The organism is Clostridium carnis, assembly GCF_054657435.1.
Map to the genome: position 1 here is coordinate 2465851 of NZ_BAAHYS010000001.1, position 57671 is coordinate 2523521.

Annotated in this window: 51 protein-coding genes (1 of these 51 running past the window's edge); 45 read left to right on the plus strand and 6 right to left on the minus strand. The window is 26.3% G+C overall.

Annotation, left to right across the window (positions count from 1 at the left end; genetic code table 11):
- The first annotated feature begins 203 nt into the window (after window positions 1-203).
- The 10 genes from ACYQ1T_RS11925 (at window position 204) to ACYQ1T_RS11970 (ending at window position 14794) form a co-directional block, all read left to right on the plus strand.
- Entirely contained in the window at window positions 204-902 is a 699-nt protein-coding gene (locus tag ACYQ1T_RS11925) for a response regulator transcription factor (RefSeq protein ID WP_459835011.1), read from the plus strand.
- Window positions 883-2292 (plus strand): HAMP domain-containing sensor histidine kinase, encoded by a 1410-nt coding sequence (locus ACYQ1T_RS11930; RefSeq protein ID WP_459835013.1) that lies wholly within the window; start codon window positions 883-885, stop codon window positions 2290-2292. The genes ACYQ1T_RS11925 and ACYQ1T_RS11930 overlap by 20 nt, the downstream gene beginning before the upstream one ends.
- Before the next feature lie 285 nt (window positions 2293-2577).
- Window positions 2578-4974: a hypothetical protein gene (locus ACYQ1T_RS11935; RefSeq protein ID WP_459835016.1), complete on the plus strand. Its 2397-nt coding sequence runs from the start codon at window positions 2578-2580 to the stop codon at window positions 4972-4974.
- Window positions 4974-5900 carry an ABC transporter ATP-binding protein gene (locus tag ACYQ1T_RS11940; RefSeq protein ID WP_459835019.1) on the plus strand — a complete coding sequence of 309 codons (927 nt, stop codon included), beginning with the start codon at window positions 4974-4976 and terminating at the stop codon, window positions 5898-5900. The genes ACYQ1T_RS11935 and ACYQ1T_RS11940 overlap by 1 nt, the downstream gene beginning before the upstream one ends.
- Window positions 5901-5913: 13 nt before the next feature.
- Entirely contained in the window at window positions 5914-6798 is an 885-nt protein-coding gene (locus tag ACYQ1T_RS11945) for an ABC transporter permease (protein ID WP_459835022.1), read from the plus strand.
- A gap of 1 nt (window position 6799) precedes the next feature.
- Window positions 6800-8338, plus strand: coding sequence for a pectinesterase (locus ACYQ1T_RS11950; RefSeq protein ID WP_459835025.1), 1539 nt, complete (start codon window positions 6800-6802; stop codon window positions 8336-8338).
- 12 nt (window positions 8339-8350) lie between these two features.
- Window positions 8351-9334, plus strand: a complete 984-nt coding sequence (locus tag ACYQ1T_RS11955) for an AAA family ATPase (protein WP_459835028.1) — start codon at window positions 8351-8353, stop codon at window positions 9332-9334.
- A 2-nt stretch (window positions 9335-9336) separates the two neighbouring features.
- Entirely contained in the window at window positions 9337-10221 is an 885-nt protein-coding gene (locus tag ACYQ1T_RS11960) for a DUF58 domain-containing protein (protein ID WP_459835030.1), read from the plus strand.
- 12 nt (window positions 10222-10233) lie between these two features.
- Window positions 10234-12021 carry a vWA domain-containing protein gene (locus ACYQ1T_RS11965; RefSeq protein ID WP_459835033.1) on the plus strand — a complete coding sequence of 596 codons (1788 nt, stop codon included), beginning with the start codon at window positions 10234-10236 and terminating at the stop codon, window positions 12019-12021.
- Window positions 12022-12031: 10 nt separating this feature from the next.
- Window positions 12032-14794 (plus strand): VWA domain-containing protein, encoded by a 2763-nt coding sequence (locus tag ACYQ1T_RS11970; protein ID WP_459835035.1) that lies wholly within the window; start codon window positions 12032-12034, stop codon window positions 14792-14794.
- A 121-nt stretch (window positions 14795-14915) separates the two neighbouring features.
- Here the strand turns inward: ACYQ1T_RS11970 and ACYQ1T_RS11975 are convergent, their stop codons facing one another.
- From ACYQ1T_RS11975 to ACYQ1T_RS11985, 3 genes are all read right to left on the minus strand, one after another.
- Window positions 14916-15176 carry a hypothetical protein gene (locus ACYQ1T_RS11975; RefSeq protein ID WP_459835038.1) on the minus strand — a complete coding sequence of 87 codons (261 nt, stop codon included), beginning with the start codon at window positions 15174-15176 and terminating at the stop codon, window positions 14916-14918.
- Between the two features lie 15 nt (window positions 15177-15191).
- On the minus strand, window positions 15192-15722 hold the full coding sequence (locus tag ACYQ1T_RS11980) for a hypothetical protein (RefSeq protein WP_459835040.1): 531 nt from the start codon (window positions 15720-15722) through the stop codon (window positions 15192-15194).
- 119 nt (window positions 15723-15841) lie between these two features.
- On the minus strand, window positions 15842-16588 hold the full coding sequence (locus tag ACYQ1T_RS11985) for a 3'-5' exonuclease (RefSeq protein ID WP_459835043.1): 747 nt from the start codon (window positions 16586-16588) through the stop codon (window positions 15842-15844).
- 284 nt (window positions 16589-16872) lie between these two features.
- Here ACYQ1T_RS11985 and ACYQ1T_RS11990 point away from each other — a divergent pair, with 284 nt between their 5' ends.
- The 3 genes from ACYQ1T_RS11990 (at window position 16873) to ACYQ1T_RS12000 (ending at window position 20285) form a co-directional block, all read left to right on the plus strand.
- Window positions 16873-17925, plus strand: a complete 1053-nt coding sequence (locus tag ACYQ1T_RS11990) for a Fe(3+) ABC transporter substrate-binding protein (protein ID WP_459835045.1) — start codon at window positions 16873-16875, stop codon at window positions 17923-17925.
- 79 nt (window positions 17926-18004) lie between these two features.
- Window positions 18005-19663 carry an ABC transporter permease gene (locus ACYQ1T_RS11995; RefSeq protein ID WP_459835047.1) on the plus strand — a complete coding sequence of 553 codons (1659 nt, stop codon included), beginning with the start codon at window positions 18005-18007 and terminating at the stop codon, window positions 19661-19663.
- Entirely contained in the window at window positions 19653-20285 is a 633-nt protein-coding gene (locus tag ACYQ1T_RS12000) for an ABC transporter ATP-binding protein (RefSeq protein ID WP_459835049.1), read from the plus strand. The genes ACYQ1T_RS11995 and ACYQ1T_RS12000 overlap by 11 nt, the downstream gene beginning before the upstream one ends.
- 62 nt (window positions 20286-20347) lie before the next feature.
- Here the strand turns inward: ACYQ1T_RS12000 and ACYQ1T_RS12005 are convergent, their stop codons facing one another.
- Window positions 20348-21712 (minus strand): DUF2334 domain-containing protein, encoded by a 1365-nt coding sequence (locus ACYQ1T_RS12005; RefSeq protein WP_459835052.1) that lies wholly within the window; start codon window positions 21710-21712, stop codon window positions 20348-20350.
- 233 nt (window positions 21713-21945) lie between these two features.
- Between ACYQ1T_RS12005 and ACYQ1T_RS12010 the strand changes: the two genes are divergently transcribed.
- From ACYQ1T_RS12010 to ACYQ1T_RS12020, 3 genes are all read left to right on the plus strand, one after another.
- Window positions 21946-22518 carry a hypothetical protein gene (locus ACYQ1T_RS12010; RefSeq protein ID WP_459835054.1) on the plus strand — a complete coding sequence of 191 codons (573 nt, stop codon included), beginning with the start codon at window positions 21946-21948 and terminating at the stop codon, window positions 22516-22518.
- Window positions 22519-22726: 208 nt separating this feature from the next.
- On the plus strand, window positions 22727-23473 hold the full coding sequence (locus ACYQ1T_RS12015; protein WP_459835057.1) for a metalloregulator ArsR/SmtB family transcription factor: 747 nt from the start codon (window positions 22727-22729) through the stop codon (window positions 23471-23473).
- A gap of 321 nt (window positions 23474-23794) precedes the next feature.
- Window positions 23795-25852, plus strand: coding sequence for a methyl-accepting chemotaxis protein (locus ACYQ1T_RS12020; RefSeq protein ID WP_459835059.1), 2058 nt, complete (start codon window positions 23795-23797; stop codon window positions 25850-25852).
- 47 nt (window positions 25853-25899) lie between these two features.
- Here the strand turns inward: ACYQ1T_RS12020 and ACYQ1T_RS12025 are convergent, their stop codons facing one another.
- On the minus strand, window positions 25900-26139 hold the full coding sequence (locus tag ACYQ1T_RS12025) for a hypothetical protein (protein WP_459835061.1): 240 nt from the start codon (window positions 26137-26139) through the stop codon (window positions 25900-25902).
- A 226-nt stretch (window positions 26140-26365) separates the two neighbouring features.
- Here ACYQ1T_RS12025 and ACYQ1T_RS12030 point away from each other — a divergent pair, with 226 nt between their 5' ends.
- The 24 genes from ACYQ1T_RS12030 to msrA all read left to right on the plus strand — a co-directional run bounded on the left by ACYQ1T_RS12030 (window position 26366) and on the right by msrA (window position 49255).
- Window positions 26366-26554: a ferredoxin gene (locus ACYQ1T_RS12030; protein ID WP_459835064.1), complete on the plus strand. Its 189-nt coding sequence runs from the start codon at window positions 26366-26368 to the stop codon at window positions 26552-26554.
- Window positions 26555-26885: 331 nt separating this feature from the next.
- Window positions 26886-28376, plus strand: a complete 1491-nt coding sequence (locus ACYQ1T_RS12035; protein WP_459835067.1) for a PTS transporter subunit EIIC — start codon at window positions 26886-26888, stop codon at window positions 28374-28376.
- 66 nt (window positions 28377-28442) lie between these two features.
- Complete coding sequence (locus tag ACYQ1T_RS12040; RefSeq protein ID WP_459835069.1) at window positions 28443-29087, plus strand: N-acetylmannosamine-6-phosphate 2-epimerase; 645 nt, start codon at window positions 28443-28445, stop codon at window positions 29085-29087.
- Between the two features lie 110 nt (window positions 29088-29197).
- Window positions 29198-29995 (plus strand): MurR/RpiR family transcriptional regulator, encoded by a 798-nt coding sequence (locus ACYQ1T_RS12045; protein ID WP_459835072.1) that lies wholly within the window; start codon window positions 29198-29200, stop codon window positions 29993-29995.
- 40 nt (window positions 29996-30035) lie between these two features.
- Entirely contained in the window at window positions 30036-31241 is a 1206-nt protein-coding gene (locus ACYQ1T_RS12050; protein WP_459836528.1) for a BaiN/RdsA family NAD(P)/FAD-dependent oxidoreductase, read from the plus strand.
- Between the two features lie 6 nt (window positions 31242-31247).
- A complete protein-coding gene (locus ACYQ1T_RS12055; protein ID WP_459835074.1) occupies window positions 31248-33455 on the plus strand; it encodes a stage V sporulation protein D in 2208 nt (735 codons plus the stop codon).
- A 42-nt stretch (window positions 33456-33497) separates the two neighbouring features.
- Window positions 33498-34622 carry a putative lipid II flippase FtsW gene (gene ftsW / locus ACYQ1T_RS12060; RefSeq protein WP_459835077.1) on the plus strand — a complete coding sequence of 375 codons (1125 nt, stop codon included), beginning with the start codon at window positions 33498-33500 and terminating at the stop codon, window positions 34620-34622.
- Window positions 34623-34685: 63 nt separating this feature from the next.
- Entirely contained in the window at window positions 34686-35204 is a 519-nt protein-coding gene (locus tag ACYQ1T_RS12065; RefSeq protein WP_459835079.1) for a putative ABC transporter permease, read from the plus strand.
- A 159-nt stretch (window positions 35205-35363) separates the two neighbouring features.
- Entirely contained in the window at window positions 35364-36164 is an 801-nt protein-coding gene (locus tag ACYQ1T_RS12070; protein ID WP_459835082.1) for an HAD family hydrolase, read from the plus strand.
- Window positions 36165-36218: 54 nt separating this feature from the next.
- A complete protein-coding gene (locus tag ACYQ1T_RS12075) occupies window positions 36219-36908 on the plus strand; it encodes a FadR/GntR family transcriptional regulator (protein WP_459835084.1) in 690 nt (229 codons plus the stop codon).
- A gap of 212 nt (window positions 36909-37120) precedes the next feature.
- Entirely contained in the window at window positions 37121-38638 is a 1518-nt protein-coding gene (locus ACYQ1T_RS12080; protein ID WP_459835086.1) for an L-lactate permease, read from the plus strand.
- Between the two features lie 30 nt (window positions 38639-38668).
- A complete protein-coding gene (locus ACYQ1T_RS12085) occupies window positions 38669-39457 on the plus strand; it encodes an electron transfer flavoprotein subunit beta/FixA family protein (protein ID WP_459835088.1) in 789 nt (262 codons plus the stop codon).
- Between the two features lie 12 nt (window positions 39458-39469).
- Window positions 39470-40660, plus strand: coding sequence for an electron transfer flavoprotein subunit alpha/FixB family protein (locus ACYQ1T_RS12090; protein WP_459835090.1), 1191 nt, complete (start codon window positions 39470-39472; stop codon window positions 40658-40660).
- Window positions 40661-40663: 3 nt separating this feature from the next.
- Window positions 40664-42061 carry an FAD-binding oxidoreductase gene (locus tag ACYQ1T_RS12095; protein ID WP_459835093.1) on the plus strand — a complete coding sequence of 466 codons (1398 nt, stop codon included), beginning with the start codon at window positions 40664-40666 and terminating at the stop codon, window positions 42059-42061.
- A 315-nt stretch (window positions 42062-42376) separates the two neighbouring features.
- Window positions 42377-42790 carry an adenosylmethionine decarboxylase gene (gene speD / locus ACYQ1T_RS12100; RefSeq protein WP_459836531.1) on the plus strand — a complete coding sequence of 138 codons (414 nt, stop codon included), beginning with the start codon at window positions 42377-42379 and terminating at the stop codon, window positions 42788-42790.
- 8 nt (window positions 42791-42798) lie between these two features.
- Window positions 42799-43647, plus strand: coding sequence for a polyamine aminopropyltransferase (gene speE / locus ACYQ1T_RS12105; RefSeq protein WP_459836533.1), 849 nt, complete (start codon window positions 42799-42801; stop codon window positions 43645-43647).
- A gap of 233 nt (window positions 43648-43880) precedes the next feature.
- Window positions 43881-44303, plus strand: a complete 423-nt coding sequence (locus ACYQ1T_RS12110; protein ID WP_459835095.1) for a DUF3783 domain-containing protein — start codon at window positions 43881-43883, stop codon at window positions 44301-44303.
- A gap of 174 nt (window positions 44304-44477) precedes the next feature.
- A complete protein-coding gene (locus ACYQ1T_RS12115; RefSeq protein WP_459835097.1) occupies window positions 44478-45242 on the plus strand; it encodes a threonine/serine exporter family protein in 765 nt (254 codons plus the stop codon).
- Window positions 45243-45244: 2 nt separating this feature from the next.
- Window positions 45245-45694, plus strand: coding sequence for a threonine/serine exporter family protein (locus ACYQ1T_RS12120; protein WP_459835099.1), 450 nt, complete (start codon window positions 45245-45247; stop codon window positions 45692-45694).
- Window positions 45695-45893: 199 nt separating this feature from the next.
- Complete coding sequence (locus ACYQ1T_RS12125; protein ID WP_459836536.1) at window positions 45894-46298, plus strand: peptidoglycan recognition protein family protein; 405 nt, start codon at window positions 45894-45896, stop codon at window positions 46296-46298.
- 105 nt (window positions 46299-46403) lie between these two features.
- On the plus strand, window positions 46404-46622 hold the full coding sequence (locus ACYQ1T_RS12130) for a hypothetical protein (protein WP_459835102.1): 219 nt from the start codon (window positions 46404-46406) through the stop codon (window positions 46620-46622).
- Window positions 46623-46805: 183 nt separating this feature from the next.
- Entirely contained in the window at window positions 46806-47969 is a 1164-nt protein-coding gene (locus ACYQ1T_RS12135) for an AI-2E family transporter (protein WP_459835104.1), read from the plus strand.
- Window positions 47970-48185: 216 nt separating this feature from the next.
- Window positions 48186-48695, plus strand: a complete 510-nt coding sequence (locus ACYQ1T_RS12140; RefSeq protein WP_459835107.1) for a DedA family protein — start codon at window positions 48186-48188, stop codon at window positions 48693-48695.
- Between the two features lie 89 nt (window positions 48696-48784).
- Complete coding sequence (msrA, locus tag ACYQ1T_RS12145; RefSeq protein ID WP_459835109.1) at window positions 48785-49255, plus strand: peptide-methionine (S)-S-oxide reductase MsrA; 471 nt, start codon at window positions 48785-48787, stop codon at window positions 49253-49255.
- Here the strand turns inward: msrA and ACYQ1T_RS12150 are convergent.
- Window positions 49252-50112, minus strand: coding sequence for a S66 family peptidase (locus ACYQ1T_RS12150; RefSeq protein ID WP_459835111.1), 861 nt, complete (start codon window positions 50110-50112; stop codon window positions 49252-49254). The two genes, msrA and ACYQ1T_RS12150, sit on opposite strands and share 4 nt — an antisense overlap.
- A gap of 174 nt (window positions 50113-50286) precedes the next feature.
- Here ACYQ1T_RS12150 and ACYQ1T_RS12155 point away from each other — a divergent pair, with 174 nt between their 5' ends.
- The 5 genes from ACYQ1T_RS12155 to ACYQ1T_RS12175 form a co-directional block, all read left to right on the plus strand.
- The gene (locus ACYQ1T_RS12155; RefSeq protein WP_459835113.1) at window positions 50287-51669 is read left to right on the plus strand and encodes a methyl-accepting chemotaxis protein; all 1383 of its coding nucleotides are present in this window, start codon (window positions 50287-50289) and stop codon (window positions 51667-51669) included.
- 215 nt (window positions 51670-51884) lie between these two features.
- On the plus strand, window positions 51885-53603 hold the full coding sequence (locus ACYQ1T_RS12160; RefSeq protein ID WP_459835116.1) for a methyl-accepting chemotaxis protein: 1719 nt from the start codon (window positions 51885-51887) through the stop codon (window positions 53601-53603).
- Between the two features lie 174 nt (window positions 53604-53777).
- Window positions 53778-54584 carry an ABC transporter ATP-binding protein gene (locus tag ACYQ1T_RS12165; protein ID WP_459835118.1) on the plus strand — a complete coding sequence of 269 codons (807 nt, stop codon included), beginning with the start codon at window positions 53778-53780 and terminating at the stop codon, window positions 54582-54584.
- Window positions 54571-56220: a hypothetical protein gene (locus ACYQ1T_RS12170; protein WP_459835120.1), complete on the plus strand. Its 1650-nt coding sequence runs from the start codon at window positions 54571-54573 to the stop codon at window positions 56218-56220. Before ACYQ1T_RS12165 ends, ACYQ1T_RS12170 begins: the two co-directional genes overlap by 14 nt.
- A gap of 59 nt (window positions 56221-56279) precedes the next feature.
- Window positions 56280-57671, plus strand: the 5' portion of a protein-coding gene (locus ACYQ1T_RS12175) for a glycerophosphoryl diester phosphodiesterase membrane domain-containing protein (RefSeq protein ID WP_459835123.1). It continues 459 nt past the right edge of the window; only the first 1392 of its 1851 coding nucleotides appear in the window; its start codon is at window positions 56280-56282; its stop codon lies beyond the right edge, outside the window.

The window sequence follows — 57671 nt, forward strand, 5'->3', positions numbered from 1 at the left end:
TTTCTTGTAACTTTCCAATGAATAAAACAGATTTTAGCATGGTAAAAAAACAATGTCAACACAAAAAAATCCAAAAATATACAAAAAAAACATTCTTAAGGTAAACTTATGAATTAGGAAATATTATCTTAAGAATTGAGATATACTATTTAATAATATACAATAATAATTTAGGTAAATTTAATTTAAAAGGGAGAAATAGTGTGAGTAAAAAAATACTTGTAGTAGACGATGAAAAAGAAATAGTAGAGCTTGTGGAGCTTTATTTTAGAAATAAAGAGTACATATTATTAAAAGCATATAACGGTATTGATGCTTTAGAAATTTTTAAAAATAATAATATAGGATTAGCTATAGTTGATATAATGATGCCTGGTTTAGACGGATACACTTTAATAAGAGAAATAAGAAAAATATCTAATATACCTATAATAGTAATATCTGCAAAAAGTGAAGGCTATGATAAAGTTTTAGGGTTAGACATTGGGGCTGACGACTATGTTACAAAACCATTTGATCCTTTAGAGCTAATAGCTAGGGTAAATGCTCAATTTAGAAGATGTTATTCTCTTAAAAATATAGAACCTCATGAAAATATTATTAAAATTGGAGACTTAGCAATAGATAAAGGAAGAGCATCGGTTACTAAAGATGGACAAGATGTTATTTTAACCTATAAAGAGTTTAAGCTACTTGAACTTTTTATGGAGAATAAAAATAGAGTTCTAACAAAGAAAAATCTTTTTGAACAGGTATGGAATGAAGAGTATTTACATGATGATAATGCAATAATGGTTCATATAAGTAACTTAAGAGATAAAATTGAAGATGATAGTAGAAGTCCTAAATATATAAAAACTATAAGGGGAATAGGTTATAGATTTGAAGATAAAAAAATATAGATTTAATCAAAGTTTATTTAGAATATTCTTTTTCCATTATTTATATGCTTTAATAATATTACTTATATCAATGGGGATTTTTATTTTAATTTCAATGTATTGTATAGAGTCATATCTATCATTAACAGATACAGAAAGAATGTTAATTGAAGAAAATTTCTTTGTAGAAAACTATAAAGATATTAATACTGAAGTTATAACAAGAGTTGGTGGATGGATTGAAAAAATACAGGATAATAAGGTAGTAGAAGTTATAGGAGAAAAAAAAGACGATATACAAGATTATAGTATAATAAATATTATAAATCAATATGATGAAATGGTTAGAGAAGATAACGTTAAATACGATTCAAGAGCGTATAAAAATAATGATAATTCAATGGTATATATAGTAAAAGTTCCTAATGGTAGTTTTTTATTAACAGAAAAATTATATGAAAAGAGTATAGGAACAAGATTTTATGAAATTATTATATTTTCATTATGTATAGCTATTATTTTTATGATTCTTGCAATGTATGGATTATTTTATAAATCAATAAAGTCAGTATCAGTTCCACTTAGAAAAATACAAAGAGGAATTAATTCTATGACATCTGGAGATTATAATGTAAGATTAAATTTTAATACATATAAAGAAGTAGATATTATAAAAGATAGTTTCAATTTTATGGTTAAAAAACTTCAAGAAGCAGAAAATTCTAAAAAAGAAGTTGAAAAAAGTAAAAAAAGTATGATTAGAGATATAGCTCATGATATAAAGACTCCAATAACATCTATAATGGGTTACTCAAAAGCATTAGTTGATGGAAGGGTAGAGGATAAGGAGGAGCAAAAAGTTTATCTTGAATATATTTATAATAAAACATTAAGATTAAATTATTTAATTAATGAGTTATTTTTATTTACTAAAATAGATAGCTTAGAATATAAAATAATTTTAAAAAGAGAAGAAATAGGAGATTTTATAAGAGAAATAGCTGCTTTATATTACGGAGAAATGGAAGAAAATGGATTTGATTTGGTATTAGACATTGAAGAGCCTATATATTGTAATATAGCAGCAAAAGAATTAGAAAGAGCAATAGGAAATTTAATTATAAATTCTTTAAAATATAATGATGCTGGCACAACTTTAAGTATATCATTAAAAGAAGAAGAAAAAGAAATTATAATAATAGTAAGTGATAATGGTAAGGGAATGAAAGAATCTTTAAGAGAAAATATATTTTATGAATTCGTAAGAGGAGATATATCTAGAAATTCTAGTGGTGGTAGTGGACTAGGATTAGCCATAACAAAAAAGATTGTAGAAATGCATAAGGGAAAAATAGAATTAAAAAGTGAGATAAATAAAGGTAGTACATTTACAATAAAATTACCTAAATAACAATAAAGCCTCTTTATTTGCAAAGAAGTAAAAATATAAATGCAAATAGAGAGGTTTTTTGTATAAATCAAAAATATTTTCTGATTTTAACAAAATAGGAATAATTTACGTATTTATGTTAAAATATAAAATAATAATAAAACTATTTTATTATTACAATGAATAATCAAATTTTAAGAATAAAAAATAAGGAAATTTTAAGGAAATGTTAAGGTTAAATTGTAATGTATAGGATAACATTAAAAATGTGGGAAAAAAATTAAGTAACTTAGGGGGAAGAATAATATGAAGAAATTTTTAAAGAAGAATTTTATTACTACTATAGTTTTATTTTTAGCTATAGCATTAGTTTTTCCAACATTAAAAATTAGTGCAAAAAGTAATGAAGAACAAAACTATGAAGTAAAAATAAGCTATGGAATTGATGGACAGTATAGAGCCATGAAATATATTCCTATTACAATTGATATTAAAAGTTTAGAAAGAGATTTTAAAGGAGAAATCGAAGTAAGGGTAGCTAGTATTGAACAAGGAAGATATGATGCTTATAGTACAGAAGTTAATTTAATAAAAGGTGAAAGTTATAAAGTAAATATACCAGTTAAAATAACAAATGAATCAAGCAAAATAACAGTTAATCTTATGGAAAATAATAAAAGTATTTTAGAAAAGAAGGCAATTATTTCAGAAGGAAGAGTAAAAGAAAATAATTTTTTTGCTGGTATTTTAACAGATGATCCTACATCTTTAGGATATTTGGGGGATGTATCATTTGATGTAACTAATAGAGATCCAGGAAAAATAAAAAGTGTAAAATTAGATAAAGATATAATTGGAAATGATAGTTTAAACATAGATGGTTTAGATTTAATATTTATAAATAATTATAATATGGGAAACTTGAAAAAAGAACAATACGATAGTTTAAATGCTTGGATAAGTAAAGGTGGTACTTTAATTATTGGAGCAGGCGCAAATGAAAGTAAAACTATAAATTCAATAGATAAAAGTTTTTTAGATATAAAGTCTTCTGGAACTAATGAAAAGGATATTACATTACTTAAGGATAAATTAAAATTAATAAAATCAAATTTAAATATACAAAATTCTAAAGTAAGATTTGAAAGTGAAAAAGAACCATTAATCTATTCAATTGACAAAGGAAATGGGCAAGTTTTAATTTCAACATTTGACTTAGGTCTTGAACCATTAATATCATCAAAAGATGCAAATGAGCTTTGGAGTATTGTTTTAAGTGACAATTTTAATAAAATGTATGATAAAAACATGAATGGATCGGGACATAATTATTCATACGAAATGAAAGATATAATAAAGAGTATTCCTATAAATAATGTTGTAAGTACAAATGTGCTTATTATAGTGCTTAGTATATATGCAGTTATTATAGGAGTAATACTGTATATTGTCTTAAAGAAACTTAAAAAGAGAGATTTAACATGGATTGCCGTACCTATTATTGCAATTGTATTTTCAATAGTTATATATTTAATTGGAAGTAAAACAAGAGTTAATGATATAATTTTAAACCAAGTAAATATGGTTTCAGTAGATGAAAAAGGAAATGGTGTAGTTAATGGGTATTTAGGAATTGGAACTAAATATAAAAATGATGTAATTTTAGAAAAACCACAAGATATAACAATAAATTATTTAAATGAACAAAATTATTTTTATGGTGGAAATGAGGAGCCAAAATTAAATAAATTAAGAGTTAAAACTACTTATAAAAATAATAATTCATATTTTACATTTGATGATAGTAGTGCATTAGAAATGAAGATGTTTGATATTTATGGTAAAAATGAGATTGTTTCTAAAATAGAAGCAAGCTTTAATTTTGATGGTGGAGATTTAAATGGTAAAGTTAAAAATAATTTAGATGGAAATATAAATAAACTTCTTTTAGTTGCAGGCAAAAATGTCTGGGATCTTGGATATATTAAAAAAGGAGAAGAATTATCCTTAGAACAGGTAAAGTTAAGTGAAAGTAATGGGTTATTAAATTATTCCGTTAATTTAATGCAAAATTATTATGAAGCTAGATGGCGTGATAAGGAGTCATTAAAGTCAGAAAAATTTAAAAATGTATACAGATATTCAAATTTATTAAATGTTCTTTCAAATGAAATTAATACTGGTAATGAATCAAAATTAGTTGCAATAACAGAGGTTCCTATAGATTATGGTATAAATTTTAATAATACTTCTATTTCAAAATTTGATACTACAGTAATTACACAAAAAATTAAATTAGATTTTAAAGATAAAGAAGGAAATATAAATTTTCCATTAGGATTTTTTAAAGAAGACATATTATCATCTGGCGTTAATGTTCATATAGAGTCAAATAATGGTAGTATATTTGGTAATGGAGAGGTAGTTTTTCAGTATAAAATAGATAATAACATACAAATTAGCAATATAGGTGTTAAGAAAGATGTTAGTAGACATGGATATGAAGGTGCAGGAGAATATTTTGTTTACAATTATAAAACTGATAGTTATGATAACATATCGTTAAGTCAAGATACGGTATTAAATTTGGAAAATATAGAGAGTTATGTAAATAATAATGAACTTAGAATTAAAGTTTTAGTAGAAGATAGTAAGGGTGAAAGTAGAATACCAAAGATAACTGTTAAGGGGAGGGAGAAATAATGTTAGTTATTAAAAATCTTGAAAAATCATATGGAAATTTTAAAGCATTAAATGGTTTAAACCTTGAAATTAAAAAAGGAGAAATTTTTGGATTTATAGGACCTAATGGTGCTGGAAAAAGTACAACTATGAAAATAATATCAGGATTACTTTCCCCAGATAGTGGAGAAGTATATGTTGATGGTATAGACGCTATAAAGAATAATAAAGCATTAAAAGAAAAAATTGGATATATGCCAGATTTCTTTGGAGTATATGATAATTTAAAGGCAATAGAATATCTAGAGTTTTATGCTTCAATATATGGAATTGTAGGAGATGAGGCAAGACGTTTATCAATGGATTTATTAGAACTTGTAAACCTTAAGGATAAGTGGAATGCAAATGTTGATGGATTATCTAGAGGAATGAAACAAAGATTATGTCTTGCAAGATGTTTAGTTCATAATCCAGAACTTCTAATATTAGATGAGCCTGCATCAGGTATGGATCCAAGGGCAAGATTTGAAATGAAGGGAATTCTTAAAAATCTTAAAGAAATGGGAAAAACTATAATAGTTTCATCTCATATACTACCAGAACTTGGAGAAGTATGTACTAATATTGGAATAGTTAAAAATGGAACTATAGTTTGTCATGGAACTGTTGATGAAATTATGATAAAGGCATCAGGATCATCTCCATTTGTTATTACAGTTATAGAAAATCCAGAAGAATGTATTAAAATTCTTAGAGAAATGCCAGAAGTTAAAGAACTTTCTCTTGATGGAAATAAAATTACTGCCAATATATTAGGCTCAGATGAAGAAGGTAAAAATATATTAAGATCACTAGTTCTTAAAGATATACCTGTTATATCATTTACAAGAGCTACAACTAATTTAGAAGATATATTCATCCAAATAACAGAAGATGATAACAATTAGGGGGGGAGATTAAATGAGAATAAATCCAGTTTTAAGAAATGAGAGTAAACTTACAGTTAGAACTCCAAGATTTACGTTAATGATATTTGCATATATAGCAATTTTATCAATAGGAGTATTAGTATTTTATAAAGCTTTTAATGATACAGTTTATACAAATGGATTAGATTTGTATCAATCAATAATTTTATATATTGGGATGGCTATAGGTCAAGCAGTATTATTAATGTTTATTGTACCATCATTAACTTCTACAGCAATATGCTCGGAAAGAGAAAAGCAAACCCTAGATATATTATTATCCAGTAAATTAACTCCACTTCAAATAATAATAGGAAAGGTTTTATCATCTTCACTTAAGGTAGTTATGCTTATAGTATGCACAATGCCATTATATGCAATATGTGGATTAATTGGTGGAGTTACAATATCAAATATATTAAAGTTAATAATATTTTTTATAATAAATACTATTTTTGTAGGATCTATTGGAGTATTTATATCAACTTATATTAAAACTTCAAAGGTTGCAACAGCAATTACTTATGGAATTGTATTATTTATTTATTTAGGAACATTAATAATTGCTTGGGTAATTTTCTTATTAGCAATGGCAAAAATAAATGGGCAAGTACAAGTAAGTCCACCACAGGTTTCAATGATTGTTTATTTAAGTCCAGTTACAGGTTTTTTAGGCATGCTTACAAGTCAAGTAGGATCATTAGGAAACTTTTCATATATGATAGATTCTTTTGGATTATCAATTTATGCTGAATATATATCAATAGGAATTCAATTAGTTTTAAGTGGAATATTTATATATTTAGCATCAATAAAGTTGAATCCACTAAATACTGCAAGGATATTTAAAAGAAAGAAAAAAGTAAGGGAGAAGTAAAATGAATTCTTTAGATAAAGCTATTTCAATATTTATAGATAAGGCTTCTAAAAGAATAAAGCTAAACTTCTTATTAAACTTAAGCATAGCAGCTTTAAAATTGATGCTATGCTTAAGTTTCTGCTTATTATTAGTTTCTTTATTTATAACATTCCCTTATGTAGAGGAAGTTTCAATAGGATTAATTATATTAGGATTAATTATATCTTTAATATATGGATTTATAAAAGCGCCAAATAGAAAAAAAGTTGCATTAATTGTTGATTCAAAAGGACTTAAAGAAAGAGTAATAACATCATTAGAATTAGTTAATTGTGATGATAAAATTGCAATTGCACAAAAGGAAGATACAGTAAATGCAATTAAAGATTTTAATTTAAAAGAAAATCTTAAAATATCAGTAGAGAAAAAGCAAATTTACCTAATAATAGGGCTGATATTAATGTGTTTTGGAACTCTTTTTATAAATACAGATTCAAAAAGAGATGCTGAAAAGATACGAGGTTTTCATAGTTATCAAAAAGAGATAATTAAAAATATAGAAAAAGAGAAAAAAGAAATAGAAAAGATTGAGCATTTAGATGAAAAGGAAAAGGAAGAAGTTAAAAAGATTTTAGAAGATGCAAAAAAAGAAGTTAAGGAGAGCTTAAAAAAAGCTGAACTTAATAAGACTTTAGAAAGATTAGAAAAAAAGTTAGAAAGCAAAAAGGACGAAGCGAAGAGTGAAAAAGGAAAAAAAGTATTAGAACAAATGAAAAAGAACTTATTAGATAATTTTAATAAGGAAAAGGAAGAAGAAGCAAAAAAAGATTTAAATAAGCTTGTTAATAAGCTTATGAAAAAAGAACAATCTAAAAAGCTTGGAGAATCTATTATGTCGGATGATAAAGGAGCCGTAGAGAAAGCTTTAAGTGATATAAAAAAATCTTTGAAAAATATGAGCACTGCAGATCTTAATAAATTGTCAGATTCACTTTCAAAATCATCGAAGGAAATAAGTGATGAAGAACTTTCAGAGGCGTTAGAGAATGCATCAAGTTCAGTATTAGATGGTAAATTAAATGAGGAAAGTCTTAGCAATGCAATATCAAAGGCAAAAAATAATAGTAATAAAAACTCATCATCAAATAAGAATAGTAATAAAGAAAATGGTACAGGACAAGGAGATGGCGAAGGTGAAGGTCAGGGTCAAGGAAATGGTCAGGGCCAAGGTCAGGGTCAAGGAGCAGGTCAAGGAACTGGGTGGAATACAGGAAGTACAGTAGGAAATAAAAATGACTTAGAAAATAAAAAGGGTGAAGGAGTATATATTCCAGGAAGAAAAGAAGGTAATGATTCGAATCTTACTGGAAATAAAAATCAATCTGGTGATTCACAGAAGGTAGAAAGTCAAAATGGACTAAATATGGACGGATCAAAAATTGATTATGATAAGGTTATTGGTGATTACACAAATAGTGCATTAGAAGGTGCGAATAATAGTAATTTACCAGAAAGTTTAAAAAATCTTATAAAAGACTATTTTGAAGGATTAAATTAAGAGGTGAAAGTTATGGAAATTAATGAGAAAGATATAATATATATTTCAGAGAAAATTAAAATGTGTGAAGAAGAAATTGCTAAGGGTATAATAGGTCAAAAAGATATAGTTAAAAATGTTTTAGTAGCAATATTTGCAGAGGGAAATGTACTTTTAGAAGGGATGCCTGGTATGGGTAAAACTCAACTTGTAAAAACAATTGGAAAGGTCTTGAATCTTGGTTTTTCTAGAATTCAATTTACCCCAGATTTAATGCCAGCAGATGTTGTTGGAACAAATATTGTTGCAAAGGAAGGAGATAACACAACCTTTAGATTTGAAAAAGGACCTATTTTTACGAATCTTCTATTAGCAGATGAAATAAATAGAGCAACACCAAAAACTCAATCAGCTTTACTAGAGGCTATGGGGGAAAAAACAGTAACTGTTGGTAAAAAAACATATAAAATGCCAAATCCATTTATGGTATTAGCAACACAAAACCCTATTGAACAAGAAGGAACATATCCACTTCCAGAAGCACAATTAGATAGGTTTTTATTTAAATTAAATGTTGAATTTCCAAATCTAGAGGAACTAAAAGAAATTATGGATTTGACTCTTACAAATAATACTACTGAAATAAATAGTATCTTAGAAGCAAATGAAATAGTAGAAATAAGAAAAGCCATAAAAGAAGTGAAAATTGCAGAACCAGTAAAGGAGTTTGCATTAAAACTTATATTAGCAACTCATCCAGAAGTTGAATCGGGACATGAAGTAGCTAAAAAATATGTGGAAGCAGGGGCAAGTCCAAGAGCTGCCCAAGGAATAATAAGTGGAGCAAGAGTAAGAGCGATAATGGATGGTAGATTAAATGTATCATTTGATGATATAAAAATTTTATCATATCCAGTATTAAGACATAGAATTATATTAAACTTTGATGCTATAACTGAAGGTTTAACTGAAGAGAGTATTATTGATAAAATACTAGAAGACTTAAAGGTTGTGTAGGTATGGATGAAAAAATATTTAATGAGGACTTTTTTAAGAAGCTAAATAAAATTAATATGTATATTAATTTTAAGCTTTCTAATGGTACTCAGGGAGGAAGAAAGTCTAAAGCTAAAGGTGTTTCAGTTGAATTCTCTGATTATAGAGAATATGCAGCTGGTGATGATTTTAGGAGAATAGATTGGAATGCTTACGGAAGATTTGATAAATTTTTTATAAAAGTTTTTATGGAAGAAAGAGAAGGTGTATTTAATTTTTTCTTAGATAAAAGCAAATCAATGGATTATGGAGAAAAAAATAAAAAAGATACTGCGTTAAAAGTTATTGGAGCTTTAAGTTATATAGCTTTAAATAATTTAGATAGAGTAAATATAAATACAATGGACGATGGAAATATTCAAAGTATAAAATCTGCAACAGGAAATAAGGGATTTCAAAGAATTTTAAGAGAACTTGAATCTATTGAATTTAATGGGAAAACAAATCTTTCTAAAAGTATAAAGAAAAGACCATTGGCAAGTAGGGGAGTTTCAATTGTTGTATCAGATTTTTTAAATAATCAAGGTTTAACGGATTTAGAAGATGGTTTAAAATATTTAGCTTTTAAAAAACAACAAATAGTATTAGTTCAAGTTCTTTCAGAGGAAGAGATTAATCCAGAATTTTCAAATGAGGTAACTCTTATAGATTCAGAAACAGGAGAGGAAGTTAAGATGAGTTTAACTCCAAGTCTTATTAAAGAATATAAAAATACTTTAAAACTTTATAATAAAAGTGTAGAGGATTTAACTAAAAAGTATGGAGGTAAATTTATAAGTATAAGTTCATCTAATTCAATTGAGGAAATAATATTAGATAAATTTAGTAAAAAGAAAGTACTTTATTAATGGGAGGAAGTTATGGTATTTACAAATTTGTGGCCGTTATTTTTATTAGTAACAATTCCTCTACTTATAATGCTTTATATATTAAAAAGGAAGTATAAAGAAGAGGTGATTTCTTCATCTATATTATGGAAGGAAGTTTATAAAAATACAAGGGCTAACACACCATGGGAAAAGCTTAGAAAAAATATAATGTTACTTTTACAATTAATAGTACTTTTATTAATAATTTTAGCATTAATGAAACCTTTTTTAAGCTTTGGTGGTAAAAATTATAAAAATGTAGTTATAGTAATAGACAATACAGCAAGTATGAGTACTATTTATAATGGAAATACAAGGTTAGAAGAAAGTAAAAAATTAGCTTTAGAGTTTTTAGAAACTACAAAGGATGGAACTAACGCATATATAATATCCTATGATGGAAATAGTAATTTATTATTAAATGGAGATTTTGATAAAGAAATTTCAAGTAAAGTTATAAATGGAATAACACAGAGTTATAAACCAGGAGATATAAATGAATCTCTTTCATTTATAAAGGCTATAGGTCAAGGGATTGGAGAGGAGTATGAGGCTTTAATCTTTACAGATAAAAATATAGATCTTTTAGACATAAATGGAAAAGTAGTTCAATTAGCAAATTCAGGTTTAAATGCTTCTATAGATAATATTTCACATAAGTTTATAGATAATACTATAAAGGTAATTGCAACAGTTTCCAATAAAGGAAGCGGAAGCTACGAGGGGGATTTTTCACTTTATAATGAGGAGGAACTTATAAATGTTGAATCATTAACCTTACAAGAGGGTGAAAAGAAAACACTAACATTTAATTTAGAAAATTATAAAAGTGGGTATTTAAAAGGAGAACTTTCAAAAAAGGATATTATAAATGAAGATAACAGCTATTATCATGTTGTAGGTAAGAAAAAGATAAATAAGATATTAATAGTTACAGAACAAAATGTATTTTTAGAGAAAGCATTTGCTAGTATTCAAAATACAGAAGTATATAAAACAAATGATGTTTCTAATTTAACAAGTGGAGATAATTATGATCTTTATATATTTGACGGAGTAACTCCAGATGTAATGCCATCAAAGGGAAGTTTATTATTTATTAATCCAAATTCAAATGAATTCTTTAAAGTTTTAGATGGTGGAGAAATAGGAGAAGCATCAGGAGTAAAGGGAGAGATTTCTAAGTACTTAGAAGATACTAAATTTACACTATCAAATTATGGAGTAATAGATGTTCCATACTTTGGTAAATCTTTTTTAAGTATAGATGGTAAATCAATTGGATTTAAAGGAGAAATAGAAGATAGAAAAATTGCAGCACTATCTTTTGATCTTCATAATAGTGACTTTGCTCTTAAAAAAGAATTCCCAATACTTATGTATGAGCTAGGAGAAAATTTAATTTCAACAGGAATGTTATATAAAAGTGATTTTAAATCTGGAGAAAAAGTAATAGCAAAAGGACAGAGCGTGGATGGTGAGCTTACTTTAACTTATCCTAATGGAGAAAGTGAAAATATAAAATCAGGAGATGATGTAAAAGTAGATAAGAATCTTGGTTTATATAAGTTAACTTCTGGTGATGAAAAAGAGTTATTTGCAGTTAATTTTCCATCAGAAAAGGAAAGTAATACAAATATTCAAGAGGTTTTAGAGAGTGAAAATATAAGTACTACAAAAGTTACTTTAAAGAGAGGTTTAAATATTTCACCAATACTTATAATACTTGGGATTTTAATAGTAGCCATTGAATGGATTATGTATAAAAGAGGAAATTAGGAGGGAAAGAATGAAAATAGAAATTGGAAATTTATATGCTTTAATATTTATTCCACTAGTAGTTATATTTATGTACTCCTCCTATAAGAAGTATAAACTAGGAAATAAAAATGAGCTTATAATATTTATAAGTAGGATAGTAATATTTACACTTTTAGTATTATCCCTTGGAAATATTACTTTAAATATTAAGGGAAGAAATATTTCCACTGTATTTTTATTAGATGTTTCAGAAAGTATGGGAGATTTTAAAGAGTCAGGAGAAATTTTTATAAATAATGCTTTAGAGAAAATGCCTAAAGGAAATAAGGCAGGGGTTATAATATTTGGAGATACTACTAAAGTAGATAAAGTTCTAGATAAGAAAAAAGAATATAAAACACTTAATGAAAAACCCATTATTACAGCTACAAATATTCAAGAGGCAATTGAAGCATCATTAACTTTATTTGATAAAGGAGCATCAAAGAGAATTGTTTTAATAACTGATGGAGAAGAAAATCAAGGCGATATATTAAAAACAATACCATTGATAAGTGAACAAAAAATAGATTTTAAAGTATCTAAAGTTACAGGGGAAAAAGGAAATGAAATTTATGTAGATAACGTAAAAATTCCAGATAATATTTCAATTGGAGAAGAATTTTCAGTTTTAATAAATCTAGAATCAAATTATCAAACTAAAGCAAAATTAATTTTATTCTCAGGTAGAGATAAGGTAGGAGAGCAAGAGGTTCAAATACAAAAGGGAAAAAATTCATTTGTATTTAAAGATAAACAAAAATCAGGTGGATTTAAAGGATATAGAGTATTAGTAGAAGCTGACGGTGATACAAGTAAGATAAATAATGAATTTAGTGCCTTTACAAATGTAGTTGATAAACCAAATATATTAATTATTAATGGAATAAATGGAGACTCAACTGCATTAGAGCAAATTCTTACTACTTCAGGAGCTAATATAAAGAAAATATCACCTAATTCAGCTCCAAGAAATTTAAATGAGTTTTTAGAATATAAAACAATAGTGTTAAATGATGTTCATAGAGATGATTTAAATAATGGATTTATGGATACTGTTGAAAGCTATGTTAAAGATTATGGTGGAGGACTTATAACTTTTGGTGGTGAAGACTCATATGCTCTTGGAGGATATAAAGATACATCACTAGAAAAAGTATTACCAGTAAATATGGAAAAAAAAGGAGAGAATGAAATACCATCTATAAGTTTAAATTTAATTATAGATAAGTCTGGAAGTATGAGCGGAGAAGGCGGTGGAGTAAGCAAACTAACATTAGCAAAAGAAGCTGCTATGAAAGCACTAGAAAACTTAAGACCTATAGATGAGATATCGGTAATTGCTTTTGATGATACTTATGATACTGTTGTACCACTTCAAAAGGTAGAAAATAAGGATACTATAAAGGAACTTATTTCAGGAATACAAATTAGAGGCGGAACATCAATTTATCCAGCTTTAAATGAAGGATATAGTATGCAAATGGGAAGTAATGCGAAAATAAAGCATACAATTCTTTTAACAGATGGGCAAGATGGAGTACCATTTACTACTTACTCACCTTTGCTTAGTGACTTTAATGCAAATTATATAACACTTTCAACTGTTGGTGTTGGAGAAGACTCAAACTCTACACTTTTAGCAGATCTTGCACAAGTAGGAAAAGGAAGAAGTTATTATACAGATATATATACAGATATACCTAGGATATTTGCAAAAGAAGTACTTTTATCAGCTGGAACTTATATAATAAATAAGGAATTTACACCTAAAATTTTAAGCAATCATGAAATACTAGCAGGGGTTAGAACATCAGAGGGGATTCCATCTTTACTTGGATATATAGGAACTTCGATAAAGGAAAATGCTATAGAAATATTAAGTTCAAGCTATGATGAGCCAGTTCTTGCAGCATGGCAATATGGAATTGGTAAAACAGTAAGCTTTACTTCAGATATAAATGGGCAATGGAGTAGAAATTATTTATCATGGGAATATGGACCTCAGTTAGTTAAAAATATGGTTTATTTTACAATACCTAAGTATGGAGAAGAAGGAAGCCTTATTATTACTCAAGAAGGTAATGAAGCTAAAGTAGAATTTTATAATGATAAAATAAAAGATGGAGTTAAAGTAAATGGAATATATAACGGTGAAAATGGCAAAGAGGGGAACTTTGAATTAAATCAAGTTGAGCCAGGTAAATTTGAGGCTAATATTCCATTAGACAGTTTAGGGTTTTATAATTTTAGTGTAAGAGAAGAAGAGGATGGAAAAGTTAAGAATAGTTATAAAGGTGGTTTTGCTCTTCAATACTCAGAGGAGTTTAAATTTAATAAAAATGCAGAAAAGCTAGATGTAGTTGTAAAAGAAACTAAAGGTAGTTTTATAAATAAGCCAGAAGAAGTTTTTATAGGAAACTTAGAAAAAGAATATAAAAAGATAAACTTAACAACACCGCTTTTAATTTTGAGTATTATGCTATTTATGTTAGATATTACGTATAGAAGATTAAATTTAGATTTTATTAAACTTATAAAAAAGAAAAATAAGAATTTAAAACTAAAAGAAAATGCAGAAAAGCCTAAGGAATTTAAAGTAAATAAAATAGAAACAGATTTTAAGAAAAAGAAAATGTATAATAAAACAAAAAAAGAAGAAAAAGCTAAATTTCATAAAGAAATAAGCGTTAAGGATAAAATAATAAAAAAAGAAAAAAAGAAAAAAATAATAAGCAAGAAAAAGACATAAATGGAAAAGAAACTTTAAATACAAATATACTATTAAAAAAGAAAAATGATAGAAAAAAATTATAATTTATAAAAGGGCTAGTGAGATAATATTCACTAGCCCTTTTTATATAAACATAATCTTAATGAGATCTTTCTTTAAAAAACTTTTCTAAATCTTCTAATTCTTTTTTTAGATTTATAGATTCTTTATTTAAAATTTCATATTTATTTTTATTATTATTAAGTAAATTTATATTTGAATTATATTCATCATTAAGTAATTGAAATTCAGTTAAACTAACTCTATTTAAAGTGACTAAAATTAAAGAAATAAAAAAGAAAATTATTGAAGCTATTATTTCTTTTTTGTTATTTAATAAAAATTTTGATATATTTTTCATTTTATATAAAACCTTTTATAAGCATTTTGGACAAGGTGATAGTCCTAAAGCTTTAGCTTCACTTAAAGTAATTTGTTGCATCTTATTAGATGAATCCTTAAGACAAGTGTTGTGGAAATGATAGTTTGAACTATTATCAATTTTCCAAACCTTAATATCTAAGTTACTTTTACTATCTTCAGAATAAAAATTAGGTTGATTAGTTAAGAGAGCAATATCCTCTTTTTTCTGTAAACTTTTTTCTTCTTTTCTTTTAAGTCTTTTTATTTCTTCTTTAATTTTACTTTCATTTTCTAATAGACTTAGCTTTTTATTAGTAAGATTATTCTTTTTTGATAAGATAACATCTAAATTTTTTTGAGAAGTTGTTATAGTAGCGTTAGTTTCTTCAATTTCATTAATAAGTTTAGTATTCTTAGCAAGTAGTTTATTAAAATTATCAGAGTTAGTAGTTCCTAAAATTCCTATTCCACTTCCGAGTAAAATACTTATAAAAATAGCTAAAAATAACTTCTTATTTGCCTTAAAAGATAATTTATTTTTCATTTAGTACTCCTTTGAATAATGTAATTAAGTGAATATTTAATAAATATTTACTAGTATTATGAATTATATCAAAAGAAGAATGAGAAAAATGTCGCAATGTGGCGTTGAAGTTAAAAATTTTATTTTACAAGAAATTGATTTGTTTTACCCATAGTATAAGCAAGTTTTATTATAGAAATTTCCTCTTGTGACATTCTTCTATTATACATCTTTTCAAATTGCTTTATTAAGGCAGTATTATCAATTTTACTTTTAGGAATTTTATTTCTTCTCGATATAGGAAGGGTATAAACTAAAGGTTTTATTGATGGATTATAAATATGCTTAAAAACCTTAGAAGTATAATATGCATCATTAAAGGCATCATGAAAATCATTATTTATACTTATATTTAACATTTCAACTGAACTTTTAAGACCAATTCTACAACCCTTAGGAGCTTTAAGGGCTTTTGAAGCATGTTGTTGAATATCTATATATTCCAGCGGAAGAGATAGATAGTTTAAATTATGATATTTAATATTTTTTAGAAGTTCTTTAATATCAGCAGTTCCCCAAACACAAAGAATAGCTTTTTCTTCACCAATAAATCTTATAAATTCATTAAATACTTCAGGAAAAGTTTTACATAAAGAAAGACTTTTAGAAGTTATTTTAGTTAAATTTTCTATATAAGGATGAATGGAAGTATAAAGAGTAGGTTTTATTAAAGCATTAAAAGTTGAAATGCTTTCAAAATTCTCATTTAGCTTTACAGCACCAATTTGTATTATTTCAAACATAAGACTAGAGTTAGAAGATTTTTTTCCATCTCTATTATTTGTGAATTCATGATTAAATTCTAAATCATATATTATATAGTTCATTTAATTTCACCAACTTATCTAACAATTTCTAATTTATTAACTCTTACAATTAGTTCATATATTCTATAATTCTAGTATATAGTTTTTTAGTATATTTTAAAAGAAATAATAAAAATTATAGTAGAAAATAAATTAGAAAAGAATTAAATGATATAAGTAAGCAATTGAAAAATAATATCAATTACTCTTGACAGTGTTAGAAAGCTATGGTATTTTATATACAAAGTGATAATAAATATCAGGTGATATAGATTATCGAAAGAAAAAGAAAAGGTGGATTTAGGATGAAAAAGAAAAAACTATTAGCTGGAATAATTGCAGCAACATTGTCAGTAGGAGTATTTGTTGGATGCTCAACTAAAAATGTAGATGAAAAAAAAGAGTCAGGAGTACTAAATTTATATACAAGTAGACATTATGATACAGATGATATTTTATATAATGAATTTACTAAAGAAACGGGAATTAAAATAAATGTTGTTGCAGGAAATCCAGATGAATTATTAGAAAGATTAGAAAGAGAAGGTAAGGATACTGAAGCAGATTTATTTATAACTGCTGATGCAGGTAGATTACACGTAGCTAAAGAAAAGGGATTACTTCAATCTGTAGAGTCAGAGGTATTAAAGAAAAATATACCAGATAATTTAAGAGATAAAGATAATAATTGGTTTGGTTTAGCGGTTAGAGCTAGAGTTTTAGTTTATGATAAGGAAAGAACAAAGCCAGATGAATTATCTACATATGAAGCGTTAACAGAACCAAATTGGAAGGGTAAAGTGTTAACAAGATCATCAAGCAACATATATAATCAATCATTAGTAGCTTCGTTTATAGCTGTAAATGGAGAAGAAGCAGCAGAAAAATGGGCTAAGGGAATAGTTGAAAATTTTGCTAGAGATCCAAAGGGAAGTGATAGAGATCAGGCAAAGGCTGTTGTTGCTGGAGAAGGTGATGTAGCTATAATGAATACTTATTATGTAGGAAAGCTTATACATTCTACAGATCCAGAAGAAGTTAAGGTTGGAAATAAAGTTGGAGTATTTTTCCCTAACCAAGATACAACTGGAACACATGTAAATGTTAGTGCTATAGGGTTAACTAAGAATAGTAAGAATAAAGAAAATGCAATTAAATTTATGGAGTTCTTATCAGGAGAAAAAGCTCAAAAGGAATTTGCTGAAACTAATTTTGAATATCCAGCAAATCCTACTGTTGAACCATCAGAATTATTAAAGTCTTGGGGAGATTTTAAAGCTCAAAAAATAAATCTTTCACTGTTAGGAGAATATAATGCAAAAGCAGTTGAAATAATGAATAAAGTAGGTTGGAAGTAGAAATAAATAAATTTCTTAGGAAAGCTAGGAGTAGAAATTCCTAGCTTTAACTAATTTTAGAAACGGGATGGAATTTGAAATGAATAGATTTAGGAGAAGTTTAAAAAAGAATATTAATGGATGGGCAATTTTAAGCCTATTAGGTATTTTATTGGTTTTAATGCCTACAGTAGATATTATAATTAATTTATTCGAAAAACCAAATGATAACTGGTTTCATGTAAAAGAATTTTTATTAAAAGAATATACAGTAAACTCATTAAAAATAGCTTTATTTACAGCTTTATTTACTTTAATAATTGGAGTATTTTTAGCTTGGATAGTAAGTATGTATGAATTCAGAGGAAGAAAATTTTTTAGTTTTGCATTAATGTTACCTATGGCTATTCCAGGATATATAGCAGCATATACTTATTCAGGGATGTTAAGTTATACAGGAGTTGTACAAAAAATATTAAGAAATAGTTTTGGATTAACTTTAGAACAAAAATATTTTAATATAATGTCTTTAAATGGAGCTATATTTATATTTACATTTTTCTTATTTCCATATGTATATATAATAACTAAGGCATTTTTAGAAAATCAAAGTTCAGCACTTATAGAAAATGCAAGAATTTTAGGGCATAAACCTACATCTATATTTTTTAAAATTATATTGCCTGTATCAAGACCATCTATAATAGCTGGTTTAACACTAGTTATCTTAGAGGTGTTTAGTGATTTTGGTGTAGTAAATTATTATGGAGTAAGTACATTTTCTACAGCAATATTTAAAACTTGGTTTGGTATGGGAGATGTAAATACTGCAATAAGACTATCAGGTATATTAATGATGTTTGTTATAGCCTTAATGGTTTTAGAAAATATTTTTAGGGGAAGAAGAAAATATTCATATACAACTAGTAAGGTAAGGCCTATAAAAAGAGAAGAGTTAAAGGGAATAAAAGGATTATTAGCTTTTTTAGTTTGTGGTATTATATTTTCATTGTCATTTTTAATTCCTGTAATTCAGTTGATAAATTGGGCATTTTTAAGTTATAAAAATGTACTAAATCATAATTTCATTGAATTATTAAAAAATACAGTATTTGTAGCAGCTGTAGCAACTATAATAATAATTTTCTTTGGAGTAGTTGTTGCTAACTTCTGTAGAATGAATAAATCAAAAATTTCTAAAGCTTTTAGTAAAATAATAACTATTGGATACTCAATACCAGGAGCTATTATAGCTATTGGTGTAATAGTTTTATTTGTTTCAATTGATAGAGGATTAGTAGAAGTATATAAGGGATTCGGAATAACAAATAAAACATTAGTATTAAGTGGTTCAGTTGTAATATTAATTTTTGCATATGTAATAAGATTTTTAGCAGTAGGATTTAATAATATTGAATCTGGATTCGAAAAAGTTGGAAACAAATATTTTGAAGCATCTAGAATGTTAGGGCTAGGTGTAACAAAAACTTTCTTTAAAGTAGATATGAAGATGATAAAGGGAGCTATAGTAAGTGGAGCTATTTTAACTTTTGTAGATATATTAAAGGAATTACCTTTAACAATGACACTAAAACCATTTAATTTTGAAACTCTTGCAACTCAAACATATAAATTTGCAAATGATGAAAGGTTACATGAAGCAGCCATACCAGCTTTAATTATAATTATAGTAAGTATTATATCAATTTATATTTTCCAAAAAGTAAGTTATAAAAGGAGTGAAAAAAATGCAAGTTAAAGTTAAAAATTTAAGTTTTAAATATGATAATTCTGATAGTTTAGTTATAAATGATTTTTCTATTGAGATAGAAAAAGGTGAAATAGTCGCTATTTTAGGAGCTAGTGGTTGTGGAAAAAGTACAATATTAAGATTAATTGCAGGACTTGAAGAGCCAAATAGTGGAGAGATAATTATAAATAATAAAGTTGTTGTAAATAATACAAACTTTTTAAAGCCAGAGGAAAGAGGAGTTGGAATGTTATTTCAAGACTATGCATTATTTCCTCATTTAACTGTATATGAAAATATCAAATTTGGACTATATAAGCTTTCAAAAAAAGAACAAAAAATAAGGGTAGATGAAGTTTTAAATTTAGTGAATCTTAAAGGATATGAAACTAGATATCCATATGAATTATCAGGAGGACAACAACAAAGAGTTGCTCTAGCAAGAGCTTTAGCACCAAAACCATCAGTACTTTTAATGGATGAACCATTTAGCAATCTTGATAGTCATTTAAGAACAAAAATTAGAGAAGAACTTAGAGATATTATTAAAAAATCTAATACAACCTGTATTTTCGTTACTCATGATATAGAAGATGTAAATGCAATTAGTGATAGGACAATAAAACTATAAAAAATAAGTTATCTTTAATGATTTTAAATCATCAAAAGATAACTTATTTTTAATTTTATAGTTTATTCTTTGATACTTGAGAAAGTATATCCTAATTTGTTTGCGGAAATTACTAATTGTTTAAGAATAGAATTATCATCATAAGTAGAATTAATTATTCCATTAGTATCTACAGATAAATGAATGCTATCTATTTCCTTACTTGGATGATAGAATAAACTCATTTCTGTATCAGAAGTATTTTCTTCCATACTTTTAATCATTGAAGCAGCATCTCTATCTTTAACATAACTTAGTGGAGCAGGAATAAATTTAGTAACACCATTTCTTTCACTAGTAATTATTTTTTTATTATATACACCTATAAAAGGCTCATATATTATATTAAAATACTCTTCAAATATTGCTTGTTGCTCAGGTGTAGCTATATAATGAGGGGTTTCCCAATAGTCACATGGAATATTAAGTTTAGATGCAATAGTTAAAGCAGCTTGGACTCTGTTTCTAATTTCTTTTGGATCACTATATCCATCCTTACCAAACTCAGAACTAATTACACTATCGTTACTTCCATATTGATGAGTATATCCATGTAGTCCAACTATGGCACCTTTATTAACTAAGTAGTCAAGAGTAAAGACAAAATTAGCATTTATCATAGACATATCTTTAGAAATATCATTATCTTTATTATTTGTATAACTAATATATTTAGGAACCCAAGATAAACTAAAGTTTTCGGATTCATCCTTCATATAATCAGCTACTATTCTAATTTTATCTAGTGTTTCTTGTTTATTATAAACATCTCCAGCAGTGAAGTCTTCGAATCTTATATAGGCTTTTTTCTTATTTTTTTTCTCTTTTTTTTCTTTTTTCTCTTTCTTATCCTTTTTATTATTTATATAAATAGTATTTTTTTGATAATCCCAATAAGTTTTAAGGTCTAGAATATCACAAATATCAAAAAAAGAAATGTAATATTCTTCATTAATTTTTTGAATATCTCCTCTTAATGAAACAATTTGTCCATCTTTTTCATAATTTCTATTAGAAATATCTATAGTAGAATTATCAGAAACTTTAATTTTATTTCCATCTAATACAACATCTTTACCTAGATAACTAGAAAATTCATTTAGTGGCACATAATATCTATTGGATTTATGTAGTAATTCATTTTTGAAAGTTAACTTACTTTTCTTTAAATATAAATTAACTTCATACGGAATAGCTGTTAAAGGTTTTAAATTTTCTTCCTTAGGAATTGATGCATTTAAATTATTTAAAAATTTAGCACCTTCAGTATTGTTATGATTTGAAAGAAAAATTTTCTGATCTTTAGAAGAGGTATTAAATTTAATAAAAAGACCAATCCCTAAAAATACAACAAGTAAAGATGAAAGAATTAAAAAAATTCTTTTCATATATAAAATCATCTCCTATACATAATAAAATTTAAAATTATTCTATTTAGATTATATACTCAATTAGAAAACAATATCAATGGGGATATTAAATCTATAAGGAAAACTTAAGATAAAAGTAATAAGTCATATATAATATGTAAGAAAATCAGAATAGTCTAAAGAATAATTTATTGAAATGAAATATGAATTATGATATGATAATTATTATTAAATAATAAAAGGGGTGCAATATGAATAATAAGATTGCTTTAATATATGAAAATGATGAATATAGAGTTGAAATAAATGGATCTATTGTAGACAAAGATAGAGATATAGATAATTCTTTTTTTAAATTTAAACAAGTAATAAATAATAATTTAACTAGTGAATCAAAAGCTTTTGAAGGAATTGCTGAAAGTTTAAAAGAATTTGTAGACAAAGGTTTAGAAATAAACTTTGAATATAAAACTATAAATTTTGGCGTAATGAAATACTTTTATAATATGGGTAAAGTTTTTTATATGGCAAATGGTTCTATGATTCCATTAAGAGGAGGATATAATTTATTTAAATTTGCGTTAACTATAGCCTCTAATGGAAATAGAGAAAAATCAGAGGGATTTATTAAATTTTGTAAGGAAATAGTAGAGAATAATACTACATATAGAATTACGGAATCAAGTATTATAGTTTCAAGTGCAAGCTTTAATTATGGTGCAGCAGAGTATAATTTTATTAGTGGAAAAATAAATAAGGGGGCTTCTATAGTAGAGGGGAACTTTGAGGAATTTAAGAGTTATGTTTTAGAAATAATAGGATAGTTAAATTAAAAGATTAAAAATAAAATTAATAATTTAGAGGTAATATAAGTTATCCCTATAGAATAGAGACATACAGTGTTTATTCTATAGGGATTTTTTATTAATTACCAATATAAAATATTTATTGGAATAAAATGTATTGAAAATTAAAATAAAGAGTACTATAATTTAATTAAGCAAATGCTTAATTAAAAAATGAGGAGTTTTTATGGAAACAACTATACAATTATTTAAAGCTCTTGGTGATGAAACAAGAATGAAAATTTTACTTTTAATATTAAATAGAGGAATGTGTTCTAAAGGTATAGCAAGGCATTTAAATGTAACAGAAGCTGCTATATCACAACATATAAAAATATTAAAAGAAGCTAAACTTATTATAGGATATAAAGTTGGATATCATATAATTTATGATTTAAATGAAGTGGCATTAAAAGATTCAATAAATTTTTTAGAAAAGTTAATAAATAATGATATTAAAGAAAATAAAAATATACAAATATCCAATATAAGAAAATTTAAGTGCTTTAAAGAATGTAAACATAAAAAATGTTCTCATAGTGAGATATTTAAGGAGGAGTTATCAATGAAAATATGTTTTCCAGTAAAAGAGAATAATGGGGTAAAAAGCATTCCGTATGGTCATTTTGGTACAGCACCTTTATTTTTAATTTTCAATTTAGAAAGTAATGAGGTTAACACTATAGGAAACGGAGACTTAGGACATGAACATGGAAAATGTCAACCTATTAAAGCATTATCAGGAGAAGTTATAGATGCTGTAGTTGTAGGTGGAATTGGTCAAGGAGCTATTACAAAATTAAATTCAATGGGAGTTAAAGTATTTAAAGCAGTTGAGGGAACTATAGAAGATAATTTAAACTTATATAAGAATGGAGAATTAAAAGAATTCTCAAGTAATCATAAATGTAATCATGATGGATGTTCTCATTAATAGTTAGGAAATAATATTGAGTTAAAAAGATAGAAGAATTTTATTAAAATTCTTCTATCTTTTTTTATAAGGAAATTATATAAGCAATAAGTCATTATAAATTATAAAATAATTAATAATTTATATGTTAATTATTAATTTGTTAATATAATAACTATATAAATAAAATATTTTTTATATAAAGAGTATATTTTTAATATAGTAGCAATTTTAAAAAGATATTTTTATAAAAAATAATTTTTAGAAAATTTACATTTTAAATATAAGAAGGTAAACTATGGAATGGAAAAAAATAATGAAAACAACAAAGGGGAGACGTAAATGAAGATTTTAAAAAATAATAATAAAATAAAAAGAGATAAAAAAGGAAGATCAATTCAAATTAAATTAATGATAATAGTAGGGGCAATACTAGTATTAAGCTCTGTAATTACAAATACAGTTGTATTAAATTTTATGAAAAAAGAGCAATACGATAAAATATTATCAATTTTAGAATCAGATGTAAGGGGACTTTCAGCAACAATAGATTATTTTTTAAAGAACCAAGCTTTAGAACTTGAAAGATATACTTATGATAAAGATGTTACTGAATTTACAAAAGTAAATATAAATGAATTCAAAAATAAAAATAAAAATATAATTAATATACAAAATAAATTAGCTCAGGTATTTAAAGAAGATATTAAAAATAAATATATAGAAAATCAATATTTAATAAATAAGGATGGAATAATTATTGCAGCATCAGATAATGATGGATTACTTTTAGATGTTTCCAGTAGGGCGTATTTCACTAATACAAAAAGTGTAGCCGATACATATGTTTCAGATATACTTATTTCTAATGAAACAAAGAGTTATATTAATGTTGTAGCAAAAAGAATTACAGACAAAAATGGAGAATTTATTGGAGTAATATGTAGAGATATAGTTGCTGATGCATATACGCCAATATTAAATTCATATAATCATGAGAGATATAATGTTTTTTTAACAGATTCAAATGGAAAAGTTGTTTATCATCCAAATAAGGATATTGTTGGAGAAGTAACAGGAGTAGATGAAATTGATAAAAATTCCAATAAAGATTCAAGTAAGATTAATTTAATTAACTATAAATATAATGGAGAAAATAAAGTTTCTTTATATAATACAATTCCAGGTATTGGATGGCGTGTTTATTCTAGTGCTTATGTAAAAGATATAGAATCCTCAATAAAGGAAGCTTTTAACTTTGCTAAAATAATTGTAGTAGTAATATTAATTATATCGTTAATTATTACTTATTATATATCAAAGAAATTTACAAATCCTATAAAAAAACTTACGCTATATATGAAAAAGATTTCAGAAGGTGATTTAAGTGTTAGAATTAATGATATTAGTACAAAAGATGAAATTGAGCAATTAGCAGAACAAATTAATATAACTACAGAGAGTTTAGGAGATATACTAAAAAATATAAATAGTACCGTAGAGATTATAAATGATCAATCACAAAATTTATCTGCTGTTAATGAAGAGGTTACAGCTTCAAATCATGAAATATCTGAGGCTATGAATGGAATATCAGAAAAAATATATGATACGGCACAACAAGCTCAAAAATCTGAAAGTCAAACAAGAGATTTAGAAAATTCTATAAATAATCTGGATAAAAATAATAAGTTAATAAGTAGTCAAAATAATGACGTTATAAATTCTCTTGATGAAAGTAATAAAAAAATAGCTACCTTGCTAAATTCTAAAGAAGAAACAAAGGAAAGCTTTAGTGAACTAAAGTATACTATTGAAAAACTATTTAATGGAATAAATAATATAGCAAACTTTTTGGATATTATTAGTAATATTGCAGAGCAAACAAATCTTTTATCATTAAATGCAGCTATTGAAGCAGCAAGAGCTGGGGAAGCAGGACGAGGATTTGCAGTTGTTTCAGACGAAATTAGAAGTTTATCAAATGAAACACAGGAAGCTACTAATAATATAACTTCAATTATAAAAGAAATTGATTTACTAGTAGAGAACACAAGAAAAAATTTATCCAAAACAGAAAAAATAACTGAAGAAGAGCAAAAAGATTTTAATCTTATGGAAGATGCATTTAATAAGATGCAGGATGTTCTAAATAAAATGGTTAAAATCACAGTTGAAATATCTTCCGATATAAATATGGTAAATGATAAAAAGGAAGAGGTGTTAATAGCAATATCTGAAGTAGCAAGTTCAGCTCAACAGATAGCAGCTATAACAGAGGAGGTTAATGCGTCAGTTAGTGAACAAGAGTCTACTTTTGAAACAGTTAATACAAGTGCCGAAGAATTACAATATACAGCCGAAGAATTAAAGAAAAATGTTGATGTATTTAAAATATAATAAAGTATAGAAAAAAAAGCTCTAATTTTTTAATTAGAGCTTTAATATTAATAGTTGATTCCAGCAGCTTTTATATTATTTATATCACTTTGACTACAAGGGGTAACTCCATAAGTCATTTTGCAGTTAGGACATTTATCTACAAGAGTTTTCATAGTAAAAAAATCACCACAAGAACAGTTAATTTTATATTCATTTTTTAAAGGTAAATCAGCCTTACCTTTACTTCTTACTAAATCCACTATAGATTTCCCAGCATTTCCTAGTGTTGAACATCCACAACTCATTTTTTTCCTCCTAAAAATAGAAACTTTATAAAAGTATATATTAAATACACATAAAATACAATATTATATTTATTTAAAAATTATAGTAGAGCTACTAATATTGTTTATAAAGTAGTTATATATGTAAGTTAAGAAAAATTTAGAAGATATTAATAAAAATAGTTGACAAATAATAAATATTATTTAATAATAAGATATATAAAAGTTATATTTTGGAGGATTTAAAATGAAAGCATTTGTAGATGGAGATAATTGTATATCATGTGGATTATGTGAAGGTGTATGTCCAGGAGTATTTTCTTTAGATACTGGAGTATCTGTAGCTATTTCTGGAGATATTGCTTTAGAATTAGAAGATTCAGTAAGAGAAGCTTGTGAAAGTTGTCCTGTACAAGTAATATCAATAGAAGAATAGTATAATTACATAAATATATAATTTATAAAATGATACCTCATATACTAAAGTGTATATGAGGTTTTTTAATTAATCAGAAATAATAATACACTCATTGTGAAAATAATTTTCTTAAAAAAACTATTGAAAAAATATTTTTCATGTGGTATCATTTACATGAAGTTGAAAATAATTTTCTTTTTAAAGAGAATTATGAAAATAGATTTATCAAAATTTGATAAATAAAACTTTTATTTACAGATGAAAAGATAATTTAGAATTAAACTAAATTAAATGTTTTTAACGACTTTAAGTCGATAAAAAATAAATACATAAGATGGAGGGAAATCTAATGTTTAAAAGTTTACAAAAAATCGGAAAATCATTTATGCTACCTATAGCTATATTACCGGCTGCAGGTTTATTACTAGGAATAGGAGGAGCATTATCTAATCCTAATACTGTAAATGCATATCCATTTTTAAATATTTCTTGGTTACAAGGTATATTCTCAATTATGACTTCGGCAGGAGATATTGTTTTTGGTAACTTAGCACTTATAATGTGTACAGGTTTAGCTGTTGGCTTGGCTAAAAGAGATAAAGGTACAGCTGCTTTGGCTGCTCTTGTTTCGTTTTTAGTTATGAATGCAGCTATAAAGGGAATGATAGGAGCTTTTAATCCAAGTGTAACTTCAATTGATACTGGAGTTGTTGGAGCTATAGTTATTGGTTCAGTAGTTGCATACTTACATAATAAATATCATAATATTCAATTACCAGCTGTTTTAGGTTTCTTTGGAGGGTCAAGATTTGTTCCAATAATATCATCGTTTACTTCAATATTTATTGGTGCAATATTTTTCTTAATCTGGCCAACATTCCAAGGTTGGTTAACAAGTGCAGGAACTGCAATTGCTCATTTAGGTCCTGTTGGAACATTCTTATATGGATTTTTATTAAGATTAACAGGGGCTATTGGATTACATCATATGATTTATCCATTATTTTGGATGACAGAGCTTGGAGGTGTTGCAGAGGTTGCAGGTCAAACCGTTGTTGGAGCACAAAATATATTCTTTGCTCAATTAGCAGATCCAAATCATACTGGATTATTCCATGAAGGAACTCGTTTCTTTGCAGGACGTTTTGCTACAATGATGTTTGGTTTACCAGCAGCATGCTTAGCAATGTATCATTCAGTACCAAAGGAAAAGAGACATTTAGTTGGAGGATTATTTTTAGGAGCAGCAGTAACTTCATTTGTTACAGGTATAACTGAACCAATTGAATTTATGTTCTTATTTGTTGCACCATGGTTATATGTTGTACATGCTATATTTGATGGGTTATCATTCTTTATAGCTGATATATTAAATATTTCAATAGGAAATACTTTCTCTGGTGGTATTATTGATTTCACGTTATTTGGTGTTTTACAAGGAAATGAAAAAACTAATTGGATATTGGTAATAGGGGTAGGATTAGTATGGGCTGTACTTTACTATTTCTCATTTAAGTTCTTAATAAAGAAATTTAATGTAATGACTCCAGGTCGTGAAGAGGATGGAGAGGAAGTTAAAGTTGTTACTAAAGAATCATTAAAAGAAACTTCAGTTAAAGTATTAGAAGCATTAGGCGGAAAAGAAAATATAGATGATGTTGATGCTTGTATTACAAGATTAAGAGTTTCTGTTAAAGATGTAAATAAGGTTGATAAAGATGCAATAAAAGCTTTAGGAGCTACAGCGGTTTTAGAAGTTAAAGGTGGTGTTCAAGCGATTTTTGGAGCTATGGCTGATCCAATAAAACAAAGAATTAATGAAATAATTGGAGCAGAATAAAAGTAATAAAGGGGGCATAGAAGCTTCCATTATAAATTAATATTATAAATTTGGAGGGAATTTTTTATGAACAAAGGATTAATCGTATCATGTCAAGCATTAGAAAATGAACCATTGCATAGTTCATTTATAATGGGAAAAATGGCAGTAGCAGCAAAAGAAGGTGGAGCAGTTGGTATTCGTGCTAATGGTATAAATGACATAAAAGAAATAAAGGCACAAGTAGATCTACCTATAATAGGAATTATAAAAAAAGACTATCCAAATATGATTTCTTATATAACACCAACTATTAAAGAAGTAGAGGAACTAGTTGCATCTAAGGTTGATGTTATAGCAGTAGATGCTACAGTAAATCAAGATGTTGAGTTTCTAAAGTCATTAAAAAAGCTTTACCCAAATCAAATGTTTATGGCGGATATCGCTACTGTAGAAGAGGGGATAAGAGCTGAAGAATTAGGATTTGATTATATAGGGACTACTTTAGTTGGATATACTGAACAATCAAAAGGATTAAATAATTTTGATGTTTTAAAAGAATTAATAAAAAAATCTAATAAACCTGTAATAGCGGAAGGAAATTTTGATACTCCAGAAAAGGCAAAATTAGCAATGGAGTTTGGTGCATATTCAGTTGTTGTTGGAGGAGCTATAACAAGACCACAATTAATAACAAAGAAATTTGCACAAGAGGTAGAAAAAGCTTTATAATTAAAAAGATAAAAAAGATACTCTAATTATAGAGTATCTTTTTTGTTCGTGTTATTAATATAAAATATATGATATTATTTATATATAAAGCTTAGGGTGGAGGGAAAAGGGTGGATATTTTATGTGAAATTCAAAAGAAATATAATAGTTTTTCAGATAAAGAAAAATATATAGCAGACTATATATTGCAAGAAAGTGAAATAATTAATAATATAAATATTACAGAACTCGCAAAAGTAACTAACACATCAGGAGCAACTATAACTAGATTTTGTAAAAAGGTAAATTGTGATAGCTTTGTAGATATGAAACTTAAAATAAGTTCTTTAAAGAGAGATATAGGATTATCAAATGAAGAGGGCTTGTTAGCGGAAATATATTCATATTATGATAGGGTTATAGAGAGAACAAAACATTCTATTGGAAAAGAACAAATATTAAATGTAGTAGAAGAAATTAAGAAAGCAAATAAAATATATATATATGGAGTAGGTAGTTCAGGATTAACAGCTACAGAAATGATGCAAAGACTATTAAGAATGGGATTTAACGTATATAGTATATCTGATGGACACATGATGATAATAAATAGTTCTATAGTAGCAAAAGAAGATTTGGTAATTGGAATTTCAATATCAGGACAAACAAAGGAAGTTATTAATTCTCTTAGAATATCTAAAAAAAATGGAGCTAAAATAGTATCAATAACAAGCTTTGACGATGGACCAATGGCTAAACTTTCCGATATTAAATTCATAGTATATAATGCTTTATTTGTAGATAAAAAGAGATTTATAAATAGTCAATTTTCAACTATGTATCTTATAGATTTAATATCAATGGTATTATTAGAAGATACAAAACGTAGTAAAAAGATGCAAAGAACTATAGATGCGATAACAAAATAATAAAATAAAGACTATATTTATTTTTAGAAGGAGTTGTATGATGGCAAAAGTAATAGTAGTTGGAGCAGGACCAGCAGGAATAATGGCAGCTCTTAATTCATCAAAATCAAATGAGGTTATTTTGATAGAAAGAAATAATGAAATTGGTAAAAAACTAAACCTTACTGGCGGAGGAAGATGTAATATAACCAATAATAGAAGTATAGAAGATTTTTTTGACAAGGTAGTAAATAATAAAAAGTTTTTATATAGTGCATTTTATACATTTTCTAATTATGATTTGTTACAGTATTTATCAAAAAATGATTTAGAATATAAGATAGAATATGATGAAAAAGTATATACAAAAAGTAATAAAGCAGAAGAGGTTATAGATTTTTTTAAAAAAGATTTATTAAAAAACAAAGTTAAAATAATTTATAACACTAAAGTTTCAGATTTAATAGTAGAAAATAAAGAAATTAAAGGTATTGTAACTGAAGATGGACATAAATTATATTCTGACAAGGTTATAATTACAACAGGTGGTAAGAGTGTGCCAGCTACAGGATCAGATGGAAGTATGTATGAAATATTAAGTAAGCATGGACATACAATAACTCCACTATATGCTGCATTAATTCCATTAGTAACAAAAGAATCCTTTGTTAAAAACTTACAAGGGGTATCAATGAAAGAAGTGGTATTTACTACTAAAATAAAGAAGAAAAAAATAGAAACTAGAGGAGACATGATTTTTACTCATTTTGGAATATCAGGTCCTGGAGTATTAAAGCTATCTTCATATATAAATAAAAGTTTAGAAAATGGCGAAATAGAAATAAATCTAGATTTTATGGAAAATACATCTAAGGAGGAAGTTTCTAAAATAATAAGAAGTAATCCCAATAAGAGTATTTTAAATAATTTAAAGGGGATGCTTCCTCAAAACTTTTTAAAGGAAATTGTAAATATTTTAAGTTTAAGTGAAGTAAAGCCAAGTGAATTAAAAAAGGAAGATGAAGTAAAGCTTATAGAATATATAAAGGAAATGAAGCTTACAGTTAAGGAAACATTAACAATAAAAGCAGCTATGGTTACAAGTGGGGGTATTAGCATTAAGGAAATAAACGCCTCTACTATGGAGTCAAAAATAATAAAAAATCTTTTCTTTGCAGGTGAAGTAATAGATGTAGATGCAGAAACAGGAGGATATAATCTTCAAATAGCTTTTTCTACAGGATATTTAGCAGGAAGTGATTATTAATAAGGAATGGGAATTAAAATGAAAAAAAATATAATGAAAAAGGATTTAACAGGTAGAAGAAAAAAAGCAGTTAATAGACTTAGCTTTATAACTATATGTATAAGTTTAGTATTTTGTTTTTTTCTTATAAGATTAACATATGTAATGGTATATAAAAATTCTGAATATACATCTATGGCAGAGGAGCAAAGAGAATCTTTAGATAAACTTGTTGCTAAAAGAGGAGATATATTAGATAGAAATGGAGAAACTTTAGCATCTACTATTAATGTTTATAGAATAGATCTTGACTTAAAGACAATAAGAGGAAATGAAGAAGAAAAAAGAACTATTGATGAATTAGCAGTAGAACTTGCTAAAGCTTTAAGTATGGATAAAGCTGAAGTTCTAGAAAAGCTAGAAACAAAGAAGCAAAATGGAGAGTATGCATCATCAGCTACATTAATTAGAGGAATAGAAAAGTCTATAGCTGATAAAGTTAAGGAGCTTAAAATTTATGGAGTAATTATTTCAAGTGATACAAAAAGATTGTATCCTAATAATAATTTCTTAGCTCATACTTTAGGTGGTGTTAGCTTAGATAATAAAGGATTAAATGGTATTGAACTTAAGTATAATAAATATTTGGCAGGAATAGGTGGAGTAAGAATATCAGAAGTAGATGGAGCTTTAACACAACTTCCTAATAATTCACTACAATATACAGCTCCAATACCAGGGAAAAATGTTTCTTTAACTATTGATGAAAATATTCAGTATATGATTGAAAAAATTGCAGAAAAGGGAATGACAGATAATAAGTCAAAAGGTGTATCTATTTTAGTTATGAACCCTAAAAATGGAGAAGTTTTGGCAATGACTAATAAACCAGACTTTAATCCAAATAATCCATATGAGGAATATGAAAGGTTTAATGGTGAAAATGATAGCCAAAAGCTTGAAAATATGTTTAGAAATAGCTTGGTAAGTGATACTTTTGAACCAGGATCTACATTTAAAAACTTTACTATGATGGCAGTATTGGAAGAAGGTTTAGCAAGTGAACATGATACATTTCATTGTAATGGTGGGGTTAAGTTTGGAGATACAACAATTAAATGTTGGAAACTTGATGGTCATGGAACACAGACTCTTCCACAAATACTTCAAAACTCTTGTAATGTAGGTTTTATGGAACTTGGTAGTAGACTTGGAAGAGAAAAGTTAAGTGAGTATATACAAAAATATGGTTTTGGAAAATTAACTAATATAGATTTAGATGGAGAAGGTGCTGGAATTGTTAAGAAAAATGAAGATATTAGCGAAATGGATTTAGCTACTATTTCATTTGGACAAACTAATACAGTAAATGCGTTTCAACTAATGACTGCATTTAATGCAATTGCAAATGGAGGAGATTTAGTACAACCACATCTTTTAAAGGAGATTTCTCATGAAGATGAAAATGGAACAAAGGTAATAGATGAAGTATATACTCCAGTAGTTAAAAAAGGTGTTATGTCAGCAGATAATACTGCTATTGTTAGAGATTATCTTGAGAGAACAATAAATGATGGCGGACCAATAGGAAAATTTATGGGAGAAAAATATAGAGTTGGAGCTAAAACAGGTACTGCTCAAAAGCCAGATCCAGTTTTAGGTGGATATTACTCTGATAAGTATATAGCTTCTGTAGTTGCAATGTATCCTGTTGATGATCCACAAGTTACAATATTTATTAAGGTAGATGAACCAAGTCCTGATAAATATTATGGAGGTCCAGTAACAAAACCTTTACTAGAAATGCTTATTAAAGAAATTTATGATTATATAAATTCACCAGTATATATAGAAAAAAATAAACCTACAAGTCAAATTATAGTACCAGAAGTAAGAGGGAAATCAGTTAAAGTAGCTGAAAAAATATTGAATGATAATAATTTAAATGTATCAGTTGATGGAACAGATTCAACTGTTATTAATATAAATCCTTATCCGGGTTCAATAGTTCAAGCGGGTGCAGATTTAACAATTACAACCGGTAAAGTTTCAGATATAGATAAAAATATTATTATGCCAGATTTAAAAGGATATTCACTTGAAAAAGCAAGTGAAATACTTAATAAAATTGGAATGAAGTTTACTACATCTGGAAATGGTAGTGTATCTAGTCAAAGTATAGCAGCTGGACAAACTATAGAAAAAGGTATTTCAGTAAAGCTAGAACTTAAATAATTATAGCAATATTTGTAATATAAAGAGAAAGGAGCAATTTATATGAGATTAAAGAAGAAAAAGAAGAAAATGGGTAGAATTGATATTGCTATATTATGTGCTGTAATTTTACTTGTATGTATTGGAATTATTATGGTATACTCCTCAAGTTCATATTATGCATTATATGAAAAGCAAAATAGCGAATTTTTCTTGAAAAAAGAATTAACATGGTCTTTTGTAGGGATAATTGTAATGATAAGTACAATGTCAATAGATTATCACGTGTATAAAAAGGTAACTCTTATTGGTATGATAGGAACGCTAATATTATTAGTTGCAGTTTTATTTACAAGTGATACTAATGGTGCGAGTAGATGGCTTAATATTTTTGGAGTATCACTGCAACCATCTGAAATAGCAAAATATGTAGTTGTATTATTTTTAGCTATGAGCTTAGATGCTAATGGAAGAAAGGTTAAAAATTTTTGGAGTGGAGTTATTTTATACTTAGGAATTGCAGGAGTATTTGCAGGTTTAATTTTAATTGAACCAAATTTAAGTATTGCATCAATTATTATGATAGTTACATTTATAATGATTTTAGTTGGAGGTGCAGAAATTAAGCACTTATCATTTCTTGTACCACCAGCAATAGCAGCAGGACTTATTGCCATATTTACATCAGGATATAGACTTAAAAGATTAACTGCTTTTTTAGATCCATGGAGTGATCCATCAGGAAAAAGCTTTCAGCTTATTCAATCTTTATATGCTCTTGGATCAGGGGGAGTAACTGGGGTAGGTTTTGGACAGTCAAAACAAAAGGCTTTATATATTCCAGAACCTCATAATGACTTTATATTTGCAGTAATTGGAGAAGAGTTAGGTTTAATAGGTTGTATATTCTTACTTTCAGTATTTTTATTTTTAATTTATAGAGGAATAAATGTGGCTAAAAAATCAATAGATAATTATGGACTTTTATTAGCTACAGGAATAATATCTATAATTGCAATTCAGATTATAATAAATATTGCTGTTGTAACAGGATCAATGCCAGTAACTGGTGTTCCACTTCCATTTATAAGTTATGGAGGTACATCTTTAGTATTTAACTTGGCTGCAATGGGAATACTGTTAAATATATCAAGACAAACTAAAGATCAAGAAGAATTAACTAAATAATAGTATCATTAAATGATAAATGGTTAAACTAAAATAAATTAGAAAAGTAAGGAAGGTATAATTATGGATACTTTTATATTTATTTTGTTTAACTTTTTATTATATTCATTTATAGGATGGATTATTGAAAACTTATATAGTTATATTATTACAGGGGAATTTAAGAAAGATGGATTTATGAAGGGGCCATATAAACCGATGTATGGTATAGCATTTACATTATTAGTTATAGTTAATAAATACAGTAATATTAATAGCAGTTTATTGATAGTACTATATTTTATAATACCAACATTAATAGAATTTATTAGTGGTTATTTATTAAGAAGATTTTTTAATAAAGAATATTGGGATTATTCAAATTTGAAATATAACTATAAAGGTTTAATTTCATTAAGATTTTCTTTTTATTGGATGATTTTATCATTTATAGGAATTATATTTATTCAACCAATTATTAATGCAATATTTATAAACTATATGAGAATATGGGGAATAATAGCTATTTTAGGTTGTATTATTATGGCATTTGATTTAGTTCTTACAATTAGAACAACTAATAATAAATTAATAGTAAATTAAGATGATAAAAAAAGCTTGGTTAATAACAATCAAGCTTTTTTCTATAAAGTTTATGTTAATAATATATATAAGATAAAAATATACAGGATTTTTTATTTATAACTAACATTTTATAGATTATAATAAAGTAAAGTTTAAAAGAAAGTGGTGGGAAATATAATGGGAAAATATAATGGAGTTGTATTTTTTGATGTAGATGGAACATTAATAGATTGTTTTAAAGGAATATGTGTACCAACACAAAGTACAAAAGAAGCAATAAATAAATTAAAGGAATTAAACTATTTAACTATTCTTGCAACAGGAAGACCTAAAAGTTGTATTGATAAGAACCTTATTAACCTAGGTTTTAATGGATATATAGCTTGTAATGGATCTTATGCAGATTTTAAAGATGAGGTTTTATTTAATTACTATATAGACAAGCTGAAGTTAAATGAGATATTAGAATTTTTCAAAGAAAATAATATACACTATATGTTAGAGGGGCAGGAAAAGAGTTATATATCTAGTTATAAAAGTGAAAAATTAATGGAACTTATTAATGGAGCTAATATAAGTGAAGAGTCTTTTACAGATAAATGGGATAATGATATTGTTAAGTGTAATAAGATAATAGTAATAAATAATGATGAAAATACTTATGAAAGTGTTTTAAATAAATATAATGATGATTTTGCATTTATGAAACATCCTCAAGGAATATCTTTTGAAATGTATATAAAGACATACACTAAGGGATATGGAATAGAGCAATTAATAAATAAGTTAGGGATAGATAGAGAAAAAACTTATGCTTTTGGAGATGGAGAAAATGATATTGAAATGTTCCAAGTTGTAAAGCATGGTATTGCCATGGGTGGATATCATAAAAGGCTGAAGGAATATGCATATGATTTTACAGAAGATGTAGAAAATGAAGGTATTTATAAAGGTTTAAAAAAATTAAAGTTAATTTAATAATTAAAATTAGATTAGGATATTTTATTATTTATAAGGTACTGAGGTGAGGATATGTTTGACGAAATAAAAAGTACTAAAGTATATGAACAAGTAGTAGAACAAATTAAAACTATGGTTAAAGCTGGAGTTCTAAAACGTGGAGATAAGCTTCCAACGGAAAGAGTTATGGCAGAAGAACTTGGAGTTAGTAGAACTTCAGTGAGAGAGGCATTAAGAGCCTTAGATGTAGTTGGGCTTATTGAAAGTAGACAAGGAGCTGGAAATTATATAAAAGAAAATTTTGACTCCTTATTATTTGAGCCATTATCTATTATGTTTATGCTTCAAGAAAGTAATTTAATGGAGATATATGAGCTTAGAGAAATGTTAGAGCTTGAAACAACTTTATTAGCCGCAAGAAAAATAAGCAATTCTCAAATAGAAAAAATAGGACAGCTTGTTGAGGACTTAAAGAACAGTGAAGATGAGAATATAAGTGTAAAATTAGATAAAGAACTTCACTATACAATTGCAGAAGCATCAGGTAATAAATTAATAATAGATATATTAGAGGTATTATCTCAAATTATGGATAGATTTATTAAAGATTTAAGAAAAGATATACTAGCAGATAAAGAAAATAAAGAGAAATTATCTAATTTACATGAAAAATTATATAAAGCTTTAAAAGTAAGAAATGAGAATGAAGCATATAAGGTTATGAAAGATCATTTTAATCTTATAAGAAGGTACATAGAGTAAAAGTTAAATAAATAACAAAATATGGTATAAAATAAAAGTAAATAAAAAAAATTATTTTTGATATAGGCATTATGCCTATATTTTTTTGATTTTTTGGAAGTAATTTACTGTTAACTTAATAACAATTATAGATATTTGGAATATAAAGGTATATAATTAGCGTAAAGATTGGTAGTACCAATTTACCAATATATTTTAAAAGGGGTGGGGTAATGAATGAATATTCCATGTTTTTTATTGCATTATTACCAATAATATTACTAATTGTTTCTCTTGGGGTTTTTAAAATTCCAGGATACAAGATATGTCCTATTGCTTTAGTTTTTACTATAATACTGTCTGTTTTTATTTGGAAAATGTCTTTTTTAGAATCTATATCAGCTACATTAGAAGGAATTGTTTTAGCCTTATGGCCAATAATGCTTGTTATTATAGCTGCAGTATTTACTTATAATTTATCAGTTTATACAAAAAGTATGGATATTATAAAAAGTATGCTTACAAGTGTAACAACAGATAAAAGAATACTAGTATTAATTCTAGCATGGGGATTTGGTGGTTTCTTAGAAGCTGTTGCAGGATTTGGAACTGCTGTTGCAATACCAGCTAGTATTATGATTGTACTAGGATTTGATCCTATATTTGCAGCAATAGTTTGTTTAATTGCAAATGCAACTCCAACAGCATTTGGAGCAATTGGACTTCCGGTTAATACATTAGCAAAACTTGCAAACTTATCTTCTGTTGAGTTAAGTTATGCAGTAGCAATACAGTTATTTGTATTCGTTTTAATAATTCCTATAGTTTTAGTAATGATTACAGGAAAAGGTATTAAGGGAATAAAAGGTGTTTTTTCTATAACAATTGTATCAGGGCTTTCCTTTGCTATTCCCCAATTGATATTTGCTAAATACTTAGGTGCAGAACTTCCAGTAGTAATTGGATCTGTTTTATCATTAATACTTACGGTATGTATGGCTAAGAAATTTCATAAGGATAAAACATCAAGTAAGATTAAAAAAATACCCATTAAAAAATGTATTATAGCATGGTTACCTTTTATATTAATATTTGTATTTATTCTTTTAACAAGTCCTTTATTTAAAGGAATAAATGAGACTTTATCAGTTCTTAAAACATCCCTTACAATTTATAAGGGAGAGTCTGCAAGTCCATACACAATAACTTGGGTTGCAACTCCAGGAATTATGATTTTAATATCAGCATTTATAGGTGGAAAAGTACAAGGTGCAACATTTAATGAAATGCTAAATGTTTTGAAAAATACAATAAAACAAATGAGTAAATCTGGTATAACAATACTATCGATAGTAGCACTTGCAAAAGTTATGGGATATAGTGGAATGATTAAGTCTATAGCTATAGTTTTAGTTATGGTAACAGGAAGATTTTATCCGTTAATATCACCTTTAATAGGAGCACTTGGTACATTTGTTACAGGTAGCGCTACGTCTGCTAATGTATTATTTGGTGGGCTTCAGGTTGAAGCTGCAAAATCATTAGCGGTAGATCCATGTTGGTTAGCAGCAGCAAATACAGCTGGCGCAACAGCTGGAAAAATAATTTCTCCACAAAGTATAGCAGTGGCTACAGCAGCTACAAATCTTGCTGGTAAAGAAGGGAAAATACTAAATTCAACTTTAAAATTTTTTATAGCATATGTAGGAGTGCTAGGAATAATTGTTTTCTTTGGTGCGACTTTATTTTAAAACAAGTATGTAGAATGGGGGAGAGTTACTATGAATATAGTAGTTTGTATTAAACAAGTTCCAGGAACTTCAAAGGTTGAAGTTGATGAAAAAACAGGAGTATTAAAAAGAGATGGAATAGACTCAAAAATGAATCCATATGATTTATACGCTCTAGAAACAGCATTACAAATAAAAAGTAAGGTTGGAGGTACTATAAAAGTAATTAGTATGGGGCCACCACAAGCAATGGAGGTTATAAAAGAAGCGTTTTCAATGGGAGCAGATATTGGAAGTTTAGTATCAGATAGAAAATTTGCAGGTGCAGATGTTCTTGCAACATCATATACATTATCACAAGGTATTAGGAAAATAGGAGATATGGACTTAATTATTTGTGGAAAGCAAACTACAGATGGTGATACAGCACAAGTTGGTCCAGAAATGGCAGAATATCTTGAAATACCACATATAGCAAATGTAAGAAAAATATTAGAAATAAAGGAAAAATCAATTGTAGTTGAAATGGATATGCCAGATACAATTGAGGTTTCAGAAATTAAGTATCCTTGTTTGTTAACAGTAGAAAAAGATATATTTCAACCAAGGCTTCCATCTTATAGAAGAAAAATAGAAACTAAGGAACGAGAAATAGGAGTTATTTCTTTAAAAGACTTTGAAGATAAGGATGAAAAGAAATATGGTCTAAATGGATCACCAACTCAGGTTGAAAGAATATTTCCACCGTTATCAAACGATGAGCATGAGATGTGGAATGGAGATTCACAAGAATTAAGTGAAAAAATATCATCTAAATTAAAAGAGTTAAAGTTCATTTAGGAGGAATAAGAAATGGCAAAGCTTGTTGTAAACCAAGAAAAAATATTGGATATAAACGAATTAATGAAAATTTGTCCTTTTGGAGCAATGGAAAATGTTAATGGAAGGCTAGAAATAAATGCAAGTTGTAAAATGTGTAGATTATGTGTTAAAAATGGTCCTAAAGGTGCAGTTGAATATATAGAAGAAGAAGTAAAGAAAATAGATAAGAACAAGTGGAGTGGTGTAGCAGTTTATGTTGATCACGTAGATGGAGAAATACATCCAGTAACATTTGAACTTATAGGAAAAGCTAGAGAGCTTGCAAAAAAAGTAGGACATAAAGTATATTGTGTATTTATAGGATATAAAATTAAAGATAGGGCTAAAGAACTATTACACTATGGAGTAGATGAAGTACTTCTTTATGATAAACCACAATTAAAGTATTTCACTATAGAGCCATATACAGCTGCTTTTGAAGAGTTTATAAATACTATTAAGCCATCAGCTATTTTAGTTGGTGCAACTACCATTGGTAGATCTTTAGCTCCTAGAGTAGCAGCAAGATTTAGAACTGGGCTTACAGCAGATTGTACAGTACTTGATATGAAGGAAAATACTGATTTAGTTCAAATAAGACCAGCTTTTGGTGGAAATATAATGGCACAAATAGTTACTCCGAACTCAAGGCCTCAATTAGCAACAGTTAGATACAAGGTTATGTCAGCATCGGAAAGAGAAGAAAATGCAACTGGCAAAGTAATCGTTTGCGATATAGAGGATTCAAAATTAAAATCAAATATAGAGGTGCAAAAGGTTACTAAAAAGGAAAAAGAACATAGTATTTCAGAAGCAGAAGTAATAGTTGTAGCTGGTAGAGGTATTAAAACTGAAAAAGATTTACAAATGATAAAAGAACTTGCAGATCTTTTAGGCGGAGAAATAGCTTGTACAAGACCTTTGATAGAATCAGGATGGCTTGATGCAAAGAAGCAAGTTGGATTAAGTGGAAGAACTGTAAGACCAAAGCTAATAATAACATGTGGAGTTTCAGGAGCAGTTCAATTTACAGCAGGAATGAATAATTCTGATTATATATTTTCAATTAATAAGGATGAAAAAGCTCCAATATTTAAGGTATCTCATTATGGAATAGTAGGAGATATATACGAAGTAATTCCACAACTTATTGAAAAAATTAAAATGGAGAAGGGGGAATAGGAGATGAACTACAAAAAAATTGATAAAAGTGATATTAAATATATTGAATCAATAATTAATGATAATGAAAGAGTTTTTTATGGTGAAAATATAAATGAAGATTATAGTCATGATGAACTTGGCGCTATTAAAAAAATGCCAGATATAGTAGTTCAAGTATTAAGTACTGAAGAAGTATCAAAGGTTATGAAGTATGCTTATGAAAAGGATATTCCAGTAACTCCAAGAGGATCAGGTACAGGGTTAGTTGGTTCAGCAGTTCCTCTTTATGGTGGAATAATAATAGATCTAAGTAAAATGAATAGAATATTAGAATTAGATGAGGAAAATCTAACTTTAACCTTAGAACCAGGCGTATTATTAATGGAAATTAGTAAATATGTAGAGGAACACGATTTATTTTATCCACCAGATCCAGGTGAAAAAACAGCAACAATCGGAGGAAATATAAGTACTAATGCTGGAGGAATGAGAGCTGTTAAATATGGAGTAACAAGAGATTATGTAAGAGGTTTAGAAGTTGTCTTGCCAAATGGAAATATAGTAGATTTGGGCGGAAAAGTTGTCAAAAATAGTTCAGGATATAGTTTGAAAGAATTAATAGTAGGCTCAGAAGGAACTTTAGGAATAGTAACTAAAGCCACACTAAAATTACTTCCATTACCTAAAAAAGCTATTAGTTTATTAATCCCATTTAAGGATTTAGATGCTGCAATAGAAACTGTACCTAAGATAATAAAATCTAAATCAATTCCAACAGCAATAGAATTTATGCAAAGAGAAGCTATTGTAGCTGCAGAAGAATTTCTAGGAAAGAAATTTCCAGATAATACTTCAGATGCATATTTACTATTAACTTTTGATGGAAACTCAAAAGAAGAGATAGAAAATGATTATGAAAAGGTAGCAGATATATGCTTAAAAGAAGGTGCATTAGATGCATTTATTTCAGATACAGAAGAAAGACAAGAATCAATTTGGTCAGCAAGAGGCGCATTCTTAGAAGCAATAAAAGCTTCAACAAGTGAAATGGACGAAGTTGATGTTGTTGTGCCAAGAAATAAAGTTGCTGAATTTGTTAAATTTACCAAAGGTGTAGAAAGAGAATTTAATATAAGAATTAGAAGTTTTGGACATGCTGGAGATGGAAATTTACATGTTTATATATTAAAAGATAATTTAGATGAAGATAAATGGAAAGAAAAACTTAATAGTGTAATGGAGGTTATGTATAAAAAATCAAAGGAATTACATGGAAAGGTATCAGGAGAACATGGAATTGGATTTGCGAAGAAGGAATATTTACATGAGTCAATTGGAGAAAATATGATAGAGATAATGTCTGGAATTAAAATGGCATTTGATAGTAAGAATATATTAAATCCTGGAAAGATATTTTAATTAAATTAACTTAAAAATAGATATAGTTTATATCTAAGGTATTAGAAATTTTATTAATACTTAAGAGATAAATATATCTATTTTTTTATTGTTTACATTAGAAAAACATTCCAATAAAAAAGATTTTTTAAATATTGACAAGGTAAAAGTTGGTTGATAAAATGATATAGTTAGTATATATTAACTTTGAGTTTACATATACTAAACTTTTTTAAAAAAATAGGAGGTTATATGAGTGAAGCATTTTTGTTAGTTAAGTATTTATCTGTTGGATGGAACTAAAAATTTAATTTATGGAGGGATTTTTTTATGAAAATTGAACAATTAGGAAGACATATACTAGTAGAATATTATAACTGTGATAAGGAAATATTGAAAAATCACAAAATTATTGAAGATCATATGAAGCAAGCTGCTATTGAAGCAAAAGCTACAATAGTAACAAGCTGTTTTCACAAATTTAATCCCTGGGGAGTCAGCGGTGCTGTAATAATCCAGGAATCACATCTTACAATACATACATGGCCTGAATATGGATATGCTTCAGTAGATTTATTTACTTGTGGAGACTCTGTTAACCCTTGGCTTGGATTTAAATATTTAGAAGAGGTGTTAAAAGCTGAAAGAAGCGAATCTACAGAAGTGGCAAGGGGACTTGTAGACAAGGTCAGAACTTTTGCTAATGGAGCCTATGATAATATGGATATGAATTTTAAGATGGAGGTTTAATGATGAATATGGAATTATGGTATACTGAAAACCAAACAGAAAATGTAAATTTTTCTATGAAAGTTAAAAAGCACTTATACTCATCACAAAGTCCATTTCAAAAAATAGATATTTTAGATACTTATGAATTTGGAAGAGTATTAGTTATTGATAACTGGACTATGGTTACAGAAAAAGATGAATTTATTTATCACGAAATGATAACTCATGTAGCTATGGCTACTAATGAAAATGTAAAAAATATACTAGTTATAGGTGCTGGAGATGGTGGTACAGTTAGAGAATTAACTAGATATAAAAATATAGAAAATATAGATATGGTAGAAATTGATCAAGAAGTTGTTAACGCATCAAAGAAATTTTTACCTTTTACTGCAAATAAATTAGATGATAAAAGAGTAAATTTATACTTTGAGGATGGAATAAAGTTTATAGAAGGAAAAGAAAACTTATATGATTTAATTATAATTGACTCTACAGATCCTATAGGTCCTGGAGAGGGATTATTTACTACAGAATTTTATAAAAACTGTTACAGAGCATTAACAGGAAATGGTATATTGATAAATCAATGTGAGAGTCCATATTATCCAAATAATGCTAGAGAAATGAAAAGATCATTTAATAAACTGAAAGAATTATTTAACGTATGTGAAGCATATCAATATCATATGCCAACTTATCCTTCAGGACATTGGATGTTTTGTTTTGCATCAAAAAATTTACATCCTATAAAAGATTTTAATAAAGAAAATTGGATTAAATTAGGGTTAGAAACAAAGTATTATAATACGGATATACATACAGGGGCTTTTATGCTACCAACGTATGTAAAAGAAAATTTAAATAAAAAATAATATAAACGAAGCTACTATATTTTTAGTAGCTTCGTTTATTGTAATATAGTATATAAATATTTATAAAATTTCTTTTTAGAAGAAATTTTACTATATTTTATATTTACTTCAATGAAATCTATAGCAGTATTTAACATCTATAATTTTTTTAATAATATAAGAATATTTTTGTATTGAAGGAGAAATAAAAATATTATATAATAGTAATTATTATATAATAAAGAGGTGAAGAAATGTCTTTTAAGGAAATAGATATTAAAGATAATAATATTAAAGATGAAAGAAGTTGCATAATAATTTGCAATTTTAATGGTAAAGAACTTCAAGGAATAAAAAACCTTGCAAATATATTAGGAATTAAGGATCAAGTTATAATTTCATATAAAAATGGAGAATCAAAAGTAAAAGATATAATAGCTAATGAGGAATTAAAGGTTGATGAAAATGGACAAAAAGAAAGAACAATAATATTTAACAACATTTCTCAATTAAAGTTGAATATTTTTATGGAGAATTTAAAAAAAATTAAAATTAATAATGTATTAATTGCAACAGTTACAGAGACTTCAAAGGATTGGTCATTAAATAATCTTATTTTAAATTTACTTTTAGAACGTAAAGCAATGAAAAGTGGAAAAAGTTTTGAGCATGCTTAAGTAAAAAAAGTATAATGAATCAGAAAAAGTGTTAATTTATAAATTGTAAATTAACACTTTTTTATTAGTATGAATATATTAATTTAAAATTTATTAATATTATAATATAGACAGTTAATATTTAAGGAATGTATAATATAGGAAATTAATAATTAATATAGAAAGGAAATATCTATGAATACCAATGAAATACTGGAAGTTGCAACTTATGCAGGTAAAATAATGCTTGAAAGTGGAGCAGAAACTTACAGAGTTGAAGAAACTATAAATAGAATATGTAAGATATATGGAGTTAAAGAAGCGGATAGTTTTGCAACTCCAACAGTAATTATAGTTTCAGTTTCAAATAATGGACAAACATATTCAACAGTAAAAAGAATATCAGATAGATCTGTAGATTTGCATAAAGTTGATAGAGTGAATGATATTTCAAGAAATATAATAAATGATAAGCTAACTATAAAAACGTTAAATGAAAAATTAAGAATAATAGAAAAAGAAGAGAGATATTCTTTTTATACTACAATTCTTTTTTCAGCTATTGGTGCATTTGGATTTGTATTTTTATTTCAAGGATCATTTAGAGATGCTGTTTCTGCATTCTTTATTGGATTAGTAGTTAAGTATTTTTCAATTAAATGTGAGAACATAGAAATAAATTCATTTTTTATTACAAGTATATCGGCAGGTATTTTGGCACTATTAGCTATAATTTCTATTAAAATAGGATTAGCAAATGATATGGACAAAGTTATAATAGGGTCTATAATGTTGTTAGTTCCTGGTCTTTCAATAACTAATGCAATTAGAGATACAGTTGCAGGAGATTTAGTATCAGGAGTAGCTAGAGCAGCAGATGCGTTTTTAACAGCAATTGCAGTAGCTGTTGGAACAGGTATTGTATTAAGTTTTTGGATAAGAGTTTTTGGAGGGATATAGATATGATATTAGAGACCTTTTCTGCATTTTTAGCAACACTAGGGTTTGGAATATTGTTTAATATAAAAAGAAAAAAATTATTTTTTGCAGCATTATGTGGTGCTTTAGGGTGGTTTGTATATAAATTTTCTATATTTATTGGAACAACAGAGATAACTGCTTTATTTTTAGCATCGATAAGTCTTAGTATATATTCTGAAGTATTTGCAAGAATACTAAAGACACCAGTTACAACCTTTATAATCTGCGCATTTATACCATTAGTTCCAGGGGGAGGAATGTATTATACAATGGTTGAGGCAATTACAGGAAATGTTATGAAATCTTTAGAGTTAGGAATAAATACAATAGCATCAGCAGGTGCACTTGCATTAGGTGTTGTATTTGTTTCAACAGGAACAAAGATATTAGTTAAATATAAAAGAAAAAAATTGCTAAAAAACTCAGATTAAAATATAATTTTTAAATTAGAATAGATATTGTTTATTAAGTCAATTATATATTATGAATAACAGGTTTTCATTTATCATATATAGAGTGATAAAAATGAAAATATAAAATATAATATTTAGGAGGTAAAGTTCAATTAAAATAAAAATATTAAATTTAGAGTTTAATGAAGATTTAAAGCCGTTAGAAAATATTAGAAAAATTATTATACATCATACACATAATCCGGAGTTAACAACATTAACCACTCATAAAATGCATCAAGATAGATTTAAATGGGCCGGAATAGGATATAACTTTTTTGTTGAAAAAGATGGTGAAATTGTAGAAGGAAGAGGATACAATGTAGGTGCACATGCAAAAGGAAATAATATTGATTCTATAGGAATAGCAATGGCAGGAAATTTTGATGAAAGTGTACCAGCCGATGAACAATGGGAGTCATTAATAGAATTATGTATATATCTTATGTTTAAATATGATATAGAACCCAATAGGGTTATAGGGCATAGAGAATTAAAAGGAGTTACTAAAAGTTGTCCAGGAGAAAGATTTAATATGAATTTTCTTAGAGATAGCTTAAGAGAAACATTGAATAATTTATAGATTAAAGAGCACTAAAAAGTAACTACTTGATATAAATATCTTAAATTGTTATATTGAATTTATATTACTTTTCTAAAATATAAATAAATTAAGGAGAGTTTAAATATGAATTTTAATAAGATTTCTAATATAACTTTTTACATAGGAATAGTTGTAAGTGTACTAGGGTATTATCAAATATATAAAGTTAAATCTATGCTTCCCCATGATGTATGTCCAATAGATAATAATAGGGGTATGCTCATTGCGGGAATAATACTTATGGTTTTAAGTGTTATAACATCATATATTTACGAGAGAAAAAACAAAAAAAATCTTAATTAGAATAGAGCTAATGGTTAATAATATTTCCATTAGCTCTATTTATTTTAATAATATAATATAAAAAATTTACTAAAATAATACATAATGTTTGAATTTAAGATTAAATAGTATATAATTATGGTTACAAAGTATAAATGAAGAATAAATTATATAAAATATATAAATTAGTAAAGAGAGGTAAAGATGAAAATAAATTGGAATAACAAATATACAACTATTGCTATATACTCATTTCTAGTAGCTATATCAGTTATTATCTTTTACTTAGCAATATCACAAGTATCAATATTTACTGATAAACTTCAAGTTATATTAACAATATTACAACCATTTATAATTGGATTTTCAATTGCGTACATAATAAATTTTCTTTTAGACTTTTATGAACATAAAGTTTTTAAAATGAATATTTTAAAAAAAGTAAAGATTAAGTCAACTAGAGGAATAGGAATATTATTATCATACATAACAGCTTTTTTAATATTAAGTTTGTTTATTCACTTTCTTTTACCACAGTTAATGGATAGTATTATAGGGCTTGTAAATGATATTCCATTATATATAACAAATACAACTAACTTTGTATATGAATTAGTACAAGGATTAAATATAGAAGAGCAATATTCAAAGGTTATTATTGATAATTTTAATGGTTTGGTTGATTACGTTATTAAATTTGCTACAAATTTAATACCAGTTTTAGGTGGAGCACTTGCGAAAATCGCCTCAAGTATTTGGAATATTATATTAGGAATAATAATTTCAATATATTTATTAATAGATAAAGAAAATCTTTGTGCTTTAAGTAAGAAAATAACTTACGGAATTTTATCAGAGGAACATGCAGATATAATTGTTAAGTTAATGCATAGAAGCAATGATACCTTTGGTAAATTTTTAAGTGGAAAAATAATTGACTCCATTATAATTGGTATATTGACATTTATTATATTAACTATATTTAAAATGCCATATACAATATTGCTTTCAGTAATTATAGGTGTTACAAATATAATTCCATTTTTTGGACCATTTATTGGTGCGATACCATCCTTTATAATAATACTTTTTGTTTCACCAATTCAAGCATTATGGTTCTTATTAATTATACTTATTATTCAGCAAATTGATGGAAATATAATTGGACCTAAAATTTTAGGTGATTCAATAGGAATTTCAGCCTTTTGGATACTATTTTCGATATTAGTGGCAGGAAAAGTTTTAGGACTTGTAGGTATGATTATAGGAGTTCCTTTATTTGCTATTATTTATTCAATAATTAAAGATATTATTGAAAGTAAGTTAAGAAAAAAAGGATTAAAAACTGAAACTAAAGATTATATGTAACCTTAAAAATATAAAGAGAAGCTATGAAATTTTTATTCATAGCTTCTTTTTATATTAAATTCTAAAGAGTTATTATAAAATTATTTAATATTAAAACATATACTCTTAAACTGTTATAAAGAAAATCTTTAGGAAATCTTTAGGTTTATATATACTTTATTTTAAAGAATTTATTTTATTATATAAATATAGAATTAGAATAAGGAGGAAGTAAATATGAGTATAAATGAAGTGACAAGTTATCTTTCAAATTATGGTATGATTTTTTTGTTTATTATAGTATTTTTAGAATATTTAAATTTACCAGGTTTAGCAGCAGGAATAATATTTCCATTAGCAGGAGCATGGGTTGCAAATAGTCAAGGGAATTTATTTTTAGCAATAGGGGTATCGGTTTTAGCAGGAGTTATAGGAAGTTGGATATTATATGGAATTGGATGGTATGGTGGTGAAATACTAATAAAAAAATATACGGATAAGTTTCCAAAACAAAAAGAAGTTGTAGATAAAAACATAAAGTTAATTAGAGAAAAAGGGAATTATGGAATATTTATAAGTAAACTTATTCCAATGATAAGAACAATAGTATCATTACCAGCAGGAGCACTTAAGTTAAACTTTTTAAAATATACTATATATTCTGCCTTAGGAATTCTTATATGGAATGGAGCGTTTATGGGAGCAGGATATTTTTTTGGAGAGGCTGTTTTAAAAGTTTTAGCATAAAATATATATTTCTATAATTATATTAGAAATAATAATCTTTTATAGTATAATAATCTATATTAATTAATTTTAAGAAAAGAGGTGAAGGTATGAAACAGATAGTATTTGCAGGAGGATGTTTTTGGGGAGTTGAGGAGTACTTTTCAAGAATAAATGGAGTTATTGAAACAGAAGTAGGATATGCAAATGGTATAACGGAAAATCCTACTTATAAAGAGGTTTGCTATAAAAATACATATTATGCTGAAGTGTGCAATATAATTTATGATGAAAAAGTCATTTCTTTAGAAGATCTATTAAGGGAGTTTTGGTCAATAATAAATCCAACTACACTTAATAAACAAGGTAATGATATAGGAAATCAATACAGAAGTGGGATATACTATATTGATTCAGATGATTTAGAAAAAATAATAAAAAGTAAGATGGAAATTCAAAAGCAATATGATAACTTAATAGTAACTGAAATAAAACCACTAGAAAAATATTATAAAGCTGAAGAATACCATCAAAAATATTTAAAGAAAAATCCAGGTGGATATTGCCATATTAAATTTTAAATAGAATAATAATTTCCAATAATAAGACATTTTGAATCTTGACCATGACCAATATTATTTGTTTTAGCTATTGGAAGTTTAGGATCATCCACTATAGATGTAATTATTTCTATAATATTAGGGGAATACTCGTTACTTTCCATTTCGCTGAAAGTTCCAAGGAGTATTCCTTTAATTTTTTTAAAAATTCCAAGTTGTTTATATTGAGTTAAAAAAGTAGTCATTTTAGCAACATCACCTCCAAGGCTTTCTAAAAAAAGAATTTTATCTTGAAAATCTGGAAAGAATTCAGTACCAGCTAATTTAAGTAAACATCTAATATTCCCGCCAATAACTGTCCCTTCCATTGAAGTTCCTTGAATAAATATATAATCAAAAGAAAATAAATCACTATAATTATTAATAAGTGAATTTTCGAAATTTTTCATTTGAATATTTTCAGATGATCCAATTAAATTTCTTAATTGATAAAGGTATGTTTTGTTTTTTGTTTTATGGTAAATAGCATTTAATAATACAGTTAAATCGCTATAACCAAAAAAAGGCTTTGGGTTATTTAAAATAACATTAAAATCCAAGTATGAAAGAACTTCATTAGCAACATCTCCACCGGATAAATCAAAAATTGCTTTAATATTTTTATTTAAATATAGGTTAGTTAAAGCTTCAGCTCTATCTTTAGCACTACCACTAAAAATAGAGTGCTTTTTAAATAATGTTTCTCCATAAACTACATTTAATCCTAGAGAATTTAACTTTTTTTCTAAAATATTAATTTTATCTGAAAAAGATTTATCAAGTCCATTAGAGCAAGCAATTAAGCCAATTGTATTTCCGTTATGTAATATTGAATTCATACATTATCTCCTTTAAAACTAAGATTATTATTAAGTTTATTATATACTTAATTTAAAAGTAGATATAGATAAAATATATAAATAAAAGACAAAAAAAGATATATTTTAGCAAAGGTTTATAAGTTAATGTACGATAATATAAGTAATAAATTAGTTATGAGATCGGGGAGTAAGATGATACGAAACATATTAAAGAGAAGAGTAGAAAATGAAAATATGAAAAGTGATTTGGGAAATATGAAATTAGAAGATAAATTAGGGAAAGAGTTGTTGTTAAATACAATTTCTTTAAGTTCTATACTTGGGAATATACAAGTTGAAGGAACTTATAATTTAGAACAACTAAAAAATGCATTAAATAAAGTAAGTAATCAATCGCAAGAGTCATTAGCGTTATCAGAAGAGTTAAGTGCGTCTATAGAAGAAATAAATATTACTATGAACAAAAATAATTCTAATATAAAAGAAATAGTGTCAAATATAGATGATATATCAAAAAGTAATAATAGTAATATTAATAATATAAATACTTTAGTAAGTGCAAGTGAAGATGCAACAAAAAATAATAAAGTAGCAAATGGTAATTTAGATAAACTTGTAAATGAAATAAGTAATATAAATGGATTAGTAGAATCTATAAATAATATTGCAGACCAAACGAATTTATTAGCTTTAAATGCAAGTATTGAAGCAGCAAGAGCAGGAGAAGCGGGAAGAGGTTTTGGAATAGTAGCATCAGAGATAAGAAAATTAGCCGATGAAACTAAAGAAAGCCTTGATAAGTTAAAATTATTTACAGAAAGTATTAAAGATAAATCATCTAAAAGTGTAGAAAGTATTAATGTATCAAGTGACTATATTAATAGAATCTCTATATTAAGTAAAGATATAGAAAAAACAGTTAAAGATAGTTTTAAATCTGTAGATATAATTAAAGTAGATATAGACCAATTTTCATATTCCTTTAAAGAGATAAACTTGTCGTCAAAGGAAATTGTAGAAGTATCAAATAGACTATCAGCTAGTACAGAACAAGTTGTTAATATTGGTAGTATATTAACAAAAGCTTATAATGATGTGGGTTCTATTACAAAAGGAATAGAAGAATTAGATAATAAATTTATTAGGCAAAATAAAGATTATTTTAATAAATTTAATCTTTTAGGTATATCAGTAAATGGAAAAGACTTAGAAGAAATACTTATTAATGCAAAAAATCAACATAGTATATGGGTGGAGAAACTTAGCTACTCAATAGAAAATAAAAAATTAATTCCGCTTCAATTAGATAATTCCAAATGTGCATTTGGACACTTTTATTATGCTATAAATATATCTGAAAAAAAGATAGAATCTGTATGGAGAGAAATAGATTCTATACATAGAGATTTGCATAAATTGGGAGAAAATGCTTTGAATTATATAAGAAATAGCAAATATAATGAAGCGAAGAATGAATATATTAAGGTCGAAAAAAAATCAATAGAGATATTTAAAAGAATAGATAAGATAATAAAAATAATTAGAGATAATGATTTATACTATAAAAAAATTTAATAAGCTTATAGATAATATAAATATTATTCTAAATATGTATTTAATAAATGTTATAATTAAATTTACTATAGATAAATAAAAAATAGATTAATAGTAAAAAAAAGCAGCAAAAATAGCTAAATTTGTTGAATATTGTACTGGGTTTGATATAATAAATAATAGGATTTTAAAATTGTTAATAAATAGTTAAAAATTAAGAAATAGGAGTTGATAGTTTGAGAGATATTAAGAGTTTAAAAATATCTATAAAGTTAATAATAAGTTATGTTATTATTGCTATTTTAATGCTTACTATAGGTATAGTAGGTGCTGTTAATATGGGGAAGATTCAAGATGTAGCTGAGGGAATTTATCATGATAATTTAGTAGGAATTTCATCACTTGGTAAAATAAATAAAAATACAGCTAGCATTTATTCTAATTTAAAATTAATGTTATATACCGAAGACAAAGAGGAAATAAAAAAACTTACTGATGAGATACAAGCTTTAACAGAAGAAGATGATAAGTTAATTAAGGTATATACAACTGGTATTACTAAAGATGAAGATAGAGAACTTTTAACTGAACTTGAAAAAAATTTGAAACAATATAGAGAAGATAGAGCAGCTATTATTAATCTATTATTTGATGGAAAGAAAGAATCAGCTAAACTAAAGTTTAATAGCTCAGATCAAATAGATACAAGAGCAAAAGTAAGAGGAACTTTAGACAAGCTAAGTGAACAAAATGAGAATTGGGCAGAAAGTGCTTTGGATAATTCATTGAATAGATTTAAAGCTTCACTTACTGTAATAATTATTATAATTATTCTTTCAGTAATAGCATTATTTATTTGTGCATTTATAATTATAAAGTCAATAACAAATCCATTAAAGGCGATAAATAATTTAGCTAGAAGGTTATCAGACTATGATTTTTCAACACCAGTTATAATAAAAAATAATGATGAATTTGGTGAAACTGGACAAGAGTTAAATAAGGCTCAAGATAATGTAAAAGAATTAATAAAAACTGTTATGAATAGTACACAAGATATGAGTGCTTCAAGTGAAGAATTATCAGCAACAGTACAAGAGATAACATCAAAGTTTGAAATTATAGATGAATCAACAAAGGAAATTAATTCAGGAGTACAGGAAACAAGTGCAACAGCAGAGGAATTAACTGCATCAGTTCAGGAAATAGATTCAACTGTTTCAATACTATCTGGTAAAGCAGTTGATGGTAGTAGTAATGCTATTAAAATAAAAGAGAGAGCTGAAAAAGTTGAAAAAAATAGTAAGGCTGCTGTAGATAATACAAAAGATCTTTATGTAGATATGGAAAGAGAAATATTAAAAGATATTGAACAAGGTAAAGTTGTTGATGAAATTAAAATTTTAGCAGATGTAATTGCTAAAATAGCAGATCAAACAAACTTATTAGCTCTTAATGCAGCAATAGAAGCAGCAAGAGCTGGGGAACAAGGGAAGGGATTTGCAGTTGTTGCAGATGAAGTTAGAAAACTTGCAGAGCAATCATCAGATGCTGTTGATAATGTAAAGAAAACAACAGAAAAAGTGCAAAAAGCATTTAAAAGTTTATCAGGAAATAGTAATGAGTTATTAAGATTTATGAACGATAATGTAATACCTCAATTCCAAACCTTTGTTGAGATTGGTGAACAGTATCAAAAGGATGGTATCTTTGTTAATGGGATGTCAGAAGAATTAGCAGCCATGAGTGAAGAAATATCAGCTACAGTAAATCAAGTTAGTGAGGCGGTACAAAACATGGCAGAAATGGCAGAGAATTCTTCGCAAAACTTAGGAGGAATACAAGAAAGCGTTACAGAATCGGCACAAGCAATGGAACAAGTTGCAGTAGCAGCTCAAAGTCAAGCTGAATTAGCTCAAGGTTTAACTGAAATAGTAACAAAGTTTAAAGTATAAGTTTAAATAAGTAAAAGTGATTCTTAAGGTCTAATTAATTAGATTTTTATAGAATCACTTTTATTTATATATAATAATTTAAGATAAACTTAAGGTAATGATTGCGGAAAAATAGTTAGAATATATTTACAGTATAATTAATGTAACATAAAATTAAATAGAGGGGGAGAGAAGATGCAAAATATAAAAGATAAAGTAATTGAAATTAAAGATTTAAAAATGAGCTTTGGCACTAAGGAAGTTTTAAAAGGAATAAACTTAGATATCTATAAAGGAAATATAATAGGTTATATTGGCCCAAATGGTGCAGGAAAAAGTACCACTGTGAAACTTATCATTGGTTTACTTACGGGATATTTAGGAGAAATAAAGCTTTTTGGAGAGGATATTTCAAAGTTAGGAGAGAGTTATAAGAAAAAAATAGGATATGTTCCTGAAGTTGCAGAACTTTATGATAGTTTAACAGGAAAAGAGTATCTTACTTTTATAGGACAACTTTATGATATTCCTTATGAGGTAGCAGAAGAAAAGGGAAGAAAACTTATGGCTATATTAGGAATAGAGGAAGTTTTTAATTCTAGAATATCATCATATTCTAAAGGAATGAGGCAAAAGATTACTCTTATATCAAGTTTGCTTCATAATCCAGAAATATTATTTTTAGATGAACCTTTAAGTGGCTTAGATGCTAATAGTGTAATGGTTATAAAAGAAATATTATCCGAGCTTGCTAGAGATGGAAAAACCATATTTTATTCATCTCATATAATGGAAGTGGTAGAAAAAATAAGTGATAGAATTATATTAATAAATAATGGAGTTATAGTAGCAGATGGTAATTTTAATGAGTTAAAGGAAAAGTCTAAAGAAAATTCATTAGAGGAAATTTTTAATGATTTAACAGGATTTAATAATCACAAAGATTTAGCTGAAAAGTTTATTTCTATAGTTAAAGAGGTAGAAATAAATGAAAGAGTTTAAAATATTTAAAGTACTAGAAAAGTTTAGAGGACTATATGAAAAAGCAGGAATAGATTATGATGTAATGAAGATTATATTATCTGCTAAGTTTACAATGGATGGTAGAAGAACTTCAACTGTATTAAATGCAAACAAGAAAAAAGATGATAATTCCAATCAGTTTTATAAATCATTATGGATGTATGTTGTAATGGGATTATTCTTAATGATAACAATGGTTTTTAAAGTAAATATAATGTATCAAATGTCAGTGTACTTTTCAGGATTTATGTTTATGGTACTAACAGTTTTTATTTCTGATTTTTCAACAGTAATATTAGATATTAGAGATAAAAATATAATCGGGACTAAAGGAGTAAGCTCTAAGACAATAAATGCAGCTAAGTTTACTCATGTATTTATATATATATTATATCTAACATTAGCATTAGCTGGATTTTCTTTATTAGCATCAATACGTTACGGAATATTATTTTTCATTATATTTTTAATAGAAATAATACTTATAGATTTATTTATGATAATGATAACTGCATTAATGTATTTTGTCGTCTTAAAATTCTTCGATGGTGAAAAATTAAAGGATATGATAAATGTAGTTCAAATAATACTTACAGTTGGAATGATAATAGGATATCAAATAGTACCTAGAATATTTAGTGTTATTGGCTTTGAGGTAACTTATACAAGTAAACCATGGCATTATTTAATGGCGCCAATGTGGTTTGCAGCTCCTTTAGAAATGGTTATTGAAAGAACAATAAGTTTAAATTTAGTAATAATGACTTTACTAGCCATAGTAATTCCTATTGTATCTATAGTAATATATTTAAAGTTAACTCCAGCCTTTGAAAAATATCTTCAAAAGTTTAATAATAATGTAAGCAAAGATGTGAAAAATAGTAAAGTATCACATAAATTTAGCAATATTATATGTAGAAATAGAACAGAAAAGGCATTTTTTAATTTTACAATAGATATTATACAGTCTGAGAGAGATTTCAAATTAAAGATATATCCAATTTTAGTAATGTCTTTAATATTTCCATTTATATTTATGTCAATAGGATTTCATGGTGTAAATAGTTTTCAAGAATGGAAGGTTAGCTTACAGAGTTCAAAGCTATATTTAAATATATATGCTGCATTTTTAATGATACCTAATATTTTATTAATGATTGGATATTCAGAAAAATATAAAGGGTCATGGATTTATGGTGTAGTTCCAATTAATAATATAGAATATATTTTTAAAGGAGTTATTAAGGGAGTTATTTATAAACTCATAGCACCAATATTTATTATACTAAGTATGATATTTGTATGGCTTTTTTCATGGAATGTAATTAAACATTTGATAATAGTATATTTAGCAGTATTCTTAATGATAATGATTTTATTTAAACTAATGAAAAAATCCCTTCCATTTTCTAAAAAGTTTGAACCTACAAATGGCGGGGAAAGTATTATAAGTTTATTTACTTCAGCATTTGTTATACTAATAGTTATAGGAAGTCATTTTATAGCATCATTATTTACATTTGGAATATATGTATATGGAGTGTTATTAATACTTTTAAATATTATATTATGGAAAAAAGTTTTTAATATACAAAAGGATAAATTAATAAATTAAAGAATATATTCAATAAGAAAATTATTAAATATAAAATATTTAGTATTGGAAGTACAAAGATGAAAAAAACAGATATAAATTTAATAAAAAGAACATATGAAAATTTTATGTTTAACTATAAGGCAATTATGTTTTTTGAAATATTATATAAACTATTAGCTATGTTTATATTTATACCTATAAATTATTTTATATTAAATAAATTTATGGGGAAGATTGGAGTATATAATATAACTAATAAAGATTTATTAAGACTTGGATTGACCTTTCATGGGATAATATATTTATCTCTTATAGTTATAATATCATTTTTAGTTATATTTATAGAAATTGGGATATTAACCTATATAGCTAATAAATCTCATAAAAATGAAAAAGTAAATCTTATAAATGCAACAATAAATTCAATAAAAATAGTACCCAAAACAGTAAGTATATATATGGTATTTTGGATTTTTATATCTGGAATAGTTGGTCCTTTAACAGGAATAGGTTTATATAGCTCTTTAATTAGAAAACTTACTATCCCATCTTTTATAAAGATAGAGTTACTAAAATCTATAGGAGGGACAATTTTATTAATAGCAGGCATAATATTAATTGTAATTATACTTCTAAGGTGGATATTATCAATTCCTACGATAATAATAGAAGATGTTAATTTAAAGCAAGCATTTAAAAATAGCGTAAAAATTTATAAAGCTAGTAAATTTAAAATATTAGGTTATATAATATCTTGGGTATTAATCAATCAATTAATAGTAGTTACTTTTGTAGTTGGTTTTATGTTAACTGGGGAAATATTAATAGCGCTTTTAAATGAAAATTCAATATTATCATTAATACTTATGATCTCATATTCTGTAGTATTTTTTATAATATATATAGTTATATCAATAATAAATTTACCTTTATTTATATCATTTCTAGTAGAATTATATTATAGATATAGATGTTATAATGTTTCAGAAAGAAATTTTACGTCTTATAAAGATTTAAATGAAAAAAAGATTTTTAAATTTTTAAATAGAAATAAAAATAAATTTACAATAGCTGTTATTACAACATTTTGTATAGTTGTAAGTGGAATGGGACTTACAGCGGTATTCGATAAAGTAGTAAGTAAAGAACCTCATATAACTGCTCATAGAGGAAGTAGTTTAATGGCACCAGAAAATAGTATTTCATCAGTAAAACTTGCGATAGAGGAAAAAGCAGATTATGCAGAAATAGACGTTATGACAACTAGAGAAAATAAGGTAGTTTTATTTCATGACAATACATTAAAAAGAATAGATGGAACAAGTAGAAGTATTAAATATATGACTTTAGATGAAGTTAGAACAGTAGATAATGGTAGTTATTTTAGTGAGAATTTTAGTAATGAAAAGATTCCAACCTTAGAAGAGATATTAATATTAGCAAAAGGAAAAATAAAGTTAAATATTGAA

Excerpts from the sequence above, each read along its gene's own strand:
- ACYQ1T_RS11935 (WP_459835016.1), top strand. The coding sequence starts at position 2,578 with ATGAAGAAATTTTTAAAGAAGAATTTTATTACTACTATAGTTTTATTT.
- ACYQ1T_RS11940 (WP_459835019.1), top strand. The coding sequence starts at position 4,974 with ATGTTAGTTATTAAAAATCTTGAAAAATCATATGGAAATTTTAAAGCA.
- ACYQ1T_RS11945 (WP_459835022.1), top strand. The coding sequence starts at position 5,914 with ATGAGAATAAATCCAGTTTTAAGAAATGAGAGTAAACTTACAGTTAGA.
- ACYQ1T_RS11950 (WP_459835025.1), top strand. The coding sequence starts at position 6,800 with ATGAATTCTTTAGATAAAGCTATTTCAATATTTATAGATAAGGCTTCT.
- ACYQ1T_RS11955 (WP_459835028.1), top strand. The coding sequence starts at position 8,351 with ATGGAAATTAATGAGAAAGATATAATATATATTTCAGAGAAAATTAAA.
- ACYQ1T_RS11960 (WP_459835030.1), top strand. The coding sequence starts at position 9,337 with ATGGATGAAAAAATATTTAATGAGGACTTTTTTAAGAAGCTAAATAAA.
- ACYQ1T_RS11965 (WP_459835033.1), top strand. The coding sequence starts at position 10,234 with ATGGTATTTACAAATTTGTGGCCGTTATTTTTATTAGTAACAATTCCT.
- ACYQ1T_RS11970 (WP_459835035.1), top strand. The coding sequence starts at position 12,032 with ATGAAAATAGAAATTGGAAATTTATATGCTTTAATATTTATTCCACTA.
- ACYQ1T_RS11975 (WP_459835038.1), bottom strand. The coding sequence starts at position 15,176 with ATGAAAAATATATCAAAATTTTTATTAAATAACAAAAAAGAAATAATA.
- ACYQ1T_RS11980 (WP_459835040.1), bottom strand. The coding sequence starts at position 15,722 with ATGAAAAATAAATTATCTTTTAAGGCAAATAAGAAGTTATTTTTAGCT.
- ACYQ1T_RS11985 (WP_459835043.1), bottom strand. The coding sequence starts at position 16,588 with ATGAACTATATAATATATGATTTAGAATTTAATCATGAATTCACAAAT.
- ACYQ1T_RS11990 (WP_459835045.1), top strand. The coding sequence starts at position 16,873 with ATGAAAAAGAAAAAACTATTAGCTGGAATAATTGCAGCAACATTGTCA.
- ACYQ1T_RS11995 (WP_459835047.1), top strand. The coding sequence starts at position 18,005 with ATGAATAGATTTAGGAGAAGTTTAAAAAAGAATATTAATGGATGGGCA.
- ACYQ1T_RS12000 (WP_459835049.1), top strand. The coding sequence starts at position 19,653 with ATGCAAGTTAAAGTTAAAAATTTAAGTTTTAAATATGATAATTCTGAT.
- ACYQ1T_RS12005 (WP_459835052.1), bottom strand. The coding sequence starts at position 21,712 with ATGAAAAGAATTTTTTTAATTCTTTCATCTTTACTTGTTGTATTTTTA.
- ACYQ1T_RS12010 (WP_459835054.1), top strand. The coding sequence starts at position 21,946 with ATGAATAATAAGATTGCTTTAATATATGAAAATGATGAATATAGAGTT.
- ACYQ1T_RS12015 (WP_459835057.1), top strand. The coding sequence starts at position 22,727 with ATGGAAACAACTATACAATTATTTAAAGCTCTTGGTGATGAAACAAGA.
- ACYQ1T_RS12020 (WP_459835059.1), top strand. The coding sequence starts at position 23,795 with ATGAAGATTTTAAAAAATAATAATAAAATAAAAAGAGATAAAAAAGGA.
- ACYQ1T_RS12025 (WP_459835061.1), bottom strand. The coding sequence starts at position 26,139 with ATGAGTTGTGGATGTTCAACACTAGGAAATGCTGGGAAATCTATAGTG.
- ACYQ1T_RS12030 (WP_459835064.1), top strand. The coding sequence starts at position 26,366 with ATGAAAGCATTTGTAGATGGAGATAATTGTATATCATGTGGATTATGT.
- ACYQ1T_RS12035 (WP_459835067.1), top strand. The coding sequence starts at position 26,886 with ATGTTTAAAAGTTTACAAAAAATCGGAAAATCATTTATGCTACCTATA.
- ACYQ1T_RS12040 (WP_459835069.1), top strand. The coding sequence starts at position 28,443 with ATGAACAAAGGATTAATCGTATCATGTCAAGCATTAGAAAATGAACCA.
- ACYQ1T_RS12050 (WP_459836528.1), top strand. The coding sequence starts at position 30,036 with ATGGCAAAAGTAATAGTAGTTGGAGCAGGACCAGCAGGAATAATGGCA.
- ACYQ1T_RS12055 (WP_459835074.1), top strand. The coding sequence starts at position 31,248 with ATGGGAATTAAAATGAAAAAAAATATAATGAAAAAGGATTTAACAGGT.
- ftsW (WP_459835077.1), top strand. The coding sequence starts at position 33,498 with ATGAGATTAAAGAAGAAAAAGAAGAAAATGGGTAGAATTGATATTGCT.
- ACYQ1T_RS12065 (WP_459835079.1), top strand. The coding sequence starts at position 34,686 with ATGGATACTTTTATATTTATTTTGTTTAACTTTTTATTATATTCATTT.
- ACYQ1T_RS12070 (WP_459835082.1), top strand. The coding sequence starts at position 35,364 with ATGGGAAAATATAATGGAGTTGTATTTTTTGATGTAGATGGAACATTA.
- ACYQ1T_RS12075 (WP_459835084.1), top strand. The coding sequence starts at position 36,219 with ATGTTTGACGAAATAAAAAGTACTAAAGTATATGAACAAGTAGTAGAA.
- ACYQ1T_RS12080 (WP_459835086.1), top strand. The coding sequence starts at position 37,121 with ATGAATGAATATTCCATGTTTTTTATTGCATTATTACCAATAATATTA.
- ACYQ1T_RS12085 (WP_459835088.1), top strand. The coding sequence starts at position 38,669 with ATGAATATAGTAGTTTGTATTAAACAAGTTCCAGGAACTTCAAAGGTT.
- ACYQ1T_RS12090 (WP_459835090.1), top strand. The coding sequence starts at position 39,470 with ATGGCAAAGCTTGTTGTAAACCAAGAAAAAATATTGGATATAAACGAA.
- ACYQ1T_RS12095 (WP_459835093.1), top strand. The coding sequence starts at position 40,664 with ATGAACTACAAAAAAATTGATAAAAGTGATATTAAATATATTGAATCA.
- speE (WP_459836533.1), top strand. The coding sequence starts at position 42,799 with ATGGAATTATGGTATACTGAAAACCAAACAGAAAATGTAAATTTTTCT.
- ACYQ1T_RS12110 (WP_459835095.1), top strand. The coding sequence starts at position 43,881 with ATGTCTTTTAAGGAAATAGATATTAAAGATAATAATATTAAAGATGAA.
- ACYQ1T_RS12115 (WP_459835097.1), top strand. The coding sequence starts at position 44,478 with ATGAATACCAATGAAATACTGGAAGTTGCAACTTATGCAGGTAAAATA.
- ACYQ1T_RS12120 (WP_459835099.1), top strand. The coding sequence starts at position 45,245 with ATGATATTAGAGACCTTTTCTGCATTTTTAGCAACACTAGGGTTTGGA.
- ACYQ1T_RS12130 (WP_459835102.1), top strand. The coding sequence starts at position 46,404 with ATGAATTTTAATAAGATTTCTAATATAACTTTTTACATAGGAATAGTT.
- ACYQ1T_RS12135 (WP_459835104.1), top strand. The coding sequence starts at position 46,806 with ATGAAAATAAATTGGAATAACAAATATACAACTATTGCTATATACTCA.
- ACYQ1T_RS12140 (WP_459835107.1), top strand. The coding sequence starts at position 48,186 with ATGAGTATAAATGAAGTGACAAGTTATCTTTCAAATTATGGTATGATT.
- msrA (WP_459835109.1), top strand. The coding sequence starts at position 48,785 with ATGAAACAGATAGTATTTGCAGGAGGATGTTTTTGGGGAGTTGAGGAG.
- ACYQ1T_RS12150 (WP_459835111.1), bottom strand. The coding sequence starts at position 50,112 with ATGAATTCAATATTACATAACGGAAATACAATTGGCTTAATTGCTTGC.
- ACYQ1T_RS12155 (WP_459835113.1), top strand. The coding sequence starts at position 50,287 with ATGATACGAAACATATTAAAGAGAAGAGTAGAAAATGAAAATATGAAA.
- ACYQ1T_RS12165 (WP_459835118.1), top strand. The coding sequence starts at position 53,778 with ATGCAAAATATAAAAGATAAAGTAATTGAAATTAAAGATTTAAAAATG.
- ACYQ1T_RS12170 (WP_459835120.1), top strand. The coding sequence starts at position 54,571 with ATGAAAGAGTTTAAAATATTTAAAGTACTAGAAAAGTTTAGAGGACTA.